Genomic DNA, 56731 nt, shown 5'->3' on the forward strand with positions numbered 1-56731 from the left:
GTACGACGGGCGGGGGCTTGCGGGAAGCGGATGCGCGGGGGCCGGGCGCGGCGCGTGATGGCCCGGGTACGACGGGCGGGGGCTTGCGAGAAGCGGGGGCCGGGCGTGGGTGCGCAGGTGTCTGGGGCCCGGGCGCGGGTGCGGGCGCGCGGGTGTCCGGGGCCGGGCGCGACGGGCGGTGGCTCGCAGGTCGCGGGGGCGCGGGGTGCCTGGGGCCGGGTGCAGTACGTGGGGGCCGGGCGCGGCGGGCGATGGCGCGGGTGCGACGGGCGGGGGCTTGCGGGAAGCGGATGCGCGGGGGCCGGGCGCGGCGCGTGATGGCCCGGGTACGACGGGCGGGGGCTTGCGAGAAGCGGGGGCTGGGCGCGGGTGCGCGGGTGCGCGGGCGGGGGCTTGCGGGGCACGGGGCGGGCGCGGGGCCGGCCGCGGCGGGTGGTGGCAGCGCGCGGGCTCGCGGGGCCGGGCGCGAAGGGCGGTAGCGGCAAGCGGGGGCCCAGGCCGCCGGGGCCGGGCACGGGGGGGGCCGGGCGCGAAGGGCGATGGCGGGGGCTCGCGGGGCGCGGCCGCGAAGGACGGGGGGCGGCGCGCGGGTGGGGCGGGGGGTCATCCCGTCGACAGGGGGCAACAGTCATGCCGCCCTGGAGGCCAGCGGCCCTCTTGCAGGACCGCGAGGAACATAACGGTGGGCGCTGGTCGGGGCGCCCGGGGCGGGGTGGGGTGCTCCGTCCCCGGGGCCGATGGACTCCGTCAGGCCGAGTTGACCCGTTCCGTGTACGGGACGGCGGCGTGCGGATAGGTGGGGGTGAGCGGGAACGGCGCGGGCCGGGGGTGGGGGACCGGCCGGTCGAGCAGGGTCGGCGGGGCGGCAGCCGCGGGGGGTGGGGCGGGCGTGCCGGTGCCGGGGTAGGACTGCCGGGCGAGCTCCGCGAGGCGGGTGGCCTGCGGGGCGAGCCGGCCGTCCGGTGGCCAGGCCAGCATCAGCTGGCACCGGGCCGCGGGTTCGTCCAGCGGCAGGTAGCTGATGCCGGGGACGGGCGCGGGGAACGGGTAGGCGGGCAGCACCGCGGACATGGCGCAGGCGAGTGCCGCCGCCTCCGCGTCGTCGGCCGCCCAGCACAGCATCGGCCGTGCTCCGCTGCTCGCGGTGACGGCGCCGCGTTCGACGACGGCGAGGAAGTGGCGGCGCAGTGCGCTGTGCCCGGTCTCGGTGAGGATGCAGGTCTCGGATCCCAGGTCGGCCAGGGTCAGCCGGCGGCGGCCGGCCAGCCGGTGCCGTTCGGCGAAGCCGATCAGGAGCCGTTCCTCGGCGACGACCGCCGTCTCCACGCCGTCCGGCAGGGGGCCTTCGAGGCCGGGGCAGTACCGGAAGACGGCCAGGTCCAGGCAGCGGGCGCGGATCAGGTCGAGCAGTGCCGGGCCGGCGTCGGCGGTCCGCAGCGCGATCGGCGCGTGCGGCAGCAGGGAGCCGAGGTGCCCGGCGATGACCGGGAGCAGCGGGTTGGGGACGGCGCCCAGCTGCACGGAGGGCGTGCCGGGGGGCGCGGGGGCCGTGGGACGGGAGGGGGCCGCGGGGGCTGGGTCGGCGGGCGGCGGGGGCTGGGTCCCGGTCGTCGCGAGGAGCTGGTCGACCAGCGGGAGTACGGCGTCGGCCCCGCGGAGCAGCAGCCGACCGGCCGCGGTGGGGGTGGCGCCGTGGTGGCCGCGACGGAAGATGACCATGCCGGTGGCACGCTCGATCCGTTGCAGCCGACGGCTGAGGTTGCCCTGGTTGGTTCCCAGTTCACGTGCCGCGCCGGCCAGGCTCCCGGTCTCGGCGACGGCTCTCAGCAGGCGGAGGTCCGCTATCTCGATGTCCATGGTGGTCGGCTTCTCACCGGTTGGTACAGGAGGGGTGGGGTGGTGGTCCGCCGGCGGGCCGTCCGGCGGTGGCGCGTGACCCGGTCGCGCCCGGCGGGCGCGGTGCGAGGGCCCGCACGAGGGCACCCGAGCCGTGGGGGGCGGACGGCTCCGGCACCGGCGGTGCGGCTGCTGCGGAGGGCTCGGACGGGCGGGGCCCGGAGGTGCTGGTTTCCGGCACGGTCGGCTCCTCGGGGGACGGTTCGGCTGTGCGGGGCTTCGGTGTGGGCGGCTCCGGCCGGTGCGTCTGGTGGTCGGCGGGGACCGGGCGGAGGCGCACCGCCCGGTCGTGCCGGGGCTCGGCGGGCGCCGGGCCGGCCAGGTCCCGGAACGCCGCGGACAACATCTCCACCAGCAGCGGGACCTGGGCGGCGAACCGGCTGTCCTTGCGGAAGGCGATCGAGTGCCGCACCCGCAGGGTCAGGTCGGCGACCGGGCGGCAGACGACGCCCGGGCCGACCGGTCGCAGCGCCTGGGCCAGGGCGACGCTGCCCTGATGGCGGATCACCTCGCAGCGCGGGCCGCTCAGCGGGATGTCGTGGCTGATCCGGGGGGTGAACCCGTAGGCCCCGCAGAGCCGGCGGAGCTTCTCGTGGCAGCCGTCGGCGCCGTACACCGAGATCCAGTCCTCGTCCGCCAGGTCGGCCATGGTGATGACGGGGGCGGCGGCCAGCGGGTGGGTCGCGGCGAGCGCGAGGTGGACCGGGCTCTCGCCCCAGACCACGTCCGAGATCACGCCGTCCTGCGGCAGCCCGCCGGCGGGTGGGGCGCCGAACGGCTCCTCGTTGACGCAGTGGTCACGCATCGCCAGGTCCACCTCACCGCTGCGCAGCAGGGCCGCCAGGTTGCGGGAGGAGTCGGTGGTGACGACGCGCAGCCGGCCCCCGAACGGCAGTCGGCGCAGGCAGTGCAGCAGGGATTCGTGCAGCACGCTGGTCGCCCAGCCGACCCGCACGGTGCTGCGCTGCCGCACCCGGTGTCCGCGGAGCTGTTCGCCGAGGTTGTCGGAGAGCCGGACGATCGCGTCCGCGTGGTCGAGGACGCTGGTGCCCAGCGGGGTCGGGCGGACGCCGCAGGAGTCGCGTTCGAAGAGGGGGCCGCCGAGCAGCTGCTCCAGCCGCCGCACCTGGCGGCTGAGGGCGGGTTGGGGCAGGCCGAGGGCTATCGCCGCCCGGTTGAGGCTTCCGGCGTCCGCAATAGCACACAGATTCCTTAAGTGCCGTAGCTGTAAGTCCATAACTCAGAAGTTAACCGTGTTTTAGTGACCGCCACCAGTGGTCGTACCCGCAGTTCGCGAGGGGTTTATCGGACGCGCCACGCGCGTAGCGTCACGGCCTGCTTCGCCCGGTAACTCTGCGCTTTCCGGGGTCCGCACTGAGCTGGGGGTATGCGTGCGCGGCATAACGCTCTGACACTACCCAGCGAGTCCTCGGCCGGACGACGATCCCCTGCAAGCGGTAACCGCACCTCCGACTGCCGCCAATTGTCCGAACCAATGCGCGAGGACGAAGTTATGTTCGACATTGAACCACTCACTGAAAATTGCGGCATAGTGCTGCAAAAAGCGTCGCATGCGTGCATCGGGGTCAGCCCGTTCAACAGCTACTTCAGCACTACGCGACTGACCGCTTTGGCCGGGTGGGCATTGTCGCAATTCGACAGCTGCCACTTCTTCGTCCCCGACACGGCCGCGGCGTACACGCTGGAGGCGCTCGGCTACCCGCCCGACCGGGCCCGGCACAAGGCGCAGCGCCAGGGGCAGTACGTGCACAACAAGATCACCACGGCGCTGCGGCACCTGGGCGTCGAGGAGCCGGCCGGACTCATCCTCGGCATGGACCGGCTGTCCCGGAACGCCCGGTACGGCGAGCTGCTGGAGACCGCCCAGGCCCTCTTCCGGGACGACGACGCCTTCCGCGCCGCCTGTCTGGACGCCTCCCACTGGGTGCTCGACCGCAAGCTGCCGCCCGGCGCCGTGCCGACCGACGAGCAATTGCTGCTCGCGGTGCGGTACTTCCTTGCCGAACTCCCGCTCTTCGTCGATTCCGCGGGCATCACGGAGACCGGCGCCTCGATGTTCGTCTACCACCACCGGGTGGATTTCCTGGAGCGCTTCTACCGCAATCAGCTGAGCTGGTCGCCGGAGGCCGGACAGGGATTCCTGGTGGTCCGGGAAAGAGAGCGGCCGGAGTTCGCCGAGGAGGCCGGCCCCGAATGCTCCGGGACCGCCGGGCATTCCGCGGAATCCCGGGACCACGCGGCCCGGCAACGAGCCGGGGCCGAACGATGAACAGCGGCGCTTCGGACGAAGCCCTCGACGACTACTCGCTGACCCGGGTCCCGGACGAGGCACGGCATTCCTGGGTGTCCGTCGCCGTGCAGCGATTCGGTCAGGTCTCCTCGTTCCAGCAGTTCCTGGTGGGCGCGGTCCTCGGCTTCGGCATGGATTTCACCGACGCGGTGATCGCCATCACCATCGGGTCGGTGATGCTGGAGGTCATCACGATCCTGCTGGGCATCGCCGGGGTGCGGGAAGGACTGTCGACCTCGGTGCTGGCCCGCTGGTCGGGATTCGGCCGCAAGGGCTCGGCACTGGTGGGGCTGCTGATAGCGCTGAGTCTGGCCGGCTGGTTCGGCGTGCAGAACGGCGTCTTCGCCCAGGGCATGCACGACCTAGCCGGCTGGGCCCCCGAATGGGCCTGGGCCGTGGTCGGCGGAGCGGTCATCACCGCGATCACCGTCTTCGGGTTCCGGATGATGGCCTGGACGGCCTATCTGACGGTTCCGGCGTTCCTGGTGCTGGCCGCCTGGTCGATCATCGACACCCTGGCCGACCACTCGCTGGGCGACCTGATGACCTCCGCGCCGCCCGGCCCGGCGATGTCGCTGGCCGAGGGCACCACGCTGGTCTCGGGCGCGTTCATCCTCGGCGCGATCATGACGCCGGACATGACCCGCTTCAACCGCAGGCCGTCCGACGTGGTGAAACAGACGCTCATCAGCGTGACCCTCGGCGAGTACCTGATCGGGCTGACCGCGGTGCTGCTCGCCCACGCGGCCCGCACCTCCGACATCGTCGGGATCATCACCTCGTCCTCCGGGCTGCTGGGGACGCTGATCCTGGCCACCGCCATCCTCAAGATCAACGACTGGAACCTGTACTCCTCCTCGCTCGGCCTGGTGAACTCCATCGACGTGCTCTTCGGCCGCCGGGTGGGCCGGCGGCCGGTCACCCTCGTGATCGGCGTCGTGGGCACCGTGCTCTCCGCCATGGGCATCGTGGACAACTTCACCGATTTCCTGGAGACCATCGGGGTCCTGGCACCGCCGGTCGCCGGGATCATCATCGCCGAGTACTTCGTGGTCCGGCAGTTCCGGGCCGATCTGGACCGGGCCCGGCGCAACGACGTCCTGCCCGGCGAGAACGCCGACTGGATGCCGCTGTCCCTGGTGTGCTGGGCCGCCGGTTCACTCGTCGGCGAGTACCTCGACTGGGGAATCCCGTCCATCAATTCGGTGCTCGTCGCATTCCTCCTGTACGCCGCCGTGGGCCGCATCACCGCCGGCCGGCACCTCACCCGGTCCGCCCGGTCCACCGCTCCCCGAACCGATATGACGAAATCCGGAGGCTGACGTGCTACCGCTGGTGAAGAGGCAGGAACTGAAATCCGAGATCGAAGCCGGATCGGTGACGGTCGTCGACACGATGCCCGTGGACTATTACGAGCGCGAGCACCTGCCGACCGCGGTGAACATTCCGGGGTTCCCGTACGAGGACGCCTCCCGGTTCACCGACGAACTCGCCCCGACCGTACTGCCCGACCGTTCCGCCCCCATCGTCGTGTACTGCGCGAACGTGCCCTGCCGCAACAGCGAGCTCGTCGGCGCCCGGCTCGTGGAGCTCGGCTACACCAACGTCCGCAAATACCGCGAGGGAATCGAGGACTGGGTCAGTGGCGGCCTGCCGACCGAGGCGGCCGCGTCCTGACCCCGCACCACCCCCCGAAAATCCCGCCGGCCCGTCCCGGGCCGGGGAACCGACCGAGAGGAAGAGGAACCATGCTCCGCAGAATCGCCGTCAGCGCCGCCGCGGTGGCCGCACTGCTCGGGGGCGCCGCCCCCGCGCTGGCCTCCCCGGCGTCGCCGCCGCCCACCACCGCCCCCGCCGCCTCGTCGATCCCCAACGTGGTGGATGTGACCTCCGCCAACTACGCCCAGGTCATGGAGTGGTCGAAGACCAAGCCGGTCGTCCTCGACTTCACCGCGACCTGGTGCTACTGGTGCCAGAAGCAGAAGCCGTACCTCCAGCAGTACAACACCGCGGACAACGGCGCCTGGGTCTGGGCGAAGGTCGACGTCGACAAGAACCCCACGCTGTCGCAGAAGTACGGGGTCCGCGGCATCCCGGCCCTGCTCAACATCCAGAACGGCCAGGAGGCCGGCAGCCGCATGGTGGGCTTCGACGGTCCCACCTCGCTGCGCAACTGGCTGAACAACCTGTAACCGCACCACCCGCACAGCCCGCGTGCCGCCGCGTTTCGCGAGTCCGCGGCGGCCCGCGCCGGGGCCCGGCACGGACACCTCCTCCCTGCCGGGCCCCATCCAGAAGACCGCCGATCCCCCGCTGCGCACCGTCGGCTTCCCCACCGGCCCGCACCGACCGCAACACGCTGCGAAAGGCACCTGATCCGATGAAGACCGTCAAGAGCACCAACCCGAAGTCCACGCCGAAGCCCAGGAGCCGGACCACCGTGGTGGCCGCGGCGGCCGCGGCCCTGCCGGTGCTGTTCGGCGGCGTCGGCGGTCAGCCCGCCACCGCGGCCGAGGCCGGTGCCGGGACCCGGGCCGGCACCGTCCACATCGTCCAGGTGCACGGCGTGGGGGCGACCAAGGACGAAGTCACCAAGGTGGCCCGGGAGATGACCGCCCAGCACGGCGGCGAACTGCGGCGGGTCTACCACTCCGCCATGCAGGGCTTCTCCGTCACCCTCACCGACGAGCAGGTGACCAGGTACTACAAGGACACCCGGGTCGACTCGGTCACCGGCGCCCGGGTCTACCGCGTCGCCGGGCGGCCGTCGGCGGCCGGGGCGGCCGGGAGCGAGGGCGCCCGGGCCGGTGGCATCCAGTTCGGCAAGGTCCCCTGGGGGCTGGACCGGATCGACCAACGGGACCTTCCGCTGGACCAGACGTACCGCTTCCCCAACACCGCCTCCAACGTGCGCACCTATGTGGTGGACACCGGTGTGCGCACCGGCCACCAGGAGTTCGGCGGCCGGGCCCGCGGGGCGTACGACGCCATCACCCAGACCGTGGGCGGCGGCGGCACCGACTGCAACGGGCACGGCACCGCCTCCGCGTCCGTCGTCGCCGGACGGACCACCGGCGTCGCCAAGGCCGCCCGGGTGGAGTCGGTGCGCGCCTTCGGCTGCGACGGCACCGGGACCCTGGAGCACCTGGTCTCCGCGGTCGACTGGATCACCGCGAACGCCGTCCGCCCCGCCGTGGTCAACCTCGGCTTCTCCGGCCCGGCCGGGTCGGTGCTCGACCTCCAGCTGTACGAGATGACGCACCAGGGCATCGCCTACACCGCGGCGGCCGGGAACGGGGACGCGGACGGCAACGGCGTCGAGTCCTGCGAGACCACCCCCGCCCGGCAGACCACCGCCATCACGGTCGCCGCGACCGACCCCGGCGACAACCGTCCCGCCTGGTCCAACTACGGGTACTGCGTCCACCTGTTCGCGCCCGGCACCGACATCCCGAGCGCGAGCGCCGCGGGTACCTACGCGTACGGGAAGCTCACCGGGACCTCCGCGGCGACCGCCGAGGTGACCGGCGCCGCAGCCATGTACCTGTCGGCCCACCCGTCGGCCACCCCGGAGCAGGTCGACAAGGCGCTGGCCGACGCGGCGACCGTGGACCACGTGAAGAACCCCGGCGCGGACTCCAAGAACCTGCTGCTGCACACCGGGAGCGGGGCCGCGGCCAGGGGCGCGCGGTGATCGCCGGGGGCCGGGACGGCTCCGCGCAGCCCACCGGGGGGATCCGCGAGGTGGCGATCATCGGCTCCGGCCCGGCCGGGTACACCGCCGCGCTGTACGCGGCGCGCGCCGGGCTCTTCCCGATGGTCTTCCGCGGCGCCGTCTACGCCGGCGGTGCGCTGACCACCACCACCGAGGTGGAGAACTTCCCCGGCTTCCCGGACGGCGTCCAGGGCCCGGACCTGATGGAGAACATGCGCGCCCAGGCCGCGCGCTTCGGCGCGCAGATGATCGACGACGAGGTCGTCGACGTCGACCTGCGGGGCGAGATCAAGCAGCTGACCGACGGGCACGGCCGCACCCACCGGGCCCGCACCGTGATCGTGGCGACCGGCTCCGGCTACCGCAAGCTGGGCCTGCCGCGCGAGGACGAGCTGTCCGGCCGGGGGGTGTCCTGGTGCGCGACCTGCGACGGGTTCTTCTTCCGGGGCCGGGACCTGGTGGTGGTCGGCGGCGGCGACACCGCGCTGGAGGAGGCCACCTTCCTGACCCGGTACGCGGAGTCGGTGACCGTGGTGCACCGCCGGGACACGCTGCGGGCGTCCAAGGTGATGCAGGCCCGTGCGTTCGCCGACCCGAAGATCGTCTTCGCCTTCGACTGCGAGGTCACCGAGTTGTGGGGCGACGCCCGGCTCACCGGGGTGACGCTGCGCGACACCCGGACCGGCGCTGTCCGGGCGCTGGCGGTCAGCGGGCTGTTCATCGCCATCGGGCACGATCCGCGCAGCGCCCTCTTCGCCGGGCAGCTGGAGCTGGACGACAACGGCTACGTCGTCGTGCGGGCGCCGTCGACCCGGACCAGCCTGCCGGGGGTGTTCGCGGCGGGCGATGTGGTCGACCACGTCTACCGGCAGGCCGTCACCGCGGCCGGCACCGGCTGTGCGGCGGCGCTGGACGCCGAGCGGTACCTCGCCGCCCTGGGCGACCGGAGCACCCCCGGGATCACCGCCGCCGTGCCGTGACACCGGTCGCGCGGCGCCGCCGCGTGGGGCCTCCCGGCGGTGCCGTGACGGCGGCCCCGGCCCGAACCGGGCCGGGGCCGTGGCCGTGCTCCGGCGCCCGGGACCGCTGCCGGTGTCGGCGGCAGCCGTTACGCTCGCGGCATGGCTCTCAACACCTCGGCGGACTCGCCGATCCCGGTCGGTGAGGTCTCCCGGCTGATCGGCGGCTGGATCGACCGGCTGGGAGCGGTGTGGGTGGAGGGGCAGATCACCCAGTTGTCCCGGCGGCCCGGGGCCGGGGTGGTGTTCCTGACCCTGCGCGACCCGAGTTACGACATCTCCCTGTCCGTCACCTGTTTCCGCTCCGTCTTCGACCGGGTGGCGGACGTGGTCTCCGAAGGCGCCCGGGTGGTGGTGCAGGCCAAGCCCGAGTGGTACGCGCCGCGCGGGCAGCTGTCGCTGCGGGCGGCCGAGATCCGTCCGGTCGGCGTCGGGGAGCTGCTGGCCCGGCTGGAGCAGCTGAAGCGGGCACTCGCCGCGGAGGGGCTGTTCGCGGCCGACCGCAAGAAGCCGCTGCCGTTCCTGCCGCAGCTGATCGGGCTGGTCTGCGGCCGGGCCTCGGCGGCCGAGCGGGATGTGCTGGAGAACGCCCGGCTGCGCTGGCCGGCCGTCCGGTTCGAGGTGCGCAACGTGCCGGTGCAGGGCGTGCACGCGGTGCCGCGGGTGGTGGCCGCGGTCCGGGAGCTGGACGCGCGGCCGGACGTGGACGTGATCGTGGTGGCGCGCGGCGGCGGCAGCGTGGAGGACCTGCTGCCGTTCTCCGACGAGCAGTTGGTGCGGACCGTCGCTGCCTGCGCCACGCCCGTGGTGTCGGCGATCGGCCACGAGCCGGACTCCCCGCTGCTCGACCTGGTGGCGGACCTGCGGGCGTCCACCCCCACCGACGCGGCGAAGAAGGTCGTACCGGACGTGGGTGAGGAGCTGTCCCGGATCCAGCAGCTGCGCGAGCGCGCCCTGCGCGCCGTGGGCGGCCTGCTGGACCGCGAGGAGCGCGGCCTGGCGCACGCGCTGGCCCGGCCGTGCATGGAGCGGCCGCACCGCATGGTGGACGAGCGGGCGGAACAGGTCGAGGCGGCGGTGGCGCGGGCCCGCCGCACCCTGGGGCACCTGCTGGACCGGGCCGATTCGGAACTGTCGCACACCCTGGCCCGGGTGGTGGCGCTCTCCCCGGCCGCGACGCTGCGCCGGGGATACGCGGTACTGCAGCACGCGGACGGCACGGTGGTGCGGGCGGCCGGCGAGGTGGCGCCGGACGAGGAGCTGCGGGCGCGGGTCGCCGAGGGCGGCTTCACGGTCCGGGTCGCTGTCGGTGACCGCCCTTAGGGTGAGGGGCATGGAGACGACGGACGGGCCCGGCGGGGCCGAGGAGACCGGCGGCACGGGCGGCAGCGGCGGCCCGGCCGGGGAGTCGGCGCTCGGCTACGAGCAGGCACGGGACGAGCTGATCGAGGTCGTGCGCCGGCTGGAGGCGGGCGGCAGCACGCTGGAGGAGTCGCTGGCGCTGTGGGAGCGCGGCGAGGAACTGGGCCGGGTGTGCCGCCGCTGGCTGGACGGTGCACGGGCGCGGCTGGACGCGGCGCTGGCCGGGCAGGCCGGGGCCGCGGGCGAGGGCGCGGCGGCCGGGGAGGGCCGGGCCGCGGAGCAGGACTGACCGCGGCCGGCGCGGGGCCCTCGGCGCCGGACCGCGAGCCCCGGGCCGTGTGAGACCCGGACTGCGAGCCCCGGGGCGTGAGACCCGGCCTGTGCGAGGCCCGGATCACGAGACCTGGGCTGGAAGACCTGGGCCGTGAGACCTGGGCTGGGGCCCTGGACTGCGAGGCCCGCGCTGTGAGACGGACCACCACGCTCCGCTTTTAGTTGAAAGTTAATACATGTCGGGTACAGTGGACTCTGCCAGCACACGCACAGCAGAAGGTTTCACCCATGAGTCTCGCCCTCGACACCGCCGCCCAGGACCTGCTCTTCCGTGCGGCGCACACCGCCAACACGTTCACCGACGAGCCGGTGACCGAGGAGCAGGTGCAGGCGATCTACGACCTGGTGAAGTACGCCCCGACCGCGTTCAACCAGTCCCCGCTGCGGATCGTCCTGGTGCGCTCCGCCGAGGCGCGTGAGCGGCTGGTGTCCCACATGGCCGAGGGCAACCAGGCCAAGACCCGGACCGCCCCGCTGGTCGCCGTGCTCGCCGCGGACAACGAGTTCCACCACGAGCTGCCCACGCTCTTCCCGCACTTCCCGCAGGCCAAGGACGTCTTCTTCGCCGAGCGCGGCGCCCGTGAGCAGGCCGCGGCGCTCAACGCCTCGCTGCAGGCCGCGTACTTCATCGTCGGCATCCGCGCCGCGGGGCTGGCCGCCGGCCCGATGACCGGCTTCGACGCGGCCGGGGTGCAGCGGGAGTTCCTGGACGCGGACCACACCCCGCTGATGGTCGTCAACATCGGCAAGCCGGGTGAGAACGCCTCCTACCCGCGCTCCCCGCGCCTGGCCTACGACCAGGTCGTCACCACCGTCTGACCCCCGGATCCGGCCCGCGCGCGTCCCGCGCCACCGAGGCCGGCCATCCCTCGGTGCGCCCCCGGGCGCACCGCACCGCCGGCCGCCGTCCGCGGCCGGCCCACCGACGGCCCCGTCCCCCGCGGGGCCGCTCGCGGAGCCCCGTCCCCCCGCGGGTCTCCGCGTCGGCCGCCGCGCCTGCCCCTCCCGGGCTCCGGCGCGGCGGCCATCGTCGTCAGGTCGCGGGGCCCTTCTCGGCCCGCAGCGCGGCCGCCATCGTGGTCAGGTGCTCGAACGACGCGGTGCCGGTGACCACGGTGGTCACCCCGTCGCCCTTGTTCACCAGCGCGTTGTACTTGGGGCCGGTGTACCGGGTCCAGACCTGGCCGTTGATCCGCTGGGTGCGGTCGGTCTCCCGCGCCCGGTGGGTCACGTTGTCGACGAACGGCGCCGGCCGGCCGTCGCTCTGCTCCACGGCCACGTACTCCCGCTCCGCGTCCAGGAAGCCGAGGTGCCAGACCGAGCCGTCCTTGCTCTCCGGGCTGTAGTGCACCGAGGTCGCGCGCCAGCCCTCGGGCAGACCGCCCGGCGCGGCCACCGGATAGGGCGCCGCGCGGCGGACCGTCTGCAGCTCGACGCGGTAGTCGACCGTCTTGATCGGGTCGTGGTCCTCGTCGTGCGGAACGAAGACGTAGAACAGCCCGGCGACCGCGCCGGTCACCGCCAACGACTGCACCATGCCGCGGATCGTCTTGTTGCCTCGCATACCTGCCACCCGTACATGGTCCCCCATGGCCCCGGCGGCCCCGACGACGGCCCCCGGCACCGGGCGTTCCGGGGCCGGGCGCCCCGGAGCGCACGCCGGCGCCACCACGGGCGCGGCGGCGGCGGGCGGCAGGGCGCGGCCCGATCGGCGGCCTTGACGCCGCTCATGCGTGGGGCCCTCTGCTCACATTCACAATCAGCGGATACTGTGCTTGTCAGGGGGCCCGTCCCCCGGACACCGCGACATCACCCTCACTTCCGGCCGTCGCCGTACAGAAAGGTGCGCTCCGATGACCGAGCACCATCTTCCCGCCCCGCTCGAGGTCAGCCCCGAGGCCCCCGACCGCAACCTCGCCCTGGAGCTGGTCCGGGTCACCGAAGCGGGCGCCATGGCCTCCGGCCGCTGGGTGGGACGAGGCGACAAGAACGGTGCCGACGGCGCGGCCGTCAAGGCCATGCGCTCCCTGATCCACACCGTCTCGATGAACGGCGTCGTGGTCATCGGCGAGGGCGAGAAGGACAACGCCCCGATGCTCTACAACGGCGAGCGGGTGGGCGACGGCACCGGCCCGGAGTGCGACGTCGCCGTGGACCCGGTGGACGGCACCACGCTCACCGCCAAGGGCATGGCCAACGCGGTCTCGGTGCTGGCGGTGGCCGAGCGCGGCTCGATGTTCGACCCGTCCGCGGTCTTCTACATGGACAAGCTGGTGACCGGCCCGGAGGCGGCCGAGTTCGTGGACATCACCGCCCCGGTGGACGTGAACATCCGCCGGGTCGCCAAGGCGAAGAACTCCAGCCCCGAGGACGTCACCGTCGTCATCCTCGACCGGCCCCGGCACGAGAAGATCGTCAAGGAGATCCGGGAGACCGGCGCCCGCATCAAGTTCATCTCGGACGGCGACGTGGCCGGTGCGATCATGGCGGCCCGCGAGGGCACCGGCGTGGACTTGCTGATGGGCATCGGCGGCACTCCCGAGGGCATCATCGCGGCCTGCGCCATCAAGTGCCTGGGCGGCACCATCCAGACCCGGCTGTGGCCCAAGGACGACGCCGAGCGGCAGCGCGCCCTGGACGCCGGCCACGACCTGGACCGGGTGCTGAGCACCGACGACCTGGTCCGCGGCGACAACGTGTTCTTCGTCGCCACCGGCATCACCGACGGCGATCTGCTGCGCGGGGTGCGCTACCGCGCCGAGACCGCCACCACCCAGTCGCTGGTGATGCGCTCCAAGTCCGGCACCATCCGGCAGATCGACTCCACGCACCGGCTGTCCAAGCTGCGCGCGTACGCCTCGGTCGACTTCGAGCGCGCCCGCTAGGCACCCCGCGCCGGTCTCCCCCGGCCGCCGCGGCGCGCGGCGGGCCGCCCCCGGGCAGCGGACGGGCCGGGCCCCACCATCCCGGTGGGCCCGGCCCGTCACCCGCTGAGGGTCCGGTCGGTCCGGCTCACCCGGCCGCGGCGACCCGCACGGAGCGCTGCAGCTCCGCGTCGCGGCGCCGGCGGCGGGCCAGCACGACGCGGCGCTCGGCCGCGGTCAGCCCGCCCCACACCCCGTACGGCTCGGGCTGCAGCAGCGCGTGCTCCCTGCACTCCACCATCACCGGGCAGCGGGCGCAGACCTGCTTGGCGGCCTCTTCCCTGGACAGCCGGGCCGCCGTGGGCTCCTTGGACGGTGCGAAGAACAGCCCGGCTTCGTCGCGGCGGCACACCGCCTCCGAGTGCCAGGGGCCGCCCTGGTCCCGCGCGGGAATGCGCTGCGGGGGCGATGCGGCGTCCTGCAGGGGATGATGCGGTTGCAGCACGGTCTACTCCTGACGACGGCTCCGGTGGTCACCCTTGCCCGTCTCCATGAAGTACGGCCGCTTTGCACCCCCATCCAGCCGTACGAGAGACGACGCACCAAGCCTTACCCGCTGTGCGCGCGCTTATGCACACCGTGGACCCTCACAAGGGCGCGCCCCAGTACGAGTCAAGAAGGCGTGCCGGAGACATGGCGGGCGCAAGGGGGTCCGAAGGCGCGTTCAGCGGGCGCACTCGGAGGCGCGCCCTCCGGACGGAATCCGACGAACAGGGACGAACCAGACCGGTCAGCCGGCGCGCAGGTTCCGCAGCCGCTTACCGGCCACCGATCGCGCCTCCACCCCGCCGAACAGGGCGAACCCACCGACCACCACGACCGGCGCGTCGGGGTCCTCGGCCTCCCGCGCCGACACGTCGAAGCCGCCGAAGACGCCGGCCCCGCCGCCGCGCAGCGAGATGTTCTCCGCGACCTTGATCTCCACGCCGCCGAAGACCGCGAACGCGTCGATCACGATCTCCCGCTGCTCGAAGACCGCTTCGGTCAGGTCGATCTCTATGCCGCCGAAGAGGGCGAACGCCCTGGTGCGGCGGCCGACCCGCCAGCGGCCCCGGCGCACCGCGCCGCCGAAGACCGCCGCCACCTTCTCCGAGGGGCCCGTGGCCCGGGGGTGCGGCGGCCGGTGCGGGCCGGCCGCCGTCGCCGGGCCGGCGAACGGCCGCGCCGCGGCCGGCAAGTCGCGGACCAGCGGGCGCAGTTCGCCCCGGGTCCGAGCCCGGTAGGCGCCGTCGATCCGCTCGGCGTGCTCGTCCGGGTCGATCCGCCCCTCGGCGAGCGCCTCACGGAGGATGTCGGCGACCCGGTCCCGGTCCGCGTCCGAGGCGCGGATGTCGTCGTCGGCCACCTGGGCCGCCTGGGGCCGGGATCCGGCAGAGGGCTTGGTCAGGGGCACCGGCTGCTGCTCGTCCACGGCGCCAGCGTAGCGAAACGCGATAGATCGCGACAGTGCCCGCGGCGGCCGGACCTCGCCCGCGGGAGCCGGCGTCAACTGAGTCTTACCTCACCCGCACACCCACCGGCCCGCGCTCTACGCTGGTGGACGCTGTCATCGATGCCAGCACCCGTCTGTTGAGTAAGGAATGGGCGAAATGCCGGAGTTCGCGTACACCGATCTGCTCCCCCTGGGGGAGGACACCACCCCGTACCGCCTGGTGACCTCCGAGGGCGTGAGCACCTTCGAGGCGGACGGCCGTACGTTCCTGAAGGTGGAGCCGGAGGCGCTGCGCAAGCTGGCGGCCGAGGCGATCCACGACATCCAGCACTACCTCCGGCCCGCGCACCTGGCCCAGCTCCGCAAGATCATCGACGATCCGGAGGCGTCCGCCAACGACAAGTTCGTCGCGCTGGACCTGCTGAAGAACGCCAACATCGCGGCCGCCGGCGTGCTGCCCATGTGCCAGGACACCGGCACCGCGATCGTCATGGGCAAGCGCGGCCAGCAGGTGCTCACCGCGGGCGGCGACGAGGAGGCCCTCTCCCGGGGCATCCACGACGCGTACACCGAGCTGAACCTGCGGTACTCCCAGATGGCCCCGCTGACCATGTGGGACGAGAAGAACACCGGCTCCAACCTGCCCGCCCAGATCGAGCTGTACGCGACCGACGGCGGCGCGTACAAGTTCCTCTTCATGGCCAAGGGCGGCGGCAGCGCCAACAAGTCCTTCCTCTACCAGGAGACCAAGGCCGTCCTCAACGAGGCGAGCATGATGAAGTTCCTGGAGGAGAAGATCCGCTCGCTGGGTACGGCCGCCTGCCCGCCGTACCACCTGGCCATCGTGGTCGGCGGCACCAGCGCCGAGTACGCCCTGAAGACCGCCAAGTACGCCTCCGCGCACTACCTGGACGAGCTGCCGGAGTCCGGCTCCCCGCTCGGCCACGGCTTCCGCGACAAGGAGCTGGAGGAGAAGGTCTTCGAGCTGACCCAGAAGATCGGCATCGGCGCGCAGTTCGGCGGCAAGTACTTCTGCCACGACGTGCGCGTGGTCCGCCTCCCCCGGCACGGCGCCTCCTGCCCGGTGGCCATCGCCGTCTCCTGCTCCGCCGACCGCCAGGCGGTCGCGAAGATCACCGCCGAGGGCGTCTTCCTGGAGCAGCTGGAGACCGACCCGGCGCGCTTCCTGCCGGACACCACCGACGAGGAACTGACGAAGGGCGCGGGCCCGGACCTCGACGCGGTCTCCATCGACCTCAACCAGCCGATGGAGGACATCCTCGCGGAGCTGACCCGGCACCCGGTCAAGACCCGCCTGTCGCTGACCGGCACCCTGGTCGTGGCCCGCGACATCGCGCACGCCAAGATCAAGGAGCGGCTGGACGCGGGCGAGGGCATGCCGCAGTACCTCAAGGACCACCCGGTCTACTACGCGGGCCCGGCGAAGACCCCGGAGGGCTACGCCTCCGGCTCCTTCGGCCCGACCACGGCCGGCCGGATGGACTCCTACGTCGAGCAGTTCCAGGCCGCCGGCGGTTCCAGGATCATGCTGGCCAAGGGCAACCGCTCCCAGCAGGTCACCGACGCCTGCGCCGCGCACGGCGGCTTCTACCTCGGCTCGATCGGCGGCCCGGCGGCCCGCCTGGCCCAGGACTGCATCAAGAAGGTCGAGGTCCTGGAGTACGAGGAGCTCGGCATGGAGGCGGTCTGGAAGATCGAGGTGGCGGACTTCCCGGCGTTCATCGTCGTCGACGACAAGGGCAACGACTTCTTCACCGATCCGGGCCCGGCCCAGCCGTTCGTGACCAGCATCCCGGTGCGCCCCGGCGCCTGACCGGCGCTGCCGGTCCGGGGCCCGCGCGGGGCCCCGGCCCGGCATGGTCGCCCCCGGCCTGCGGGGCGGCGTGCCGCCCGCCCGGCGGCACCGGCCACCGGCCCAGGCCACGGCCCCGCGTGCCCCGGCGAGGCCACGGCCGCGGAGAGCGTGGGACACTCCCCCGCATGGGAGACCCCGTCGAGATCGTGCCTTACGACCCTGCCTGGCCGGCGCTGTTCACCGAGTGGGGCACGGGCCTGCGGGCGGCTCTCGGTGATGTCGCGGCGCGTATCGACCACATCGGGTCCACCTCAGTACCCGGGCTGGCGGCCAAGCCGGTGATCGACATCCAGATCTCCGTGGCATCGCTGGAGCCGGCGGACGCGTTCCTGGGGCCGCTCACCGGCATGGGTCTGGTGTACCGGGCGGACAATCCGGAGCGGACCAAGCGGTACTTCCGGGAGCCTCCCGGCGAGCGCCGGACGCATGTGCACGTGCGGCAACTGGGCAGCTTCTCCCAGCAGTTCCCGCTGCTGTTCCGCGACTACCTCCGTGACCACCCGGCTGCCGCGACCGGGTACGCGGCAGCAAAACGGCGCTACGCGGCCGAGTTCCGCCACGACCGTCCCGGCTACGTCCGGGCGAAGGACGCCTGCGTGTGGGAGGTCATCCGGCGCGCTGACGCCTGGGCCCAGCGCACCGGCTGGAGCCCCGGTCCCAGCGACGTCTGAACCCTGCCGCCGGAGCTCGGCCGGAGCCCTGGGTCGCCGGGGTCACCGAGGTCCACCGCCGATGCCGGTCCGGTGGGGCCCCCGGGGGGCCGGGGCGGTGCCGGGTGCGGTGGTCGCGGCGGGTCAGGACAGGGCGCCGGCGACCGCGGTCGCGGCCCGCGCGATCAGCCTGTCGTCGGGCTCGGCGTCCTTCCGGGCGCGGTTCGACAGGATCGCCATCACGATGGGCGCGCGGTCCGGGGGCCACACCACGGCGATGTCGTTGCGGGCGCCGTGATGGCTGCCGGTCCCGGTCTTGTCGCCGACCACCCAGCCCTCGGGCACCCCGGCCCGGATCAGCCCGGCTCCGGTGACGTTGGTCTTCAGCCACCGGGTCAGCTGGGCGCGCTCGTCCTCGCCGAGGACGTCGCCGAGGACGAACGCGCGCAGGTCCCCGGCGATCGCCCGGGGGGTGGTGGTGTCCCGCGTCTCGCCCGGGACCCACCGGCTCAGCTCGGGCTCCCGGCGCTCCATCCGGGTGGTGTCGTCGCCGAGTTCCGCGAGTACGGCGTCCAGGCCCCGGGGCCCGCCGAGCGCGTCGAACAGCAGGTTGGCCGCGGTGTTGTCGCTGAAGCGGACGGCGGCCTCGCACAGGTCCCGCAGGCTCATCCCGGTGCCGAGGTGCCGCTCGGTCCTGGGCGAGTGGGCGACCAGGTCGTCCCGGGAGTACCTGACCACCTCGTCCATGCCGTCCAGCCGGTACCGGCGCAGCACGGCACCGGCGGCCAGCGCCTTGAAGGTGGAGTTGTAGGCGAAGCGTTCGCCGTCCCGGTAGGCCACCTCGCGGCCGGTCCCGGTGTCGACGGCGTAGACGCCGAGCCGGGCGTCGAACTCCCGCTCCAGGTCCCGGAACTCGCGGACGTGACGCTTCGCGTCGCCGGCCGGGGTGGTCGGCGCGGGGGACGACACCGCCGGGGTGGCGGCGGCCGGTGACGCGTCCTGGCCGCAGGCCGCGAGCGGGACGAGGACGAGCGCGGCGAGCGTCCCGCCGAGGGCGCGCCGGACACGGCTGTGCTGCATGGTCCAAACCTCCGGGCGCCCCGGCCGGGGCGCGTAGGGGGCGGGGCGGCCAGGCCCCGCCCGGTGTGCGGTCATGGGTGCCGGGATCACCTTCCCCCCGCGGCGGTCATGCGGACCAATACGCTTCGGGCCTGTTCCATGCCGATCCGTCATAGAGTGCGGTCGTGGATCTGGTCGGAGCGTGCCGGGCGTTCGTCAGCGTCAGCGAGCGCGGGAGTTTCACCGTCGGGGCGGCCGCCGCCCGGATGTCCCAGCCGGTGGCCAGCCGTCGGGTCGCCGCGCTGGAGGAGCACTTCGGCGAGCCGCTGTTCGAGCGCACCTCGCGGCGCGCCGTCCTGACCCCTTTCGGCCGGGACCTGCTGCCGGCGGCCAGGCAGTTGGTGGAGGCGGCCGACGCGCTGCTGCACGAGGCGGCGGCGGCCGGCCGCAAGCCGTGGCGGCTGGCGGTGCCCGGGGTCTGCGCCACGGCCGATCTCGCCCGGCTGGTCGCCGGGGCCCGGGAGCACGGGGTCACGCTCGAACTCCGGGTCGCCGGGCCGGCCCGGCGCGCCGAGATGGTCCACGCCCAGCAGGTGCGCGCCGCCCTGCTCGCGGTGCCGGCGGACGAGGCGGCCTGGTCGGTGCCGCTCGGGCTGGCCGGGGTCCGGGATCCCGGCGTGAAGCGGGTCTACCTGGAGACCCTGCGGCTGGGCCGGGCCTCCCCCGGCCCGGCCCGCCGGGTCTGGCTGCAACCGGAGGACGACGTGCCGCACATCCGCGATCCGCTGACCCGGCTGCGGGACGCGGTGGGCCTGCGGCCCGCGCAGCTCGTCGTCGCGGGCGACCTCACGACGGCCGCGGCGGAAGTGCTGTGCTCGGACGACCTGCTGCTGTGTTCCCCCGCCCAGGCCGGGGAACTCGCGCTGTGCTGGCGGCCGGTGGGGGAGGTCACGCTCAGCCGGGGGTACGCCCTCGCCGCCGCGGCGGCCGGCAACCCCGGGCCGCTCCGGGCGCGCCTGGGCGGCGCCATCGCCCGCTGCCTGCACGCGGGGACGGCCGGCGGAGGGCCGGCGTGAGCGACGGTGCGCTGCTGCGCGAGATGCGGCGGCTGCTGCGCGACGGCGGACTCCGCGGCTGCCTGCTCGTCCGGGACCTGCACACCGGGGAGGAGCTCGGCATCGACCCGGACACCCAGCTGCCCGCCGCCTCGCTGGTCAAGGTTCCGCTGGCGGTGGCGACGGCGGAACGCATCCGGCGGGGCGAGCTGGACGGGGCGGCGGCGCTCGAGGTGCCGCCCGGGCGGATCACCACCCCCGGCCCCACCGGGCTGAGCCGGTTCCGCCACCCGGCCCGGATCGCCGTCGACGACCTGCTCTACCTGAGCACCTGTGTGAGTGACGGTACGGCCGCCGACGCGCTGTTCGGCCTCACCCCGCCCGCCGGGGTCACCCGGATCCTCCAGGAGTTCGGCCTGCGCGGCGTCACCGTCCGGCACACCATGGCCGAGCTGACCGACACCCCGGTGGAGCGCTTCGACGCCGCGCAGGCGCACCTGGCGCACGCCCTGGCCATCGACGCCGGTACCAGCGGCCGGGGGCACCGGGTGCCGCAGCTGGACACCACCCGCGCCAACACCGGCAGCGCCCGCGCCTGGGTCGACCTGCTCCAGGCGCTGTGGACGCCGTCGGCGGTGCCTCCGGAGGTCGCCGGGCGGGTGCGCGGGCTGATGGCCCACCATGTGCTGCGGCACCGGCTCGCCCCCGACTTCAGCTCCGACTCCGCCACCTGGTCGGCGAAGACCGGCACGCTGCTCAACCTCCGGCACGAGATCGGCGTGGTGGAGCACTCCGACGGCCAGGCGTTCGCGATCGCGGTGCTCACCGAGTCGCTCGTTCCGGCCAGTGCGCAGCCGGGTGCGGACGCCCTGATGGCGCAGGTCGCGCGCACCCTCCGCGATCACCTCCGGCAGCGCTGACCGGGCGTGCCGCCGGGCCCGGCGGGCCGCGGGGTCAGCCGATGGGCCGGTAGAAGGGCCCGTCCGGCGCGAAGTTGCGCGCGCACACCGTGACGTCGCGGCCTTCGAGGTAGGCCAGCAGCCAGGCGGAGAACGTCATGTCGTGTTCCACGTAGCCGCCTTCGTCGTGCTCCACCACGCCGATCCGCCAGTCCTGGTGGCCGGCCGCCGGGATCCGGAAGAACACCGTCTCGCCCGAGGAGCTGCTGCCCCAGGGGAGCAGTTCCCCGGGGGCGGAACCCACGGGGTGCGGCGGGGCGAACTCCTCGGGGGCGTCGGCCCATGCGTCGAGGTCGCCCAGGATGGCGCGGCGCAGGTTGGCGGGCTCGGCGGCGGGGTGGGCGAACCACAGCTGGTTGTTGACGACGATGGGCCCGTAGGCGTCCACGAAGGTGCGGTAGTCCTGGGGGAAGCGCATTCCCAGCTCGGCCTCCAGATCGAGCCACGGGGCGGGGTCGGACCAGTGGAACCGGGGTTCGCCGAGCAGTTCCACGATCTTCTTCACAGCGGTCACGCGCCTTCCTGAGCTGTCCTGAACCGTCCGGTGCCGTCGGGCCTGTCGGTTGTCGTCGGTCGTCGGTTGCCGTCGGTTGCCGTCGGTTGCCGTCGGTTGCCGTCCGGCGGTGAGGGTATCGCCGGGCGCCGGGCCCGGATCCGGTGCCCGGCGGGCCGCCCCTTTTCGTCCGGTGCCGTCCGGGTCGGCCACGTCCTTCCCGAACCGCCCGGACCACCCGGACCCTCCCACTACTCCATATGACGGAATTCATTTTCCGTTGACTGGAATTAGTCGTGTGTGGCTGGAGTTACCCGCGGTACAACACCGCAATGATCCCCACGACTCCCCCTACCGCGGCCCCCACTGCCGTCACCCCTCGCTCCACCATCCCGGCACCCAGCCGCCGTACCCTGCTCGCCGGAATCGGCAGCGTCCCCCTGGCAATGGGCGCGACCGCCGCGGCCCCGCGTCCCGGCACCGGCACCGCCGCGGCCGGCCGGGCGCCCACCACCCTGCTCCGCGGCGCCGAACTCGTCCTGACCATGGACCCCGCCCTCGGCGAGGGCGACCTGGGCCTGCTGGAGCGCGCCGACGTCCTGATGCGGGACGGGAAGATCGCCGCGGTCGGCCGGCGGCTGTCCGCGCCGCCCGGCGCCCGGGTGGTCGACGTCGCCGGGATGCTGGTGCTGCCCGGCTTCGTGGACCTCCACAACCACCTGTGGCAGTCCAGCATCCGCGGCGGCTGCGCCACCCAGGACCTGTACGGGTGGCTGGGCGGCTGCAACCGGGTCACCCTCCCGAAGATCGGCCCCAAGGACATGTACCGCTTCGTCCGCCTCGCCGCGCTCGACGCGCTGCAGGCCGGGGTGACCACACTGGTGGACTGGGTGCATCCCATCCCCTTCGCCACCAGCGAGCAGTACATCCGCGCCCTGGACCACTCCGGGCTGCGCTTCGTGTACGCCATGGCCCAGGGCATCGAGGACCTGGACCTGATCCCCCGGGTGAAGAAGGAACTCCTGGACCCGCTGCCGCTCGCGTCGGCCCAGGTGTCGGTGCACGCGGGGATGCCCGCCGTCAACCAGCTGCGCCGCTTCCACGAGGTCGCCCGCGACCTCGGCGTGATGCTCAACTCGCACGTGCTGGAACACCGCGACGACCGCGCCCAGGACCCCATCCGCTCGCTGCGCACGGTGGGCGCGTTCGGCCCGGACCTGCTCATGAACCACGCGATCCACCTCACCGACGAGGAGCTGGACCTGGTCGCCGGGCACGATGTCCGGGTGGCCCACTGCCCGCTCAGCAACATGCGGCTGGCCTCCGGCATCATCCGCCTCCCCGAGCTGCACCGGCGGGGGGTGAAGGCCGGGCTCGGGCACGACGGCGGGACCAACGACACCTCCGACATGTTCAACGTGATGAAGGCCGCCGTGGGACTCCAGCGCGCCCTGCACCAGGACGCCGAGGTGCACCCGACGATCCCGGCGGTGCTGCGGATGGCGACGCTCGGCGGCGCCGAGTGCGTCCACCTCGCCGACCAGGTGGGTTCACTGACCCCCGGCAAGCGGGCGGACGTCGTGGTCCTCGACCCGGGCACCCTCAACTTCGCGCCGCGGTTCGACTGGGTCAGCCAGATCGTGCTCAACGGCCAGCCGCCGAACGTCAGTCGGGTGTACGTCGACGGGCGGGTCCGGAAGGCCCGCGGCGAACTGGTGGACGTGGACACCGCCGAGGTGGTCCGGGAGGCGGAGCTGGCCGCCGCCCACGTCCGCGAGGCCGGCTGAGGCCCCGGCGCACCCCGCAGGGCCGCCGCGGGTGACGCCCCCGGCGGCCCGGCACCGGGCGGGGCGCCGACGCGGTTGCTACAGTTGACGGGCAGCCTTCGTGGACGAGGGAGTGACCGACATGGTGAGTGACGACGACATCTCCGGGTGATACCGGAAGTGACCAGCCGCGGGACCGGACGCAGTAGCGCCGCCGCGGCCGTCCCGTCGTTCCCTCAGCCCCCTTCCCGGTGCGGGTTCCCCACGCGTACCCGCGGCACCCACGAGGTCCCACCATGTCCGATGCCTTCATCACCTGTTCCCACCTCTCCTTCTCCTGGCCCGACGACGACCCCGTCTTCCAGGACCTCTCCTTCACCGTCGGCGGCGGCAGCACCGGCCTGGTCGCACCGAACGGAGCCGGCAAGAGCACCCTGCTGAAGCTGATCGCCGGCCGGTACCGGCCCGGCGGCGGCACGGTGACCGTCCAGGGCGTGCTCGGCTACCTGCCGCAGAGCCTGCCGTTCACCGGCGACCTGTCGGTGGCCGAGGTCCTGGGCGTCGCCCCGGTGATCCGGGCCCTGGACGCCATCGAGTCCGGCGACACCAGCGAGGAGCACTTCGCCACCATCGGCGACGACTGGGACGTCGAGGAGCGCACCCGGGGCCAGCTGGACCGGCTCGGGCTGGCGGACGTCTCCCTCACCCGGCCGCTCCGCAGCCTCAGCGGCGGGCAGGTCGTCTCACTGGGGCTGGCCGCCCAGCTGCTGAAGCGGCCGGACGTGCTGCTGCTCGACGAACCGACCAACAACCTCGATCTCGACGCCCGCCACCGGCTCTACGCCGCGCTGGAGGACTGGCGCGGCTGCCTGCTGCTGGTCAGTCACGACCGGGAGCTGCTCGACCGGATGGACCGGATCGCCGAACTCGACCGGGGCGACATCCGGTTCCACGGCGGGAACTTCACCTCCTACCAGGATGCCGCGCAGTCCGCCCGGGAGGTCGCCGAGCGGAACGTCCGCAACGCCGAGCAGGAACTCAAGCGGGAGAAGCGGGAGATGCAGCAGGCCCGGGAGCGGGCGGAGCGCCGGGCGGGGAACGCGGCCCGCAACCTGAAGAGCGCGGGGCTGCCCAAGATCTTCGCCGGGACGATGAAACGCGGCGCCCAGGAGGCGGCGGGCAAGTCGCACCAGACGCACGCGGCCCGTGTCGACGACGCCCGGGACCGGCTCGACGAGGCGGGGCGCGCCCTCCGCGACGAGCAGCGGATCGTCCTGGAACTCCCCGGCACCGAGGTACCGGCCGGCCGCACGCTGTTCACCGGCGAACGGATGCAGGTCCGCTACGGGGACCGGCCGCTGTTCGCCGGCGAGGGCGCGGACCTGACCGTCCGGGGGCCCGAACGGATCGCCCTGACCGGACCCAACGGGGCCGGGAAGTCCACGCTGCTGCGGATGCTCAACGGCGAGCTGACGCCGGAGGGCGGCTCGGTCCGGCGGGCCGCCGGCCGGACCGCGTACCTGTCCCAGCGCCTGGACCTGCTGGACGCCGAGCGCACGGTGGCGGAGAACCTCATCGCCTTCGCGCCGGCCATGGCCGACGCGCAGCGGATGCACCTGCTGGCCCGCTTCCTGTTCCGGGGGCCGCGCGCCCAGCTGCCGGTCGGCGCGCTGTCCGGCGGCGAGCGGCTGCGCGCCACGCTGGCCTGCGTGCTGTACGCCGAGCCGGCCCCGCAGCTGCTGCTGCTGGACGAGCCGACCAACAACCTCGACCTGGTCAGCGTCGGGCAGCTGGAGAGCGCGCTCAACGCCTTCCGGGGGGCCTTCGTGGTGGTCAGCCACGACGAGCGCTTCCTCGCCGGGATCGGGGTGGACCGCCGGCTCCGGTTGGCCGACGGACGGCTGCTCGCGGCGGACGCCCCGCCGGAGCCCGACGGGCCGGGCCGGTAGGGAGGAGCCCCGCGCGCCCCGGGGCGAGCGGCTTCGCGTCCCGGGCGGGAGCCGGGGGGCGGCGCAGGCGGAGGGCCGGTCGGGGGCGCACGTCCCGTGCGGGCGGGGGCGCGTGCAAGGCGCGCATCCTAGCGCCCCCCTCACCTGCTGTACAGGACATGACACGGTACGTGGTGTTCGCCGGTAGCCTCCGGCCGGTGAACCCCACTTCGATCACCGCCCTCGGGCCCGAGACCGTCGCCGCGCTCACCGACGCGCTGTTCGACGAGAACTTCGAGCGCGTGCACGCCCCGTGGCGCAAGCTCTTCGGGACGGCACCCTTCCACTGGCGGGAGGGCCTGTCCTACGAACAGCGGAGCGCGCTGTCCTACGAGCGCTTACGCCTGGTCAACGCCTCCCTCGGGTCCGTCGACGCGCTGGTGGACGACATCCACGCCCTGACCGCCCTGCACGAGTGGGCCGCGCCGGTGGACAGCGGCCTGGTCACGGCCGCGGGCATCCACTACAACCTCTTCCTGGGCAGCGTGCTGGACCAGGACCCCGCGGACGAGCGCACCGGCCACCTCGCGGCGCTGCTCTCGATGCGCCGCACGGGGACGTTCCTGTGCACCGAGCTCGGTCACGGCAACGGCGCGGTGCGGCTGGAGACCACCGCCACCTTCGACCCGTCGACCGGCGGCTTCCGGCTGCACACCCCCACCACCGCCGCACAGAAGTTCATGCCGAACACCGGCTCCGTCGGCGGCCACAAGTCCGCGGTGGTGGCGGCCCGCCTCATCGTCGGCGACCGGGACGAGGGGGTGTTCCTCTTCCTCACCCCGCTCCACGACGAAGAGGGAAAACCGCTCACGGGGATCACGGTCCGGCGGCTCCCGGAGAAGACCGGCAGCCCCCTCGACCACTGCCTCACCTCCTTCGACCGGTTCCCGCTGCCCCGGTACGCGCTCCTGGAGGGCGAGCACGGCCGGCTTCGGCCGGACGGCACGCTCGCCGCCGCGACGGGCAACCGTCGCAAGCGGTTCCTGCACGCCATCCGCAGGGTCACGGAAGGCAAGCTGTGCATGGCCGCGGCGAGCCTGGGCGGCGCCCGCAGCGCGCTCGCCACGGCGCTCCGCTACGGGCACACCCGGCACACGGTGGGCATGACACCGGGGCGCAGCCTGCCGCTGTCCGCGTACCGCAGCCACCACGCCCGGCTGCTGGACGCCCTGGCCACCCTCTACGCGGCCACCCTGTGGCACCGCCGGGTGGTCCGGCGGTGGGCGGCGCACGAGGCCGCCGACCGCGAGGAGTGCGAGCGCCTGGCCGCCGTCGCCAAGGGATGGATCACCTGGCAGGTCCGGGACATCGTGACCGAGTGCCGGGAACGGTGCGGCGCCCAGGGGCTGTTCCGGATCAACGGGATGGCCGACCACTCGGCGATCAACGAAGGGGCGATCACCGCGGAGGGCGACAACCTGGTGGTCTGGGCGAAGGCCGGGGGTGAGATGGCCATCGGCCACTCCGCGCCCCCGGCGAGCGCCGTGCCCCCTGGGGACCGGCGGCTGGACCAGCCCGGGTTCCTTCAGGATCTGCTGGCCGACACCGAGCGGATCTGGCACCGCCGGGCCGGGGAGCGGCTGCGCGGCGGACCGGCCCGCGACCCGCTCGCCCGCTGGAACACCGCGGCGGACGCGGCCCTGGAGCTGGTCGCCGCCTACGCCCGCCGCCAGGCCGCCGCCTCGCTGCTCGCCGCCGCCGAGCACACCGAGGACGACCGCGCCCGGCAGGTGCTGTTCCTCCTGCACCGGCTGTTCGCGCTCCGCGCGGTCGCGGTACACAGCGGCGACCTGCTGGCGGAGGAACGGATGACGAGCGGCCAGGTACGCGCACTCCACGGGGCGGCCGAAGCCGTCCTGGACGAACTCGCGCCCCTGGCACCCTCCCTGGCCGGGACGCTGGCCGTGTCCGAGGACATCCTGCTGACGTATCCGATAGCCCGGGAGGACCACGTCACCGCGTTCGCCGACGCGGCGCGCGAAGAGCCCGCCTAACGGTCACGGCACCGGGGGCAGGCGCAGGGCGGGTACGCGTGCGACATCAGCGGCGGCAGCTCGTCACCGGGCCGGTACTCGATCCTGGGCCCACGCTCCAGCACCGTGCCGTCACCGGCGATCCGGTACACCGCCAGGGTCAGCAGCGGGCTGTCCTCCCCCACCGGGTGCGCGGGGTTCACCGGGTCCGCCCGTCCTGGCCCCGGGTGGCGACGCGGTACGCGGGGGCCAGGGCGATGGCGTATCCGCCCACCGGCGGGGCGACCTCCCAGCCGCGCCCCGGGGAGGCCGGATGCCGCGGCGGATCCCACGGCACGAGCAGGATCACGCGGGACGCGGCCGGGCAGGTGTGGCCGGCGCCGGTCGCTCCCCGGTGCCGGCCCGCCGGGGTGAGGAAGTGCCGTACGCACGCGAGGCAGCGGGCGATAAGGTCGAACACGTCATCAGCTCCTCTCTCTTGGCTGATGGCCACGCCCCGGGGCCGGTGCCACGGCCGCCGGGGTCTCCAGCCACACACGAGTGGTCGATCACTCCGAGTGTCCCCATCGTGACCGTCCCGGTCGTACGCTCACCAGGGAGAAGGCGTCCCGGTGTCGCCAACGGGACAAGGAGAGGTGGGCCGATGACGTTCCAGCCGCATGAACTCTCGCCGGGTCGCTCGGTGCGTGACCTGTTCGGCGCGGAGATGCGCCACCACCGGGAGAAGGCGGGCCTGTCGCTGAGACGGCTGTCGGAGGTGCTGAAGTACAGCAAGTCCCAGCTCGCGCGGTACGAGGCGGCGGACTCCCTGCCGTACGACGACCTGCCGGGAATGCTGGACGCGTGCTTCGGCACGGACGGGCTCTTCGCCCGGCTGCACGAGGCGGCGAAGAGGGAGCCGTTTCCGGGGAAGTACCGGCGGGTGATGGACATCGAGAGCCGGGCCATCGTCATCGAGGAGTACTCGGGCGGCGCGGTACCTGGCCTGCTCCAAACCTCGGATCTGGCGGAGTGCTGGCTGCGCTGTGGACGGCCACACGCGCCCGAAGCAGAGACCAAGGCGATGGTGAAGAGCAGAATCGACCGGCAGGTACGGCTGCAAGGCCCTAAGCCACCGCGTTGCTGGTTCATCGTTGATGAAGCGGTCCTGCGTAGGCCAGTTGGCGGCCCCGAGGTGATGCGCCGACAAATGGCGTCCCTGATCGAGCGCGGGACGCAGTCGCACATCACCCTCCAGGTGCTGCCTTTCCTGGCAGGCGAACATCCACAAGTGCTCGGCGGCTCACTGACTCTGTACACGCTGCCCGGACAAGCGGCCGTCGCATACGAGGAAAGTGCCCGCTCCAGCACGATTCTTGAGGACCACGACCACGTCATGGAGTGCCGGGAGTCGTACGATCTGCTCAGGGCCATGGCTCTGCCGCCCCGGGACTCCGAGGCGGTGATCAGAACAGCGATGGAGGACTGGACGCGATGCGACCCACCCCGGACCTGAGCGGAGCTGCCTGGCGCAAGAGCAGCTACACCAACGCCGACGGCGGAAACTGCGTCGAGATCGCTGAAGGCTTCCCCGGTGCGGCCCATTGGCGCAAGAGCAGCCACAGCAATGCGGACGGCGGCGAATGCGTCGAGGTCGCCGACGGCTGCGAAGGTCTCGTCCCGGTCCGGGACAGCAAGGACCCGTACGGTCCCGCCCTCATATTCTCGGCCTCCTCCTGGTCGGCGTTCATAGCCGGGGTGAAGGCCGGCGAGTTCACGCCCGGGGCGTGACCTCCGGCTGAGTGAACGGGCCGGACCGGGGTGCGGCGCGAGGCGTCCCGGCGGGGGACCCGGAGTCCCCCGCCGGGACGGTTCAGCGGACCGCGTCGAGCGCGTTGACCACGCCGTGGCCGTAGAAGCCGTTGCGCTGCTTGGGCCCCTCGCAGACCGCGTCGACCACGCCGTCGTTGTTGCCGTCGTAGGTCTCCGGGCAGACCTGCTCGTCGGCCTGGTGCCGCAGCAGGCTCTCGATCCGGGCCGGGCTCGCGCCCGGGTGGCGGGACTTGAGCAGCGCGGCCACGCCGGAGACGTGCGGGGCGGCCATCGAGGTGCCCTGCATGTAGCCGTGGCCGCCGCCGGGCAGGGTGGAGAGCACCCGCCCGTTGGCGTCCGGGGTGTCCGGCAGCTGGCGGGCGTCGCCGCCGGGGGCGGAGACGTCGATGACGCCGTGGCCGTAGTTGGAGTACGAGGCCTTCTTCAGGGTGACGCCGACGGAGGAGACCGTCACCACGCCGGGCAGCATCTCCGGGGCGATGGGGCACTCGGCCGGGTCGACCCTGCGTTCGGCGGGGGTGGAGTCGTCCGGGCTGGACGGGTCCACCACCTCGTCGGCGGCGAGGTCGGTGTTGGTGTTGTGGGCGCTGGCCACGTTCACCACGCCCTTGCCGCGCGCGTACCGGATGGCCCGGTTGGTCGCCTCGACCAGGGCCCGCTGGTCGGCGTCCGACAGGCAGTTGAAGTACCAGGGGTCGGAGTAGTAGCTGTTGTTGGTGATGTCGATGCCGTGCTCGGCCGCCCAGACGAAGCCGCACACCACGGACTCGGTGTAGAACAGGTCGGTCTTGGGGTCGGAGACCTTGATGGCGGCCAGTTTGACGCCCGGTGCCACGCCCGCCACGCCGACGCCGTTGCGGGCCGCGGCGATGGTGCCCGCGACGTGGGTGCCGTGCGCGGCCTCCGGGGTGTAGGGACGCCAGGCTCCCGGGGAGCTGTCCGGCTTGCCGCCCACGCAGTTGGCGGACTGGGCGGCGGAGAAGTTGGGGGCGATGTCCGGGTGGGTGTCGTCCACACCGGTGTCGATGACGCCGACGGTGACCCGGCGGCTGCCGTCGTCGATGGCGTGGGCGCGGTCGGCGCCGATCAGCCGCATGTCCCACTGGTTGGGCTCCAGCGGCTCCTGGCCGGGCTTCGCGGCGGCGGCGCTGCGGGCCGCCGCGGCCGGGGCCAGCGGCTGGGTCTCGCCGACGTTCGCGGTGGCGGACGGGGCGAGCGGCGCGGTGCGGGTCGCCCCGGCGCTCTGCACCCCGCGCACCGCGCGTATCCGCTCGGCGAAGCGCGGCTCCGCCGAGTGCGCGACGATCACACCGATCTGGTCGTAGGCGATGACCACGGTGCCGCCGGCCTCGGTGATGGCGCGCTGGACGGCCTGCGAGCTCTTGGGAGAGACGTTGACGACGTAGCTCAGCACGCCGGCGCCCTCGGTGGCCGCGGTCCGGGGCGTGGCCTCGGCGGCCGCGGCGGAGACGTGCGGCAGCACGGCGAGGGAGGTGGCGGCCGTGAGCGCGAGGGATGCGGCGAGCAACCGGCGCGGTCGGGACCCGGCCGCGGAGAGCGACCGCGGACCGCGCGGGGCGGTGGCCGTGGCGCGTCTGGAACCAAGCTGAGCCATGGGGTGAGGACTCCACTTCATCCGGATACGGAGCAGCCCGGACACATCAGGTGGTGCTCGGGCGGAGACATGACCGTAGATCAGGGTGAAGCTATCCCCCGGTGTCATCGGCCAGCAATGGTCCAGGCCCGGAAAACCGAACGGGCGGACGGTGGTTCACCCGGTGCGGGCCGGCCCTCACCCGGCGTGTCCGCCGCCACCGGACACCGCCGGGGCGGCCACGGCCGGCCGACGACGCGGTGGCCGGAACCGGCCGGTCGCCCCGGTCGCCCCGGTCGGCAAGCGGCGGCACCGGGCGACACCGGGGGAAATCGGCCGCCCGACCCCGGCGCGATACGTGTGACTAGCATGTGCATGCAGAAAATGCCGTACCGCACGCGGGAACACGGGGGAAACATGCCGCCTGGCGAGAAGCCGGACGAGACGCCTGCACAGATGAAGAAGCGAGCCGAGGACCTGCGCGCCTGCGCGCGCAAGGCCCGCACGGCGTCCAAGGCGCTGGGGCCCATGCTGGACGGGCCCGCCAAGAAGGCCCAGCAGTCGAATCCGGCCATCTGGAAGGGCCCGTACGCCGAGCGGTCCACCCAGGCGCTCACCCAGCGCAAGGGGCAGCTGAACCGCATGGCGGCGGCGCTCCTGCACGACGCGAGCCGCTGGGAGGCCGAGGCCACTCGCCTCGACACCGAGGCCCAGAAGGCCGAGAAGGCGAAGAAGAACCAGCCGGGCGGGGACAACTGATGGCATTCCGGGGCTTCGACGTCACCCAGATCCACGCCCTGGCCGGCGACCTCGGCAAGGTGAGCGGCTCCGCCCTGGGCGTGCACCGCGCGGTCGCCGCGGTGCTCACCGAGGCACAGGGCCTGCTGAAGGGCAAACCGGCCACCACCGACCCGCTGCTGGCGCCGCTCGTCGGCCAGGAGGACCCCCGGGGGCCCCTTCTTCCGAACCCCTTCGGGCCGGGCATCCCGATCGGCCCGCTCCATCTGCCGGGTGCGCTGGAACCGGAACTCTCCGCGATGGCGGGCTCCATGAAGCGCCGCTGCCGGCAGCTGGAGGCGGCGAAGGACCTGATCGACCAGGGGTACCGCATCGATTCCACGATGCTCTTCCTGGACGAGAAGGCCGCGAACGAGAAGAACGTCACCAAGGCGATCGACGCCATGAAGGGCCTCGACGGCAAGGAGTTCGGCAGCAACGGCAACCGGGACGACCTGGAGAAGGTCGCCAAGACGCTGGACGGGCTGACGGCGGCGGAGCTGGACGCGTTCTTCGACAAGGTCCCGGCCGCCGACCTGAAGAGGTACAACGACCTGGTCAACGACACCGACAGCGGGTGGATGACGTTCTGGCAGGACAACGGCCTGCCGGAAGGCGACCGGCGGGACCACTTCAGCCGCATCCTGGCCCGGGTGGGCCCCACCCACTGGGACAAGGTCAAAGCGGCGTTCCCCAGCGTCCAGCCCGGGTTCACCACCACCGACGTCTACCTGGACGGCCAGAACTCGCAGTCCGGTGAGAAGAGCGCCGGCATCAAGTGGGGCATGCCGACCGACCCGATGTTCAAGGACGGGGTGTCCGGCAACGACGTCGGCCAGGGCACCTTCGCCGACTGCTGGTACATCGCCTCCCTCGCGGCCACCGCGCAGGCCGATCCGAAGTTCATCCAGGAGGGGCTCAAGCAGAACCCCAACGGAACGGTCGACGTCCGCATCTGGGACAAGGACGGGAAGTTCCACTGGGTCACGGTCACCCCGGACCTGCCGGTGGACGAATCCGGGAGCCCGGTGTCCGCGTACGGAAACGGTGAGACCTGGCCCGCGTACTACGAGAAGGCCTTCGCGCTGATGTACGCGGGGGACAAGGGGGGCGCGCCCGACGGGCGGGACGGCGACGACCGCTACGACCGCGCGGAGCGCGGCAGCTACGGCGCGACGGAATGGGACTTCAACGAGAAGGCGCCCCCGTACCTCACCGGGAAGGACTCCGAGGGGATCGACAACGACCTCGGGGACATCAAGAACGCCTTCGAGTCGGGCCGCCCGGTGATCGTCAGTACCGGAAGCGGCGACGGCATGGACGAGAAGGGCAAGCAGCTGTGGGGGGACACCTTCTCCACCCGGCACGTGTACTACGTGAAGGGCTTCAAGGACGGCAAGATCCTGCTGGGGAATCCATGGGGCTCGAACTACGCGACCATCGAGGCGACGCCGGAGCAGTACAAAGAGTTCTTCGGCGACCCGCAGGCGCTCCAGGTGCCCAAGTGAAGGCGGCGCGCTACGTCGCGGTGCTGGGTGCCGCGCTGCTGGCGGCCGGCTGCGGGGGGTCCGGGCAGTCGTCGGACGCCCGGCAGGACGACGACCACCGCTCCAGGACCCCGGCCTCGTCGCCCTCCTCGTCCTCCTCGTCCTCCTCGTCCCCGGCCTCGTCCCCGGCCCGGGAGCCCGCTCCGCCGCGTGACAAGGGCCCACGGTGCGACGGCGAGGACACCTCCAGCGGTCTGCGCGTGCTGCGCGGCGGCGCCGCCCGGCTGCCCGGGGGCGGCGCCCTGATGTACCGGGAGGCGCGCGCCGACGGGACCTCCCGGGAGGCCGTGCTGGCCGAGGGGGAGACCCCGGCCCAGGCGCAGGACGGCCGCTCCTGGACGGTGCGGTCCGGAGGACGCCTCACCGTCGGCGGCCGCCCGTACACGGTCACCCAGATCTGCGCCTACCGTGTGGTCCTCACGCCGGGCGGCAAGCCCGCCAAGACGACTCCCCCGCACCAAGGAGATGACGTGAACACCTGGCCGAGCACGGTGGACGGCCGCTGGCGGCTGCGCTGGCACGTCCCGCACACCCGGCGCGTCGGGGAGAGCCTCAGCGTGGTCGTGCGGACGCTGCGCACCGACCCGGCGCGCGCCGACATCAGTGTGGTGGCGGACGGGCTGACGGTCGCCAGCTACGAGCACCTCCGCCCCGGGGACACCGTCGAGATCGCCGGCCGGCTCTGGCGGGTCTCCGCCGTCGAGGCCGGGAACACCGAGGCGGACGCCGGCTCGGCGGACTTCGAGGCCGGCTATGTCGACCTCCAGCGGATCGACCCGGGCGAAGACGGCTCGGACGGCTCGGACGCCTCCGGCTGACCGCGCCGGCATGGCGTGCGGACGGGCCCTCCCCCGGCGGGGAGGGCCCGTCCGTACATCCGGGTGTGGCCGCTACGCGAAGCGCTGGGCGGCCGAGCCGTCACACGACTGGAGGCGTACCGGGTCCTTCGGGGCGCTCAGGGTCAGGCACAGCTGAGGCGCGGCCGTGGGCCGGATGGTGCCGCCGGTGCGGGTGAACTTCTGGTGCGTACCGCCGTGGCAGTCCCACAGGACCAGGGCGGTGCCGGGGGTGTACCGGCCCTCGGGCACGTCCACGCAGCGGTCCTGGGACAGCGCGGTGTGCAGCGAGCCGCGTGCCGGGTCGTACCACCAGTCCTGGTTGCGGCCGCCGTGGCAGTCCCAGCCGCCGATCGCCGTGCCGTTGCGGCTGGCGGCCCCGGTGGCGTCCGCGCAGGTCCCGGTCGCCTCACCGCGAAGTGGCCGGAAAGCGTCGTCCCAGGCGCCCGGGAAGAGCAGCGGCTTGCCGGTGGAGTTCACGTCCGCGCAGCTCGCCTCGCGCAGCGAGGAGTTGTAGAGCTGGGTGAGGCAGGACGCGAACGCGGCGTGGCCACGGGCGTTGGGGTGGAAGGACTGCCGCACGGAGTTGGCGTCCGGCGGGAACGGGTTGCTCAGGTCCACGTAGAGGCCGCGGGCCCAGGCGTCCTCGGAGCAGACCTCGTGGCCGTGGAAGAGGCGGGAGTTGTCCAGGTAGACCGCGCCGGTGCTGCGGGCGACCTGCCGCATGCCGCGTTCGAAGGCCGGGACGGCGCTGTTGCGGCCCCAGCCCGAGTCGGAGGTGTAGCCGGTGCAGCCGCCCGGGATCTTGCCGGGGAAGTCCGGGTTGTCCTCGAAGTCGGGGCCGATGGGGCTGGGGTAGCCCATCACGACGAGTTTGTAGTCGCCGTCCGCGTACCCGGCGCCGCGCATCACCGTGCGCAGGTCCCGCACGGTGGCCTCCACCTTGGGCACCAGCGCGTCGACCCGGGCCTGCCAGCCGGGGGCGTACTTCGGCTCGCAGGTGCCCTGGAGGGTGAACCAGCGGGTCACGCAGTCGGTCATCACCGGTCCGAACTGCAGGTCGTCGTTGGCACCGGCGACCAGCAGCACCATCTTGACCCTGGTGTTGCGGGCCTTGACGGCGAGGTTGTCGCTCTGCACCAGCTCGTCGGCGTACTGCTTGCTGCCGCCGATCCGGATGTTGCCGGTGTACGCACCGGAGCAGGCGACGTTGTAGGTGACGTCGGCGGCGATGCCGGTGCGGTGCACGGCGGCGTCCGGCGAGCGGTGGCACCAGTTGTCGGGGCCGTTGGTGCCGGGCTCGTAGGTCCCCACGCCCTCGCCGGAGATCTCGCTGTCGCCGAGCGAGACCAGCGAGGTCTGGCGCTGGTCGAGGGGGCGTACGGCCGCGTCGCCGTAGAGCTTCACGGCCTCCGCGGCACGGACCTTCTCCAGCTCGGCCGGGAGGGGGGTGACCGCGGTGGTGCCGGAGGCGGTCCGGGGGTCGGGGGTGGGGGTGTCGGCGGTGGCCGCGGGGGCCGCGGTGAGCACGCCGCCGAGGGCTGCCGCGCAGGCCGCGGCCACCAGGGTGGAGCGCACGCGCTGTCTTCTCCGATGCATGGTGCCTTCCCGGTGTCGGTGTCAACTCGGGTATTTACTGGCAGGTAGCGGTGGTTGGGAACACATCGAACAAGACAAAAGCTCAACTTTTTGCGGAGGTTGACCACGATGACCGGTCCGAACGAAGCGGCCGACGCCGGGTTGCGGGTGGAGCACGACTCGATGGGCGAGGTCCTGGTGCCCGCCCACGCCAAGTGGCGGGCGCAGACCCAGCGCGCGGTGGAGAACTTCCCGGTGAGCGGGCAGCGGCTGGAACGCGCGCACATCGCGGCGCTGGGGCAGATCAAGGCCGCCGCGGCGAAGGTGAACGCCGGCCTGGGGGTGCTGGACCAGGACGTCGCGGACGCCATCCGGGAGGCGGCGGCCGAGGTGGCCGACGGGCGGTGGGACGACCACTTCCCGGTGGACGTCTTCCAGACCGGCTCCGGCACGTCCTCCAACATGAACTCCAACGAGGTCATCGCCACCCTCGCCACCGAGCGGCTGGGCCGTGAGGTCCACCCCAACGACCATGTCAACGCCAGTCAGTCGTCCAACGACGTCTTCCCGTCCTCGGTCCACATCGCCGCCACCGCGGCCGTCACCGGCGACCTGATCCCCGCGCTGGACCATCTCGCCGAGGCCCTGGAGCGGAAATCGGCCGAATTCGCGGAGGTGGTGAAGTCCGGCCGGACCCATCTGATGGACGCCACCCCGGTGACCCTGGGGCAGGAGTTCGGCGGCTACGCCACCCAGATCAGGTACGGCGTGGAGCGGCTGCGTGCCGCGCTCCCCCGGCTCGCGGAACTCCCGCTGGGCGGCACCGCCGTCGGCACCGGGATCAACACCCCGCCCGGGTTCTCCACCGCCGTGATCTCCGAGGTGGCGCGGGCCACCGGGCTGCCGCTCACCGAGGCGCGGGACCACTTCGAGGCGCAGGGCGCGCGGGACGCGCTGGTGGAGACCTCCGGCCAGCTGCGCACCATCGCGGTCGGCCTCACCAAGATCTGCAACGATCTGCGCTGGATGTCCTCCGGCCCGCGGACCGGGCTGGCCGAGATCGCGCTGCCGGACCTCCAGCCGGGCTCGTCGATCATGCCGGGCAAGGTGAACCCGGTCATCCCGGAGGCGGTGCTGATGGTGGCGGCCCAGGTCACCGGGAACGACACGACGATCGCCTGGGCCGGCGCGGCCGGCAACTTCGAGCTGAACGTGATGATGCCGGTGATGGCCAAGAACCTGCTGGAGTCCGTCCGGCTGCTGGCCAACGCCTCCCGCCTGCTCGCCGACCGGACGGTGGACGGGATCACCGCGAACGCCGAACGCGCCCGCGAGTACGCCGAGTCCTCCCCCTCGGTGGTGACCCCGCTCAACCGGTACATCGGGTACGAGGAGGCGGCACGGGTGGCGAAGAAGTCGCTGGCGGAGCGGAAGACCATCCGGCAGGTGGTGCTGGAGTCGGGCTACCTGGAGCAGGGCCTGCTCACCCCGGAGGAGCTGGACCGGGCACTGGACGTGCTGCGGATGACGCACCCCTGAGCCGGTCGCCGGCGGGTCCGCCGCCGCCCGGGCGCGGCGGCGCCGGGGGCCCCTGGCGCGGCGGTGCCGGGGGCCCCGGGTTCCGTCCGGGCGGTGGGCCGTGGGCTCCGGGGCGGGGCCCCGTGTGCGGGACTGCTGCCGGGCCGTGCCCGGGGCCGTGGGGCCGTGCCCGGGCCCGTGTGCCCGCGGCCCGCTTTCCGGGTGTGTCACGGGGAGGGGCCTGCGGCATATGTCACGGCGCACCGGGCGGCCGCCCACCTAAGATCTGCGCATGACAGCGGATACGGCCCGGACGGCGGGCGCGGCAGGCGGCACGGCTCGCTGGGCTCCGGGGGACCAGATCCTGTGGCGCTACCGGGGCAACGCCACCGACCGTATCCACATCTGCCGCCCGGTCACCGTCGTCCGGGACACCGCCGAACTGCTGGCCGTCTGGCTGGCGCCGGGCACCGTGTGCGTGAAGCCGCAGCTGGCCGACGGGACCCCGGTGCACCACGAGCCGCTGGGCACCCGCTACACCAAGCCCCGCACCACGGCCCGGTGCGAGTGGCTGGGCACCGGGGTGCTCAAGCTGGCCCGGCCGCGGGACCCGTGGTCGGTGTGGCTGTTCTGGGAGCCGGGCTGGGCGTTCAAGAACTGGTACGTCAACCTCGAGGAGCCGCGCCGCCGGTGGCCCGGCGGGGTGGACTCCGAGGACCATTTTCTGGACATCGCCGTCTACCCCGACCGCAGCTGGGAATGGAAGGACGAGGACGAGTTCGCCCAGGCGCAGCGGGCGGGGCTGATGGGGCCCCGGCAGGCCGCTCGGGTACGGGCCGCCGGGCAGGCCGCCGTCGACCTCGTCTCGGCCTGGGGAGCCCCGTTCCCGGACGGCTGGGAGCACTGGCGACCGGATCCGTCCTGGACGGTGCCGGAGCTGCCGGCTGACTGGGATCGTATGTCGGCGCACTCGGGGTCATGAACCTCTTGCTGTCCCCCTGTGTTTCAAACGTAGGATCGTCGTCCGGAAGACTGCGCGGACCGAAAAAGAGACAACGGCACAACTCACGGACGATGCGGAAGATTTGACGCACGGTCACAGGAGGGGCGGAGTCGTGAGCGGTGACGGCGACGGGTACAAGGGGTACGAGGGTTTCGACCGGCTGGTGCTGGACCGCGCCGGTCAGGCCGAGGCGTTCGATGCCATCGGTGACCGCTACGACGAGGCCTTTCCGCACAAGGAAGGGCAGCTCGGCAGCGGGCACTGGCTGGCCACCGCCCTCCCGCCCGGCTCCCGGATCCTGGACGTGGGCTGCGGTACCGGGGTGCCCACGGCCCGTCAGCTGATCGACGGCGGCCACCGGGTGGTGGGCGTCGACATCTCCCCCGGCATGCTGAAGCTGGCCCGGCACAACGTCCCCGGCGCCGAGTTCCACCGGGTGGACCTGGCCGATCTGCGGCCCGGCGGGACCTATGGCCCCGGTGGGCCGCGCGACCTGGGCACCTTCGACGGAATCGCGGCCTTCTTCTCCCTGCTGATGCTGCCGCGGGCGGAGATTCCGCACGCGCTGCGGACACTGCGCGGGCTGCTGAGACCCGAGGGGCTGCTGGGGCTGTCGATGGTCGAGGCCGACGTGGACGACTTCGCGATCCCGTTCCTGGGCCACACGATCCGGGTATCCGGTTTCCTGCGGGACGAGCTGCGACAGGTCGTGCGTGACGCGGGTTTCGAGGTGACCGGGGAGGAGTCCCACGCCTACGCCCCGGCCAGTACGGACGTACCGCCCGAGATCCAGCTCTTCCTGCACTGCCGACGACGTGCCTGACACCCGGTGCGCCCCGATGGAGAACGGCGCACGGCCCCGGACGGACGGAAACCCACGCGTGACGGAGCACTCCACCTCCCCAGAGAATCGGCGGGCCGAGGCACCCGCCGCGGTCTCGCGCGCCCGGCAGGCCCCGGACGCCGACGACGGCGCGCGCCCGCGGTATCCGGCCGCCGACGCGGCGCCCGGAGCGCCGGACGGCGGCCGCGGCGCCCCACCGGCCGGCGCGGCGGCGCGGCCCGACCCGGCGGTGCCGCCGCCGCTCACCCACCGGGACCCGGTCGACCCCCAGCACAGCACCCCACGGGGCGACTGCGGCTGGGACCCGGAGCGCAACGCCGCGACCGGGGCGGCGCACCCACCCGACGGCACCGGCCGCGGCGGACCGGCCGCCGGCGGCCACCCGGAACAATGGGGCGGAAGCCCCCGGGACCACCGGACGGATCCGGAAGCGGCGGCCGGGTACGGCCACCGCGACCCGTTCGGCGGTGCGCACGCGCCGGGGATCCCCCCGGCGGACGCCTCCTCGGGGACGCCACCGGGCGGGTTCCGGGGGAACCGGCGGGAAGACGCGGCCGGGGGAGGCAGGGACCGGGACGCCGCCGCACGGGCGGCGGGACAGGGACACGGACAGGGGCACGGCGAGATGACGGACGACAGCGGGCGCGCGGGGACCGCGGGCGAGGCAGCCCTCGGGGACGCTCCGGCGACCGGTGCGCCGGCCGCCCGCCGGGCGCTCGGGGACACCGGCCCGCTGCCGGTGCCGTCGCCCGGCCACGGCGTGGTGGACGGCGGGCCGGGCCCGGCGGTACGCGACCGCGGCGGGGACCGGCTGCGGTTCGTGGGGGCGGCCACCCGGCGGATCGCCCGCGGCATCGACCTGGACGAGATCGTGCTCGGCCTGTGCCGGGCCACCGTCCCCACCTTCGCCGACGCGATCCTGGTCTATCTGCGGGACCCGCTGCCGGTGGGGGACGAGCGCCCGGTCGGGCCGGTGGTGCTGCGGCTGCGCCGTACCGACCGGATCCCGGAGGAGCCGGACACCGAGGGCGTGCGGCTGCCGATGGCGCCCGCACAGCCCGACCTGTCCCCGTTCATGGCGGGCGGGCCGGCCAGCGAGCTGTGCGAGGTGGAGCCGGGCGGGCCGCTCGCCGAGGTGCTGCGCGGGGTGCGCCCGGTGTTCGGGGACTCCTCCGCCGCCCGGGCCGCGCTGCCCGAACTGCTGGGCGACGGGCGGTCGGTGGCCACCGGTCAGCGTACGGTGCTGGCGCCGCTGCGGGGGCGGCGCCGGGTGATCGGCGCCGCCGTGTTCGTCCGCCGTCCGGACCGGCCCTCCTTCGAGCCGGACGACCTGCTGGTGGCCGCGCAGCTGGCCACCCACACCGCGCTCGGCGTGGACAAGGCGGTGCTGTACGGCCGCGAGGTGTACATCGCCGACGAGTTGCAGCGCACCATGCTGCCCGACTCCCTCCCGCAGCCCACCGGTGTCCGGCTGGCCAGCCGCTACCTGCCCGCCGCCGAGACCGCGCGGGTGGGCGGCGACTGGTACGACGCGATCCCGCTGCCGGGCAACCGGGTCGCGCTGGTGGTGGGCGACGTCATGGGCCACTCCATGACGTCCGCCGCGATCATGGGTCAGCTGCGGACCACCGCGCAGACCCTGGCCGGTCTCGACCTGCCGCCGCAGGAGGTGCTGCACCACCTCGACGAACAGGCGCAGCGGCTGGGCACCGACCGGATGGCCACCTGCCTGTACGCGGTCTACGACCCGGTCGCGCACCGCATCGTGGTGGCCAACGCGGGCCATCCGCCGCCGGTGCTGCTGCACCGCGGCGGGCGCGCGGAGGTGCTCCGGGTGCCGCCGGGCGCGCCGATCGGCGTCGGCGGGGTGGACTTCGAGGCGGTGGAGCTGGACGCCCCGGAGGGCGCCACGCTGCTGCTGTACACCGACGGCCTGGTCGAGTCGCGGATGCGGGACGTGTGGACGGGCATCGAGCAGCTGCGGGAGCGGCTGACCGCGACCGCCCGGCTCACCGGCCCCAACCCGCCGCCGCTGGAGCCGCTCTGCGACGAGGTGCTGGACATGCTCGGCCCGGGCGACCGGGACGACGACGTGGCCCTGCTGGCCGCCCGCTTCGAGGGCATCGCGCCCAGCGACGTGGCGTACTGGTTCCTGGATCCCAAGGCGCAGACCGCCGGGCAGGCGCGCCGGCTGGCCCGCCGGGCGCTGGACCGCTGGGGGCTGAGCGAACTGACGGACGCGGTGGAACTGCTGGTCAGCGAGGTGGTGACGAACGCGGTGCGGTATGCCGAGCGGCCCATCACGCTGCGTCTGCTCCGCACCGACGTGCTGCGCTGCGAGGTGGGGGACGACGTGCCCCAGCTGCCCCGGCTGCGCCAGGCCCGGCCCTCCGACGAGGGCGGGCGCGGGCTGTACCTGGTGAACCGGATGGCGCGGCGGTGGGGCGCGACCCGGCTGAGCGCCGGCAAGGTGGTCTGGTTCGAGCTGGCGATGCCGCCGTCGGTCTGAGCGGCCGGTCCGCCCGCCGGCAGCGGTCCGGCGGGCGCGCCGGCCGGACCGGCACCGCATCGCACCGGCGGGCGGGCGCGGGGCCGCCGGCCGGCCGGGGCCCGGCGGCCCGGCGCGCGGCACCGGTCCCGGTGGTCCGGCGCGCGGCACCCGGGGCACGGTGGTCCGTACGGGCGACGGCGGGTGACCGCCGCGGATGTGAGCGGTTGCCGAGGGGACGGCGGCAGAGTTCACTCAAGGGTGGACAAAGCGGACCTACCACCCCACCGCCCGGGAGGCGCTCGACATGGCCGAACCCGCTCAGGACGTCCCGTACACCACCAACAACGCCGGAATCCCGGTGGAGAGCGACGAGCACTCGCTCACCGTCGGGCCCGACGGTCCCATCCTGCTCCAGGACCACTACCTCATCGAGAAGATGGCCCAGTTCAACCGTGAACGGGTCCCGGAGCGCGTGGTGCACGCCAAGGGCGGTGGCGCATACGGCTTCTTCGAGGTCACCAACGACGTCAGCCAGTTCACCCGGGCCGATCTGTTCCAGCCGGGCAGACGGACCGGGATGCTGGCCCGGTTCTCCACCGTCGCGGGTGAGCAGGGCAGCCCCGACACCTGGCGCGACCCCCGCGGCTTCGCGCTGAAGTTCTACACCCAGCACGGCAACTACGACCTGGTCGGGAACAACACCCCGGTCTTCTTCGTCCGGGACCCGCAGAAGTTCCAGGACTTCATCCGCTCGCAGAAGCGCCACCCGGCGACCGGGCTGCGCAACAACGACATGCAGTGGGACTTCTGGACGCTGTCCCCGGAGTCGGCGCACATGGTCACCTGGCTGATGGGGGACCGCGGCGTGCCCCGCACCTGGCGCCACATGAACGGCTACGGCTCGCACACCTACATGTGGGTCAACGGCGGCGGCGAGCGGTTCTGGGTGAAGTACCACATCAAGACCGACCAGGGCATCGACTTCCTCACCCAGGAGGAGGCGGACCAGCTGGCCGGGGAGGACGCGGACAAGCACCGGCGGGACCTGTACGAGGCCATCGAGAGCCGCAACGCCCCCTCCTGGACCATGTACGTGCAGGTCATGCCGTTCGAGGACGCGCCCGGCTACCGCTTCAACCCCTTCGACCTGACCAAGGTGTGGCCGCACGGCGACTACCCGCTGATCGAGGTCGGCCGGATGACGCTCGACCGGAACCCGGAGGACTACTTCATCCACATCGAGCAGGCCGCGTTCGAGCCGTCGAGCATGGTGCCCGGTATCGGCCCGTCCCCGGACAAGATGCTGCTCGGGCGGCTGTTCTCCTACCCCGACACGCACCGGTACCGGATCGGCCCCAACTACACCCAGCTGCCGCCCAACCGGCCGCACTCCCCGGTGCGCAGCTACGCCAAGGACGGCCCGATGCGCTACGAGCCGTCCCGCACCGCCGCCGTGTACGCCCCGAACTCGCACGGCGGCCCGGCCGCCGACACCGCCCGCTTCGGTGATCCGGCCGGCTGGCGGACGGCGGGCGAGATGGTCCGCGAGGCGTACCGGCTGCACGACGAGGACGACGACTGGAGCCAGCCGGGCACCCTGGTCCGCCAGGTGCTGGACGACCCCGCCCGGGAGCGGCTGGTGGGCAACGTCTCCGGGCACCTGAAGCAGGGCGTCAGCCGTGCGGTCCTGGACCGCGCCCTCCAGTACTGGCGCAACATCGACAGGGACCTGGGCGACCGCATCGCCAAGCGCCTCGACGGCGCCTGAGTGCCGGCCCCGCCGCCGCCCGCCCGGCGCGGGCCGCCCGAGGGCGGCCCGCGCCGGCCGCGCGATACCCGCGGGCGGCGCGGCGCCGGCCGTCAGTCGCCGAAGTTCCCGCGCCCCTGCCGGCGGTCGCTCTCGGTGGGGTCGACGGTCGGCGGGACCGTCGGCAGGGTCGGCTCCCCGGTCGGCGTCGGCTCCTCGGTGGGGGTCGGCTCCTCGGTGGGGGTCGGCTCCTCGGTGGGGGTCGGGGTGGTGCGGGTCGGGGTGGGCGTCGGGGTCGGGGTCTCCTCGGTGCGGGAGGGCGTGGGGGTCGGCGGGGTGGTCTCCGGGGTGCGGGTCGCCGGCGCGGTCGGGGCCGGGGTGGCCCCCGGGCCCAGGTCGGTGTCCAGCTCGAACCCGGACGCGGACTTCCCCTTCAGCGCCCTGTCCATGTACGCGGCCCAGATGTCGGCCGGGTAGCCGCCGCCGTCCACCCGTCCGCCGCCGCCGGTGCCGCGCAGCGTGACCTGCTTGCCGCCCGTGCCCTCGCCGAAGATGCCGACCGCGGTGACCAGGTCCGGGGTGTAGCCGACGAACCAGGCCGACTTGTTGAGGTCGGAGGTGCCGGTCTTGCCCGCCACGGCCTGGCCGCTGCGGCGGACCGCGGAGCCGGTGCCGTCGTCGACCACGCCGGTCAGCACCGAGGTGACCGCGTCGGCCGCCTCGCGGCTGATCACCTGCTCGCCGATCGGGTCCGGCAGGTCCGCCTCCTCGGCGTCGCCCTTCGTCGCCGACCGGACCAGCTGCGGGGTGACCTTCTCGCCGTGGTTGTCGAGGGTGGCGTACACCCCGGCCATGTCCAGCGGGCTGGCGCCCATCACGCCCAGCGACATCGAGGGGTTCTCCCCGAAGCCGCCCGCCCCCGCGTCCATGCCGAGCGCGACCGCGGTCTCCTTGACCCTGTCCAGCCCGACGTCCACGGCCATCTGCGCGAAGACCGAGTTGACCGAGCGGTTCATGGCCTCCTGGACGGTGATCGGGCCGTAGTCGCGCTCGTCCTCGTTGGGCGGGGAGAACGCGGTGGTGCTGCCGACGACCGGGCGCCGGTTGCCGCCGTCGTAGACGGTGTCGGCCCGGATCGAGGTGCCGTCCTGGGTGACCGAGTCGTGCTCCAGCGCGGCGGCCAGGATCAGCGGCTTGAAGGTGGAGGCGGGCTGGAAGTCCCGCCGGGTGGCGTTGCTGGTGTAGTGCTCGGGCCAGCCCGCGCCGCCGTAGAGGGCGACCACCGCGCCGGTCTCGGGGTCGACGGAGGCCGCGCCGGGCTGCGCGTGCTTGTCGGTCGGCCGGGCCTTCGGGTCGAGGTCGTCGATCAGCTGCTCCCGGACCGCGGCCTGGAGCTGCTGCTGCTTCTTCCGGTCGATGTTGAGCTTGATGGTCCAGCCGCCGGCCTCCAGCTCCTGCTCGCTGACACCGGCCTTGAACAGCTCCTTCTTGGCGGCCTCGACCAGGTAGCCGGTCTGGCCCTCCAGGCCCGGGTCGGGGCGCGGGGCGATCGGCTTGGGGAACTTCATGCCGGCGCGCTCGCCGGCGTCCAGCCAGTCCTTCTCGACCATGTTGTCCAGCACGTAGTTCCAGCGCTGCTGGACCAGCCGCTTGCCGTTGGGGCCCGCGGCCGCCCAGTCGTACTGGCTGGGGGCCTGGAGCAGCGCGGCGAGGTAGGCGCCCTGCTGGACGCTCAGCTTCTCCACGTCGACGCCGTAGTAGGCACGGGCGGCCGCCTGGATGCCGTGCGCGCCGCGCCCGTAGTAGCTGGTGTTGATGTAGCCCTCGAGGATCTCGTCCTTGGACATCCGCTGGTCCACCTTGAGCGAGATGACCAGCTCCCGGAGCTTCCGGCTGACCGTCTGCTCCTGGCTGAGGTAGTAGTTCTTGACGTACTGCTGGGTGATGGTGGAGCCGCCCTGCTTGCCCTTGCCGAGCAGGGTGTTGATCATGCCGCGGGCGGTGCCGCTGATCGAGACGCCGGAGTCGCTGTAGAACTCCTTGTTCTCGGCCGCCACGAAGGTGTGCTGGACGTCCTTGGGGATCCGGGACAGCGGGACCGACTCGCGGTTCACGTCTCCGGTGCGGGCCAGGATCGTGCCGTCGCTGTAGGTGTAGATGTTGCTCTGCTTGCGGGCGTCGGCGTTCGCGCCGGGCACGTCCACCCACAGGTAGAGGGCGATGAAGGAGCCGATGATCAGGGCGCACACGGAGAGGAAGTAGGCGAGGACCTTCTTCCAGGTGAAGAACCTGCGTATGCCGGTCTTCTTGGTCTTCGCGGCCTTCGTGGCCGCGCGAGCGCCCTTCTTCCGCGCCCGTCGCTCGTCCGCTCGGCCCATCGCTCCCGCCGCTCCAGTCTCTTCATCCCCCAAGTCAGCTGTCGAAGCTAACACCGCAAGTGGCACCAAACGCCTATCGATCACGCTTTTTCGGGGCGTGACATACAGCACCCCGCCGCCTGGAACTGACCACCAGGGGGTGCCGGAGGTTGCCCTGGCGCATTAAAGTGCTATCACTTTGCTAGACAGTTCCGGGTGAGGCGGCAGCGCCGCCTCCGACCACACGGGGGACCCATGTCCGCGACCGACCTTCCCGCCCCGGCCAGGCCACAGGTGCGGGAGCACCCCGCCGGCAACGCGTCCGGGACGCTCCCGCTCCTCCTCGCCCTGCTCGGACTGCTCGCCGGACCGGCCGGGGTCGTGCTGGGCTCGATGGCGGCCGCGAACGGTGACGGCGGGGTGGGCGCCGCGGTCATCGTCACCGCGTGCCTGCTGATGCTCGCCGCCGTGCTGACGCTGTGCGGACTGAACTCGGTGGCACCGGGCGAGGCCCGGGTCGTGCAGCTCTTCGGCCGCTACCGGGGCACCATCCGCACCGAGGGCCTGCGCTGGGTGAACCCGTTCACCAGCCGCGCGAAGATATCCACCCGGGTCCGCAACCACGAGACCGCCGTCCTGAAGGTCAACGACGCCTACGGCAACCCCATCGAACTCGCCGCGGTGGTGGTGTGGCAGGTGGAGGACACCGCCCAGGCCGTCTTCGAGGTCGACGACTTCCTGGAGTTCGTCTCCACCCAGACCGAGGCCGCCGTCCGGCACATCGCCATCGAGTACCCCTACGACGCGCACGAGGAGGCGGGGCTCTCGCTGCGCGGCAACGCCGAGGAGATCACCGAGAAGCTCGCCGCGGAACTCCACGACCGGGTCGCGGCCGCGGGTGTACGGATCATCGAGTCACGCTTCACCCATCTGGCATACGCTCCGGAGATCGCGTCGGCGATGCTCCAGCGGCAGCAGGCGAGCGCGGTCGTCGCGGCGCGGCAGCAGATCGTGGAGGGCGCCGTCGGCATGGTGGAGCAGGCCCTGGCGCGCATCAGCGAGCAGGGCGTCGTGGAACTGGACGAGGAGCGCAAGGCGGCCATGGTCAGCAATCTGATGGTGGTGCTGTGCGGCGATCGGGCACCTCAGCCGATCATCAACGCGGGCACCCTCTACCAGTGACGGACCCCGACCAGTGACGGACCCCCAGTGGTGACGGACGACAGCTCCGACCCCCCGCGCCGGCCGCGGCAGCAGCGCAAGCAGGTGCTGCTGCGGCTGGACCCCGCCGTGCACGACGCCCTCGCCCGGTGGGCCGACGACGAGCTGCGCAGCGCCAACGCGCAGATCGAGTTCCTGCTGCGCAGGGCGCTGGCCGAGGCCGGGCGGCTGCCGAGGACGGCCGGCCCGATGCCGCGCCGGGGACGCCCGCCGCGAGCGGCGGCGGAGCCGGCGGGCGAACCGGGGGGCGAACCGGGGAACGGGGGCGGGGGCGAGGAAGACGGCGGCCGGCCGGCCGGGTAGCCGCCGCACCCCAGCCCCGCTCCCGACTCCCCCGGCTCCCCGCCTGAGCCCGTATCGCCCCCCTCTCCCGCTCCCCTCCGGGCCCTCCCGTCGACCGGCATCCACCGGCCGACGGGAGGGCCCGCACCGTTTCCCCGGCCCCGTCGCACCGCTCCCACCTGGGCGGACGCACTATCCACTCCGTCTATACATGCCATGTATACACGTGGTGTACAGTCCTTCGCATGTCAATCGGCCACACACTGCTCGGGCTGCTCGAAACGGGCCCGCGCCATGGTTACGACCTCAAGCGGGCGTTCGACGAACGCTTCGGGCACGACCGCCCGCTCCACTACGGGCAGGTCTACTCGACCATGTCGAGACTGCTGAAGAACGGCCTCGTCGAGGTCGACGGCATCGAGCCCGGCGACGGGCCGGAGCGGAAGCGGTACGCCATCACCGACGCCGGCATCACCGACGTCGGGCAGTGGCTGGCCGAACCGGAGAAGCCCGAGCCCTACCTCCAGTCGACCCTGTACACCAAGGTCGTCCTGGCGCTGATGACCGGCCGGGACGCGGCCGACCTCCTGGACGTGCAGCGCGCCACCCATCTGCGGATGATGCGCGACCTCACCCAGCGCAAGCGGACCGGGGACCTCGCCGACCAGCTGATCTGCGACCACGCCCTGTTCCATCTGGAGGCCGACCTGCGCTGGCTGGAGCTGACCGCCGCCCGGCTGGACCGGCTCGCCGAGGCGGTGCACCCGTGACCCCCGCCGGCTCGCTGCTCGTCGCCGAGCAGCTCCACAAGGCCTACGGGCCCACCCCCGCGCTGGACGGCGCGGACTTCTCCATCCACGGCGGTGAGGTGGTCGCCGTCATGGGACCGTCCGGCTCCGGCAAGTCCACGCTGCTGCACTGCCTGGCGGGCATCGTCCGCCCGGACGCGGGCAGCGTGCGCTACTCCGGCCACGAACTGTCCGCGATGTCCGACGCCCGGCGCAGCGCCCTGCGCCGCGGCGAGTTCGGCTTCGTCTTCCAGTTCGGCCAGCTCGTGCCGGAGCTGACCTGCCGGGAGAACGTCGCCCTTCCGCTGCGGCTGAACGGGGTCCGGCGCAAGGAGGCCGAGGCGCGCGCCGACGAGTGGCTGGCCCGGCTGGAGGTGGACGACGTGGCCGGCAAGCGGCCCGGCGAGGTCTCCGGCGGCCAGGGCCAGCGGGTCGCGGTCGCCCGGTCGCTGGTCACCCGGCCGCGGGTGCTCTTCGCCGACGAGCCCACCGGCGCCCTGGACTCCCTCAACGGTGAGCGGGTGATGCAGTTGCTCACCGACGCGGCCCGGGACACCGGGGCGGCCGTCGTGCTGGTCACCCATGAGCCCCGGGTCGCGGCGTACTCCGACCGCGAGGTCGTGGTCCGGGACGGCAAGGCGCGCGACATGGCGGGTGTCGGATGACGGCCACCGGCACCCGGCCCGCGCCGCCCGCCGCCACCGTCGAGGCCACCGGCGGCCGCGCCGGTGTCCGGCGCTGGGCCGCCGACCTGGCCATGGGTACCCGGTTCGCGGTGACCGGCGGCCGGGAGGGCTGGGCCCGCACCGTGCTGACCGCGCTCGGCGTCGGCCTGGGCGTGACGCTGCTGCTGGTCGCCGCCTCCGCACCCGCCATCCTGTCCGCCCGGGAGAGCAGGGTGGAGAACCGCAACACCTACCAGGGGGGCGAGGTGCCGAAGCCCGGCCCCCACTCGGTGCGCTTCGACCACGTCACCACCCGCTACCACGGCGACGACATCGCCGGGGTGCGGCTGTACGGGGAGGGCGAGAAGCCCGCGGTCCCGCCCGGCCTGGACCGGATCCCGCGCCCCGGTGAGATGGTGGTCTCCCCCGCCCTGGGTGAACTCCTCGACTCCGAGGACGGCGCGCTGCTCGCGCAGCGCCTGCCGTACCGGGTGGTGGACACCATCGGCGGTCAGGGCCTGAGCCATCCGCGGGAGCTGTACTTCTACGCGGGCGTCGACCGCGCCACCGCCGAGGCCGACGACTACTCGCGCCTGGACCGCTGGCACCCCGACGACCTGCCGCCGGAGGAACTCTCCCCGGAGCTGGTGCTGCTGATCGTCGTCGGGTGCGTGGTACTGCTGCTGCCGGTCGTCACGTTCATCGCCACCGCCGTGCGGTTCGGCGGCGAGCGCCGCGACCGGCGGCTGGCCGCACTGCGCCTGGTGGGTGCCGACAGCCGTATGACCCGCCGGATCGCCGCGGGCGAGGCGATGTTCGGCGCGCTGCTCGGCCTCGCCGTCGGCGCCGGGCTCTTCGCGCTGCTCCGGCAGCTGGCCGACGACGTCAGCGTGCGGGGCTACACCGCCTTCCCCTCCGACGTGGCCCCGTCCGCGCCGCTGGCCGGGCTGATCGCGGTGGCCGTCCCGGCGAGCGCGGTGGTCGTCACGCTGGTCGCACTGCGCGGCGTCACCATCGAGCCGCTGGGTGTGGTGCGCGACGCCCGGCCGCGGCGCCGCCGGCTGTGGTGGCGGCTGGCGCTGCCGGCCGCCGGCCTGGCCCTGCTGCTCCCGCTGACGAGCAGTTACGGCGCCGGGGGCCGCGCCGAGAGCCTGCAGGTGTCGGCCGGCGCGGTGCTGATGCTGATCGGCACCACCGCGCTGCTGCCGTGGGCGGTGGAGGCCGCCGTGGCCCGCTTCCGCGGCGGGCCGCTGCCCTGGCAGCTCGCCACCCGGCGGCTCCAGTTGAGCAGCGGTACGGCGGCCCGCGCGGTGAGCGGCATCACGGTCGCGGTGGCCGGGGCCATCGCGGTCCAGATGCTCTTCTCCAGCGTGCGGGCGGAGAACACGGAGGCCACCGGCGCGGATCTGACACGAGCCCAGTTCGTGTCCTACGTCTCCGTCCGTGAGCACACGGATCCCCGGAAGGTCGTCGACGCCTTCCGCCGGACCGAGGGGGTGACCCAGGCCATGGGAATGGTCGAGGCCTATGCGTCGGAGGTGAACCCCGGGGATCCCGAGGACATCAGCGAGGCCCCGCTCGCCGTCGCCGACTGCGCCTCGCTGCGCGAGCTGGCCCGGATCCCGGACTGCCGGGACGGCGCGGTCTACCTCACCGAGCCCGGGTCCGGCATGGGCAGCGAACACTCCGTGCGGCCCGGGGACCGCATCGACCTCAGGTCGGACACCACCCGGCCGGCGAAGGACGGTGCCGCGGTGTGGACCGTGCCCCGCACGGCGTCGTGGGTGAAGCCCAGGACCAATCCGATGGGTGGCGAGTTCAGCGGCGTCCTGATCACACCGGCGGCGATCGACGTGGCGCGACTGCCGGACCCGACCGCACTGACGATGGTGAGCCTGGACCCGGAGGTGGCGGACGCGCTGGAGCTCGCCCGGAACACCGACGCCCGCTTCGACTCGGACATGAACGGCTGGGCGCTCTCCGCCACCTCGGAGGACGAGCAGTTCGCGGACGTCCGCAAGGGCCTGCTCATCGGCGCCACCGCCACCCTCCTGCTGATCGGCGCCAGCATGATCGTCTCCACCCTGGAGCAGCTGCGCGAACGCCGGCGTCTGCTGGCGGTCCTGGTGGCCTTCGGCACCCGCCGGTCCACCGTCGGCTGGTCGGTGCTGTGGCAGACGGCGGTTCCGGTGGTCATCGGGCTGGCGATATCCGTGGCGGGCGGGCTGGCGCTGGGGACCGTGCTGCTGAAGATGATCCAGTCGCCGGTGGCGGTGGACTGGGCGAGCCTGGTCACCATGACCGGGATCGGCGCCGGGGTGATCGCCCTGGTGACCCTGGTCAGCATGGGCCCGCTGTGGCGGATGATGCGCCCGGACGGTCTGCGGACCGAGTAGCCCCGCTCATTCGGCGGTGGTCGGCGAGGCGTACCCCGGACCCACGGGAGAGTCCGGGGTATCCGCCTCGGCCGGCACCCCCAGCTCGAAGCGGGCCGGGGGTGTGCCGCGCAGCGCCTGTTCGGTGTAGGCGGCCCAGACGCGGCCCGGGCGGTCGACGGCGCTCCGCGGCAGGGCCAGCTGCGTGCGCTTCTCCGGGTCCTCGCCGAACATCCCCACGGCGGTGACCAGTTGCGGCGTGTAGCCGACGAACCAGGCGGCCTTCCGGTCGTCCGAGCGGCCGGACGTCACCGCGACGGGCCGGCCGACGGCCCGGACCGCGGCGTCCCACTTCTCGGTGTCGTCGAAGGCGAGGAGCATGGCGGTGGTCCCGTCCGCCGCCTGCCGGCTCACCGCCTGGTCGCCGGTCGCCGACGGCAGGTCCACCTGCCGGTCACCGCGCCGCGCGGAGGCCACGATCGTCGGCGTGACCGTCCGGCCGTGCTGGGCGAGGGTGGCGTAGACCCCGGCGAGTTCCATCGGCCCGGCGCCCATCAGACCCAGCTCCATGACCGGGCCGCGGGCCTGGAAGCCGCTGGCGTCCGGGTCCATGCCCAGTGCCACGGCGGTCTCCTTGATCTTCTCCGGGCCCACCGCGGCCGGCACCGCGCCCTTCTTCGCCGCGGCGCGCTTGACGTCCGCGCCGTGTTCCAGGCCGGCGGTGAACACCAGCGGCCGGAAGGCCGGCCCGGCCTGGTAGTCGCCGCGGGTGGCGTTGCTGAGGTAGTGGCGGGTGTAGTCGCGGCCGCCGTAGAGGGCCAGCACCCGGCCGGTGCGCGGGTCCACCGACACCGCTCCGGCCTGGGTGGCCGCCGCCGCCCGGCGGGACGCGGCGTCGCGACCGCCGCGCAGTTGCCGGGCGACCGCCTGCTCCAGGGCCCGCTGCTTCGCCGGGTCGACGGTGAGCGTGATGGTCCAGCCGCCCGCGGCCAGCTCCTGTTCGCTGACGCCCGCGGCGAGCAGTTCCCGGCGGGCGGCGTCGACCAGATAGCCGGCCTGGCCGTCGAGCCCGGGGGCGGGCCGGGGCGGCACCGGCTCGGGGAACCGCATGGCCCGCCGCTCGTCGCCGTCCAGCCAGTCCAGTTCGACCATGTTGTCCAGCACGTACTTCCAGCGCTGTTCCACCAGGCGCTTGCCGGCCGGGCTCGCGACGGACCAGTCGTACAGGCTCGGCGCCTGGAGCACCGCCGCGAGGTAGGCGCCCTCCTCCACCGTCAGCTGCTCGACGTTCTTGTCGTAGTACGCGCGGGCGGCGGCCTGGATGCCGTAGGCGACGCGGCCGAAGTAGCTGGTGTTGAGGTAGCCGGCGAGGATCTCGTCCTTGGAGCTGCGCTGGTCGACCTTGAGGGAGATGATCAGCTCCTTCACCTTGCGGGTGACGGTCTGCTCCTGGCTGAGGTAGTAGTTCTTCACGTACTGCTGGGTGATGGTCGAGCCGCCCTGGGTGCCCTTGCCGGTCACGGTGTTGACCAGACCGCGGACGATGCCCACCGGGTCGACCCCCGCGTCCTGGTAGAAGGACTTGTTCTCGGCGGCGACGAACGCGCGCCGGACGGCCTCGGGCACCCGGTCGATCGGTACCGACTCCCGGTTGACCTCCCCGGTGCGGGCCGCGAGGGTGCCGTCGGCGTAGAGGTAGACATTGCTCTCCGCCTTCGCCTGCGCGTTGGCCTCGGGAATGTCGATGGAGTAGTAGAGGACCAGGAAGGTCCCGGTCAGCAGGGTGACCATGGCCAGCAGGTAGGCCAGCAGCTTCCGCCAGGTGAGGAAGCGCCGGAGGCCGGTCCGCTTCTTCCTCCGCTGCTGCTTCCGCTTCCGCCTCCGCCCCCGGTCCGGCTCCCGGCCGTGAACCCGCTCCCGGCCCTGAACCCGGTCCTGAACCCGGTCCTGAACCTGGTCGCGGTCGCGGTCCTGAACCCGGCCCTGGTCGCGGTCCTGCTCGCGATCGCGGTCCTGGTCGCGGTCGCGGTCCTGGTCGCGGCCTTGGTCGTGTTCCGACCGGGCCCGCGGGGGCTCCCCCTCCCCGCGGTCTCCCCGGTCCTCCGCACCGTCCCGGGCCGCGGCGTCCGTCCGGTCGTCCTCCGGACCACGGCCGTGCCGCCCCCCGGCGGTCGGCCGTTGCTCCCGGGTTCTCCGGTCCGCGGGATCCTTCCGGTCCTCGGCGGGCGTCCGCCCCTGCCGCTGTGTCCGGGTCCGCGTCCACGAGGTGCGCATGGCGCCATCCTGGGCGGCGAAGATCTTGAGCCGCCCAAGGACGTGCATCGGCCCCGACTCGACGGTGTATCGGTCCCCGCCGCCGTGTATCAGTCGTGTATCGGGCCCGGCAGGTCACACGTACCGGCGGCCGGGCCGTCGGGGAGCCGGAGGGTGGCGACCGCGCCCCCGTCCGGGGCGTTGGCGAACTCCAGCACGGCACCCAGTACCCCGGCCTGGCCCCGCGCGATCGTCAGGCCGAGCCCGTGTCCCCGGCCACGCTCCCGGGCGCCGGTGCGGAAGCGCTGCGGGCCGTCCGCCAGCAACTCCTCGGGATAGCCCGGCCCGTGGTCGCGCACGGTCACGGTGCGCGCGGCCGGGTCCACGGTGACCAGCACCGGCGGGCCGCCGTGGCGGTCGGCGTTGATCAGGAGGTTGGTGACGATGCGCTCCAGCCGCCGGGGGTCGGTCCACACCACGGCGCCCGCCCGGCCGTGCTCCTTCCCCGCCACTTCGACGGCCGGCCGCACCGGCGGCGCGGTGCGGTCCACGATCTCCTCGATCAGCGGGGCCAGCGCACACGGCGACGGATCGGCCTGCTCGGCCCCGGCGTCCAGTCGGGAGATCTCCAGCAGGACCTCCACCAGGCTGCGCAGCACCCGTACCCGGTCGCGCACATAGCCGGCCGCCTCGTCGTCCTCCGGCAGCAGCTCGGCGGCGGTGACCAGGCCCATCAGGGGGGTGCGCAGCTCATGGGCGACGTCGGCGGTGAACCGCTGCTCGGCGCGGAGCCGCTCCTGGAGGGCGGCGGCCATCGAGTCCACCGCGCCGGCGATCTCGGCGATCTCGTCGTGCGGCCGGGCGGCGGCGGAGATCCGGGCGTCCAGGTCGCCGGCCGCGATCCGGCGGGCGGTCCCGGCGGCGGTGCGCAGCCGCCGGCTCATCCGGGCGGCGGTCAGCATGCCCAGCGGCAGCACCACGGCGGTGGTGGACAGCCCGGCGATGACGATGCTGGTGTCCAGGGCCCCGATGTCCCGCATGGTCGCCGTCATGTCCACCCGGACCGAGAGCACCCGGTCGCCGGCGGGCCGGGCGGCCCACATCGCGGGGCCGCCCGACCCGGTGGTGAACTCGGTGCCCTGATGCCCGTCCCGGACCAGCCGGCGCAGCCCGGCGGGCAGGCCGTCGGCGTCCAGGAGGGCGCCGGAGCCGTGGACGGTGCCCATCCGGGAGTAGGTGACGGCGGCCCGGTCGAGGGTGGTGCGCGCGGCGTCCCGGGCCTGGGAGAGCTCCCGGTCCCGGGAGGCGTGGTGGACCAGGACGCCGACCGCCGAGGCGGCGGCGCAGGTCGCCGCGGCGACCAGTGCGGCGATGCGCCAGCGTAGGGTCATCGGTCAGCGCCGCAGCTTGTAGCCGAAGCCGCGGACCGTTTCGATCCGCTCGGCGCCGATCTTGGCGCGCAGTCGCTGGACGTGCAGGTCGACCACGCGGGTGTCGCCCTGCCAGGCGTGGTCCCAGACCCGGCTGAGCAGGGTCCGGCGTTCCAGGACGACGCCGGGCGCGGCGGCGAACTCCAGCAGCATGCGCAGTTCGGTGGGGGTGAGGGCCAGCGGCCGGCCGTCCCGGCACACCTCCATGCCGCGTGGATCGATGGTGAGGTCGCCGAAGGTCAGCACCGGGGGGTGCTCCGGCGGGCCGTCGCCGAAGCCGCCGTCGGTGCCCGCCGGGCCGTCCGCCGGGCCGGCGCCGCCCCGCCCGGCGGCGCGGAACTCCAGCGAGGGGAAGGAGGCCCGGCGCAGCAGCGAGCGGATCCGGGCGACGAGGACCGCGCTCTCCACGGGCTTGACCACGTAGTCGTCGGCGCCCGCTTCGAGCCCGGAGACCACGTCCAGCGCGTCGCCGCGCGCGGACATCATCAGGATGGGCGCCAGGCTGAGTTCGCGTATCCGGCGGCACAGGCCGATGCCGTCCAGCTCGGGCAGCATGACGTCGAGCAGCAGCAGGTCGGGGCGCCGCTCGCGGAACACCTCCAGGCCGGTGAGCCCGTCCGCGGCGGTGGACACGGTGAAGCCGTACCGCTCCAGGGCCATCCGCACCGTGTTCCGGATGACTTCGTCGTCCTCGACGAGGAGCAGATGGGCCTCGCTGGGCGAGACGGGAGCGGTCGGCGGGAAGGCGGGGGTCATGGTGGTGTGGTCGTCCTCGGGGCCGGGGCGGCGGGGGTGGGCCAGGGGCCGGTTCCGTCACCGGCGCCTGGTTCCGCGCCGGCGCCGTCGGGGGTGGCACCGGGGGTGCCGTGGGCGGAGGTGCCCGGCCCCGCGTCGGTGCCGGCACTGGTTCCGGTTCCGGTTCCGGTACCGGGGAGGACGAGCGCCATCCGCTCGCCGTTCCACCGGTAGCGGCTGGTGACCTGACCGTCCTGGCCGGTGGCGGAGAGCACCAGGTCGCGGCCCAGGGTCTCGCCGGTGAGGCCGAGTTGCCCCCGGTGGACCAGCACCGGCTGGATCGTCTTCCCGACGGCGCGGTAGACGTGCACCATCGTCATCTGGACGGCGCGCTCGTCGACCGCCGCGATCAGTTCCTCCCGGCCGTCGCCGGTCAGATCGCGGTAGACCGGCTTCCGTACCGCGCAGCGGGCGCCGGGGCAGTCCTCGGCGACCAGCAGGCGCAGCACCTCGGGCATGTTGGGGTCCCGCTCCAGCAGCGTCAGCGGGCTTACGTCCCGCAGCCCGCCCGCGGGTACCGAGACCTCCTTGACCGGCAGGAACGGCAGCGCGCTCGGGACGGCCGTGGGCCGCTCGCCGGCCGGGGTGTAGCCGGGCCACAGCGGCAGGGCGCTGGCCGGCGGGGTCAGCCGCGGCGCGACCCCGTCGTCCCGCACCCCGCCCTGCCCGGCGCACCCGGCCAGCACGGCCGTGGACACCAGGGCCGTGGCCACGGCGACGGCCCTGCGGGCGCCGGTGACGCGGGCGGCGGCGGGCCGGTGGGGGACGGAGCGTTGAGGAGGCATGGCCCCGTCAGCGTACTGGCGGGACCGCGCTCCCGGTCACCCGGAGTCCGCACCCGGTCGGCGTCCGGTGACGGCAGCCGCAGGAACCCGCAGCCCCGGGGCGGCGCCCCCGGAGCCGCCAGCCCCGGTGCGGTGGCCGGGGTGGCACCCGGAGCCGGCAGCCCCGGGGCGGTGGCGACGATGGCACCCGGGGACGGCGGCACCCGGGGCGGTGGCGACGGTGGCACCCGGGGACGGCGGCACCCGGGGCAGCGTCGGCACGCGGGGCGTCGGCACCCGGCGACGGGGCGGTTCAGCGGGCGAACCGCACCGGCAGCGGCTTGAGCGCACCCCGCAGGGCGTTCGCGAACACCTCGAACTCGTCGGCTCGCGCGGCGCCGGCCCGCATCGCCAGCCCGATCCGGCGGGACGGCGCGGGGTGGCTGAAGTACCCGGTGATCAGGTCGGCGCTGCGGCCGGTCTCCACCGGCACCGCGGTGCGCGGCAGCAGCGTCACACCGAGCCCGCCCGCGACCAGCTGGACGAGGGTGGAGAGTCCGGCCGCGCTGGTGGTGCCGCGGGTCCCTTCGGTGCGGCCCACCTCGCGGCAGATGTCCAGCGCCTGGTCGCGCAGGCAGTGCCCCTCGTCGAGGAGCAGCAGGTCCAGGCTCTTGAGGGCCTCGCGGGGTATGTCGCCCCGGCCGCCGAGCCAGTGGTCCTTGGGCATCACCAGGACGAAGTCCTCGTCGAACAGGGGGAGCTCGGCGACGCCGGGGGTGTCGAGCGGTACGGCGAGGAGCAGCAGGTCGAGCCTGCCCTGGGTGAGCCCGTCCAGCAGCGAGGCGGTCTGCTCCTCGTGGACCTGCAGGTCGAGGTCGGGGTACCGGTCGTGCACCAGGCGCAGCACGGTGGGCAGCAGGTAGGGGGCCACGGTCGGGATGACGCCCAGCCGCAGCACCCCGGTGAACGGGGCCCGGGCCGCCTCGGCCTCCTCCAGCAGGTCCCCGACGGCGTCGAGTACGCTCCGGGCACGCTCGGCCAGCCGCTCCCCCGCCGCGCTGAGCAGCACCTTGCGGGTCGTACGCTCCAGCAGCTGGACCCCGAGCGCCTCCTCCAGGGCGGAGACGGCGCCGGAGAGCGCGGGCTGGCTCATCCCGATGGCGGCCGCGGCATCGCGGAAGTGCAGATGCTCGGCAACGGACACAAAGGCCCGCAATTGCGACAGGCTGGGCTGCCGCGGCTT

At 73.6% G+C, this 56731-nt stretch carries 49 protein-coding genes (1 of these 49 only partly in view); 32 read left to right on the plus strand and 17 right to left on the minus strand.

The window, feature by feature from the left end:
- Window positions 1-747 precede the first annotated feature (747 nt).
- Complete coding sequence (locus tag ACH4B3_RS03015; protein ID WP_398460948.1) at window positions 748-1857, minus strand: LysR family transcriptional regulator; 1110 nt, start codon at window positions 1855-1857, stop codon at window positions 748-750.
- A gap of 13 nt (window positions 1858-1870) precedes the next feature.
- Complete coding sequence (locus ACH4B3_RS03020) at window positions 1871-3133, minus strand: LysR family transcriptional regulator (RefSeq protein ID WP_398460949.1); 1263 nt, start codon at window positions 3131-3133, stop codon at window positions 1871-1873.
- Between the two features lie 276 nt (window positions 3134-3409).
- On the opposite strand from ACH4B3_RS03020, the gene ACH4B3_RS03025 reads away from it, so the two are divergent.
- The 9 genes from ACH4B3_RS03025 (at window position 3410) to ACH4B3_RS03065 (ending at window position 11455) form a co-directional block, all read left to right on the plus strand.
- Complete coding sequence (locus ACH4B3_RS03025; protein WP_398460950.1) at window positions 3410-4186, plus strand: tRNA-dependent cyclodipeptide synthase; 777 nt, start codon at window positions 3410-3412, stop codon at window positions 4184-4186.
- A complete protein-coding gene (locus tag ACH4B3_RS03030) occupies window positions 4183-5529 on the plus strand; it encodes a purine-cytosine permease family protein (RefSeq protein ID WP_398460951.1) in 1347 nt (448 codons plus the stop codon). The genes ACH4B3_RS03025 and ACH4B3_RS03030 overlap by 4 nt, the downstream gene beginning before the upstream one ends.
- A 13-nt stretch (window positions 5530-5542) precedes the next feature.
- On the plus strand, window positions 5543-5884 hold the full coding sequence (locus tag ACH4B3_RS03035) for a rhodanese-like domain-containing protein (RefSeq protein WP_398460952.1): 342 nt from the start codon (window positions 5543-5545) through the stop codon (window positions 5882-5884).
- Window positions 5885-5955: 71 nt separating this feature from the next.
- Window positions 5956-6399, plus strand: a complete 444-nt coding sequence (locus ACH4B3_RS03040; RefSeq protein WP_398460953.1) for a thioredoxin family protein — start codon at window positions 5956-5958, stop codon at window positions 6397-6399.
- A 188-nt stretch (window positions 6400-6587) separates the two neighbouring features.
- Window positions 6588-7901, plus strand: coding sequence for a S8 family peptidase (locus tag ACH4B3_RS03045; RefSeq protein ID WP_398460954.1), 1314 nt, complete (start codon window positions 6588-6590; stop codon window positions 7899-7901).
- Between the two features lie 41 nt (window positions 7902-7942).
- Entirely contained in the window at window positions 7943-8902 is a 960-nt protein-coding gene (trxB, locus tag ACH4B3_RS03050; protein ID WP_398461563.1) for a thioredoxin-disulfide reductase, read from the plus strand.
- 141 nt (window positions 8903-9043) lie between these two features.
- On the plus strand, window positions 9044-10264 hold the full coding sequence (xseA, locus tag ACH4B3_RS03055) for an exodeoxyribonuclease VII large subunit (RefSeq protein ID WP_398460955.1): 1221 nt from the start codon (window positions 9044-9046) through the stop codon (window positions 10262-10264).
- 10 nt (window positions 10265-10274) lie between these two features.
- Window positions 10275-10592: an exodeoxyribonuclease VII small subunit gene (locus tag ACH4B3_RS03060; protein WP_398460956.1), complete on the plus strand. Its 318-nt coding sequence runs from the start codon at window positions 10275-10277 to the stop codon at window positions 10590-10592.
- Window positions 10593-10864: 272 nt separating this feature from the next.
- Window positions 10865-11455, plus strand: a complete 591-nt coding sequence (locus tag ACH4B3_RS03065) for a malonic semialdehyde reductase (RefSeq protein WP_398460957.1) — start codon at window positions 10865-10867, stop codon at window positions 11453-11455.
- Between the two features lie 214 nt (window positions 11456-11669).
- On the opposite strand, the gene ACH4B3_RS03070 is transcribed toward ACH4B3_RS03065, so the two are convergent.
- Window positions 11670-12200 (minus strand): DUF4245 domain-containing protein, encoded by a 531-nt coding sequence (locus tag ACH4B3_RS03070; protein ID WP_398461564.1) that lies wholly within the window; start codon window positions 12198-12200, stop codon window positions 11670-11672.
- A gap of 289 nt (window positions 12201-12489) precedes the next feature.
- Here ACH4B3_RS03070 and glpX point away from each other — a divergent pair, with 289 nt between their 5' ends.
- Entirely contained in the window at window positions 12490-13521 is a 1032-nt protein-coding gene (gene glpX / locus ACH4B3_RS03075) for a class II fructose-bisphosphatase (protein WP_398460958.1), read from the plus strand.
- 127 nt (window positions 13522-13648) lie between these two features.
- Here glpX and ACH4B3_RS03080 read toward each other — a convergent pair whose 3' ends face one another.
- Window positions 13649-14005, minus strand: a complete 357-nt coding sequence (locus ACH4B3_RS03080) for a WhiB family transcriptional regulator (RefSeq protein WP_398460959.1) — start codon at window positions 14003-14005, stop codon at window positions 13649-13651.
- Window positions 14006-14290: 285 nt separating this feature from the next.
- Window positions 14291-14971, minus strand: coding sequence for a DUF1707 domain-containing protein (locus tag ACH4B3_RS03085; RefSeq protein WP_398460960.1), 681 nt, complete (start codon window positions 14969-14971; stop codon window positions 14291-14293).
- Between the two features lie 178 nt (window positions 14972-15149).
- Between ACH4B3_RS03085 and ACH4B3_RS03090 the strand changes: the two genes are divergently transcribed.
- A complete protein-coding gene (locus ACH4B3_RS03090) occupies window positions 15150-16826 on the plus strand; it encodes a fumarate hydratase (RefSeq protein WP_398460961.1) in 1677 nt (558 codons plus the stop codon).
- Between the two features lie 167 nt (window positions 16827-16993).
- The gene (locus ACH4B3_RS03095; protein ID WP_398460962.1) at window positions 16994-17539 is read left to right on the plus strand and encodes a GrpB family protein; all 546 of its coding nucleotides are present in this window, start codon (window positions 16994-16996) and stop codon (window positions 17537-17539) included.
- Window positions 17540-17662: 123 nt separating this feature from the next.
- Here the strand turns inward: ACH4B3_RS03095 and bla are convergent, their stop codons facing one another.
- Window positions 17663-18598, minus strand: a complete 936-nt coding sequence (gene bla, locus ACH4B3_RS03100; protein WP_398460963.1) for a class A beta-lactamase — start codon at window positions 18596-18598, stop codon at window positions 17663-17665.
- Window positions 18599-18762: 164 nt separating this feature from the next.
- On the opposite strand from bla, the gene ACH4B3_RS03105 reads away from it, so the two are divergent.
- Window positions 18763-19653: a LysR family transcriptional regulator gene (locus ACH4B3_RS03105; protein ID WP_398460964.1), complete on the plus strand. Its 891-nt coding sequence runs from the start codon at window positions 18763-18765 to the stop codon at window positions 19651-19653.
- Window positions 19650-20552 carry a serine hydrolase gene (locus tag ACH4B3_RS03110; protein ID WP_398460965.1) on the plus strand — a complete coding sequence of 301 codons (903 nt, stop codon included), beginning with the start codon at window positions 19650-19652 and terminating at the stop codon, window positions 20550-20552. Before ACH4B3_RS03105 ends, ACH4B3_RS03110 begins: the two co-directional genes overlap by 4 nt.
- A 34-nt stretch (window positions 20553-20586) precedes the next feature.
- On the opposite strand, the gene ACH4B3_RS03115 is transcribed toward ACH4B3_RS03110, so the two are convergent.
- Complete coding sequence (locus ACH4B3_RS03115) at window positions 20587-21105, minus strand: SMI1/KNR4 family protein (protein WP_398460966.1); 519 nt, start codon at window positions 21103-21105, stop codon at window positions 20587-20589.
- A gap of 311 nt (window positions 21106-21416) precedes the next feature.
- Between ACH4B3_RS03115 and ACH4B3_RS03120 the strand changes: the two genes are divergently transcribed.
- The 3 genes from ACH4B3_RS03120 (at window position 21417) to ACH4B3_RS03130 (ending at window position 26832) form a co-directional block, all read left to right on the plus strand.
- Window positions 21417-22871 (plus strand): amidohydrolase family protein, encoded by a 1455-nt coding sequence (locus ACH4B3_RS03120; protein ID WP_398460967.1) that lies wholly within the window; start codon window positions 21417-21419, stop codon window positions 22869-22871.
- Between the two features lie 275 nt (window positions 22872-23146).
- Window positions 23147-24799, plus strand: coding sequence for an ABC-F family ATP-binding cassette domain-containing protein (locus tag ACH4B3_RS03125; protein ID WP_398460968.1), 1653 nt, complete (start codon window positions 23147-23149; stop codon window positions 24797-24799).
- Between the two features lie 197 nt (window positions 24800-24996).
- The gene (locus tag ACH4B3_RS03130; protein WP_398460969.1) at window positions 24997-26832 is read left to right on the plus strand and encodes an acyl-CoA dehydrogenase; all 1836 of its coding nucleotides are present in this window, start codon (window positions 24997-24999) and stop codon (window positions 26830-26832) included.
- Here the strand turns inward: ACH4B3_RS03130 and ACH4B3_RS03135 are convergent.
- Complete coding sequence (locus ACH4B3_RS03135) at window positions 26829-27014, minus strand: hypothetical protein (protein ID WP_398460970.1); 186 nt, start codon at window positions 27012-27014, stop codon at window positions 26829-26831. The genes ACH4B3_RS03130 and ACH4B3_RS03135 overlap by 4 nt on opposite strands.
- Window positions 27011-27271: a hypothetical protein gene (locus tag ACH4B3_RS03140; protein ID WP_398460971.1), complete on the minus strand. Its 261-nt coding sequence runs from the start codon at window positions 27269-27271 to the stop codon at window positions 27011-27013. The genes ACH4B3_RS03135 and ACH4B3_RS03140 overlap by 4 nt, the downstream gene beginning before the upstream one ends.
- Window positions 27272-27454: 183 nt before the next feature.
- Between ACH4B3_RS03140 and ACH4B3_RS03145 the strand changes: the two genes are divergently transcribed.
- Both ACH4B3_RS03145 and ACH4B3_RS03150 read left to right on the plus strand, forming a co-directional pair.
- Window positions 27455-28306 carry a helix-turn-helix domain-containing protein gene (locus ACH4B3_RS03145; RefSeq protein ID WP_398460972.1) on the plus strand — a complete coding sequence of 284 codons (852 nt, stop codon included), beginning with the start codon at window positions 27455-27457 and terminating at the stop codon, window positions 28304-28306.
- Window positions 28285-28581: a DUF397 domain-containing protein gene (locus ACH4B3_RS03150; protein ID WP_398460973.1), complete on the plus strand. Its 297-nt coding sequence runs from the start codon at window positions 28285-28287 to the stop codon at window positions 28579-28581. The genes ACH4B3_RS03145 and ACH4B3_RS03150 overlap by 22 nt, the downstream gene beginning before the upstream one ends.
- 82 nt (window positions 28582-28663) lie before the next feature.
- Here ACH4B3_RS03150 and ACH4B3_RS03155 read toward each other — a convergent pair whose 3' ends face one another.
- Window positions 28664-30238, minus strand: a complete 1575-nt coding sequence (locus ACH4B3_RS03155; RefSeq protein ID WP_398460974.1) for a S8 family peptidase — start codon at window positions 30236-30238, stop codon at window positions 28664-28666.
- Window positions 30239-30634: 396 nt separating this feature from the next.
- Here ACH4B3_RS03155 and ACH4B3_RS03160 point away from each other — a divergent pair, with 396 nt between their 5' ends.
- The 3 genes from ACH4B3_RS03160 to ACH4B3_RS03170 are packed head-to-tail and all read left to right on the plus strand — an operon-like array spanning window position 30635 to window position 33359.
- Complete coding sequence (locus ACH4B3_RS03160) at window positions 30635-30976, plus strand: hypothetical protein (RefSeq protein WP_398460975.1); 342 nt, start codon at window positions 30635-30637, stop codon at window positions 30974-30976.
- Entirely contained in the window at window positions 30976-32502 is a 1527-nt protein-coding gene (locus tag ACH4B3_RS03165) for a C2 family cysteine protease (RefSeq protein ID WP_398460976.1), read from the plus strand. Before ACH4B3_RS03160 ends, ACH4B3_RS03165 begins: the two co-directional genes overlap by 1 nt.
- A complete protein-coding gene (locus ACH4B3_RS03170) occupies window positions 32499-33359 on the plus strand; it encodes a DUF6406 domain-containing protein (protein WP_398460977.1) in 861 nt (286 codons plus the stop codon). Before ACH4B3_RS03165 ends, ACH4B3_RS03170 begins: the two co-directional genes overlap by 4 nt.
- 72 nt (window positions 33360-33431) lie before the next feature.
- Here ACH4B3_RS03170 and ACH4B3_RS03175 read toward each other — a convergent pair whose 3' ends face one another.
- The gene (locus ACH4B3_RS03175; protein ID WP_398460978.1) at window positions 33432-34976 is read right to left on the minus strand and encodes a ricin-type beta-trefoil lectin domain protein; all 1545 of its coding nucleotides are present in this window, start codon (window positions 34974-34976) and stop codon (window positions 33432-33434) included.
- A gap of 108 nt (window positions 34977-35084) precedes the next feature.
- Between ACH4B3_RS03175 and ACH4B3_RS03180 the strand changes: the two genes are divergently transcribed.
- From ACH4B3_RS03180 to ACH4B3_RS03200, 5 genes are all read left to right on the plus strand, one after another.
- Window positions 35085-36494: a class II fumarate hydratase gene (locus tag ACH4B3_RS03180; protein WP_398460979.1), complete on the plus strand. Its 1410-nt coding sequence runs from the start codon at window positions 35085-35087 to the stop codon at window positions 36492-36494.
- Window positions 36495-36765: 271 nt separating this feature from the next.
- Complete coding sequence (locus ACH4B3_RS03185) at window positions 36766-37455, plus strand: DUF402 domain-containing protein (RefSeq protein ID WP_398460980.1); 690 nt, start codon at window positions 36766-36768, stop codon at window positions 37453-37455.
- A 133-nt stretch (window positions 37456-37588) separates the two neighbouring features.
- Window positions 37589-38299 carry a class I SAM-dependent DNA methyltransferase gene (locus ACH4B3_RS03190; protein WP_398460981.1) on the plus strand — a complete coding sequence of 237 codons (711 nt, stop codon included), beginning with the start codon at window positions 37589-37591 and terminating at the stop codon, window positions 38297-38299.
- 58 nt (window positions 38300-38357) lie between these two features.
- Entirely contained in the window at window positions 38358-40829 is a 2472-nt protein-coding gene (locus ACH4B3_RS03195) for a SpoIIE family protein phosphatase (protein WP_398460982.1), read from the plus strand.
- A gap of 286 nt (window positions 40830-41115) precedes the next feature.
- The gene (locus ACH4B3_RS03200) at window positions 41116-42579 is read left to right on the plus strand and encodes a catalase (RefSeq protein WP_398460983.1); all 1464 of its coding nucleotides are present in this window, start codon (window positions 41116-41118) and stop codon (window positions 42577-42579) included.
- 92 nt (window positions 42580-42671) lie between these two features.
- Here ACH4B3_RS03200 and ACH4B3_RS03205 read toward each other — a convergent pair whose 3' ends face one another.
- On the minus strand, window positions 42672-44936 hold the full coding sequence (locus ACH4B3_RS03205) for a transglycosylase domain-containing protein (RefSeq protein ID WP_398460984.1): 2265 nt from the start codon (window positions 44934-44936) through the stop codon (window positions 42672-42674).
- A gap of 234 nt (window positions 44937-45170) precedes the next feature.
- Between ACH4B3_RS03205 and ACH4B3_RS03210 the strand changes: the two genes are divergently transcribed.
- From ACH4B3_RS03210 to ACH4B3_RS03230, 5 genes are all read left to right on the plus strand, one after another.
- The gene (locus tag ACH4B3_RS03210) at window positions 45171-46097 is read left to right on the plus strand and encodes an SPFH domain-containing protein (RefSeq protein WP_398460985.1); all 927 of its coding nucleotides are present in this window, start codon (window positions 45171-45173) and stop codon (window positions 46095-46097) included.
- A 30-nt stretch (window positions 46098-46127) separates the two neighbouring features.
- A complete protein-coding gene (locus ACH4B3_RS03215) occupies window positions 46128-46439 on the plus strand; it encodes a hypothetical protein (protein ID WP_398460986.1) in 312 nt (103 codons plus the stop codon).
- Between the two features lie 224 nt (window positions 46440-46663).
- Window positions 46664-47188 carry a PadR family transcriptional regulator gene (locus ACH4B3_RS03220; protein WP_398460987.1) on the plus strand — a complete coding sequence of 175 codons (525 nt, stop codon included), beginning with the start codon at window positions 46664-46666 and terminating at the stop codon, window positions 47186-47188.
- Window positions 47185-47871 (plus strand): ABC transporter ATP-binding protein, encoded by a 687-nt coding sequence (locus tag ACH4B3_RS03225; protein ID WP_398460988.1) that lies wholly within the window; start codon window positions 47185-47187, stop codon window positions 47869-47871. Before ACH4B3_RS03220 ends, ACH4B3_RS03225 begins: the two co-directional genes overlap by 4 nt.
- Complete coding sequence (locus ACH4B3_RS03230; protein ID WP_398460989.1) at window positions 47868-50267, plus strand: ABC transporter permease; 2400 nt, start codon at window positions 47868-47870, stop codon at window positions 50265-50267. The genes ACH4B3_RS03225 and ACH4B3_RS03230 overlap by 4 nt, the downstream gene beginning before the upstream one ends.
- A 6-nt stretch (window positions 50268-50273) precedes the next feature.
- On the opposite strand, the gene ACH4B3_RS03235 is transcribed toward ACH4B3_RS03230, so the two are convergent.
- The 5 genes from ACH4B3_RS03235 to ACH4B3_RS03255 all read right to left on the minus strand — a co-directional run.
- Complete coding sequence (locus ACH4B3_RS03235; protein ID WP_398460990.1) at window positions 50274-52568, minus strand: transglycosylase domain-containing protein; 2295 nt, start codon at window positions 52566-52568, stop codon at window positions 50274-50276.
- A 41-nt stretch (window positions 52569-52609) separates the two neighbouring features.
- On the minus strand, window positions 52610-53890 hold the full coding sequence (locus tag ACH4B3_RS03240; RefSeq protein WP_398460991.1) for a sensor histidine kinase: 1281 nt from the start codon (window positions 53888-53890) through the stop codon (window positions 52610-52612).
- 3 nt (window positions 53891-53893) lie between these two features.
- On the minus strand, window positions 53894-54685 hold the full coding sequence (locus ACH4B3_RS03245; RefSeq protein ID WP_398460992.1) for a response regulator transcription factor: 792 nt from the start codon (window positions 54683-54685) through the stop codon (window positions 53894-53896).
- Window positions 54682-55509: a hypothetical protein gene (locus ACH4B3_RS03250; protein ID WP_398460993.1), complete on the minus strand. Its 828-nt coding sequence runs from the start codon at window positions 55507-55509 to the stop codon at window positions 54682-54684. Before ACH4B3_RS03250 ends, ACH4B3_RS03245 begins: the two co-directional genes overlap by 4 nt.
- Before the next feature lie 292 nt (window positions 55510-55801).
- Window positions 55802-56731 carry the 3' portion of a LysR substrate-binding domain-containing protein gene (locus ACH4B3_RS03255; protein ID WP_398460994.1) on the minus strand. Its footprint extends 36 nt past the window's final position, so 930 of the gene's 966 nt are visible here — the last part of the coding sequence; the start codon falls outside the window, past its right edge; the stop codon is at window positions 55802-55804.

This window comes from Streptomyces sp. NPDC018031 (assembly GCF_044327625.1).
Classification (GTDB): domain Bacteria; phylum Actinomycetota; class Actinomycetes; order Streptomycetales; family Streptomycetaceae; genus Streptomyces.

What these genes read in the sequence shown, in the direction of transcription:
- ACH4B3_RS03220 (WP_398460987.1), top strand. Translation starts at nt 46,664, where the DNA reads ATGTCAATCGGCCACACACTGCTCGGGCTGCTCGAAACGGGCCCGCGC.
- ACH4B3_RS03180 (WP_398460979.1), top strand. Translation starts at nt 35,085, where the DNA reads ATGACCGGTCCGAACGAAGCGGCCGACGCCGGGTTGCGGGTGGAGCAC.
- ACH4B3_RS03245 (WP_398460992.1), bottom strand. Translation starts at nt 54,685, where the DNA reads ATGACCCCCGCCTTCCCGCCGACCGCTCCCGTCTCGCCCAGCGAGGCC.
- bla (WP_398460963.1), bottom strand. Translation starts at nt 18,598, where the DNA reads ATGCAGCACAGCCGTGTCCGGCGCGCCCTCGGCGGGACGCTCGCCGCG.
- ACH4B3_RS03015 (WP_398460948.1), bottom strand. Translation starts at nt 1,857, where the DNA reads ATGGACATCGAGATAGCGGACCTCCGCCTGCTGAGAGCCGTCGCCGAG.
- ACH4B3_RS03205 (WP_398460984.1), bottom strand. Translation starts at nt 44,936, where the DNA reads ATGGGCCGAGCGGACGAGCGACGGGCGCGGAAGAAGGGCGCTCGCGCG.
- ACH4B3_RS03145 (WP_398460972.1), top strand. Translation starts at nt 27,455, where the DNA reads ATGACGTTCCAGCCGCATGAACTCTCGCCGGGTCGCTCGGTGCGTGAC.
- ACH4B3_RS03240 (WP_398460991.1), bottom strand. Translation starts at nt 53,890, where the DNA reads ATGACCCTACGCTGGCGCATCGCCGCACTGGTCGCCGCGGCGACCTGC.
- ACH4B3_RS03125 (WP_398460968.1), top strand. Translation starts at nt 23,147, where the DNA reads ATGTCCGATGCCTTCATCACCTGTTCCCACCTCTCCTTCTCCTGGCCC.
- ACH4B3_RS03045 (WP_398460954.1), top strand. Translation starts at nt 6,588, where the DNA reads ATGAAGACCGTCAAGAGCACCAACCCGAAGTCCACGCCGAAGCCCAGG.
- ACH4B3_RS03040 (WP_398460953.1), top strand. Translation starts at nt 5,956, where the DNA reads ATGCTCCGCAGAATCGCCGTCAGCGCCGCCGCGGTGGCCGCACTGCTC.
- ACH4B3_RS03165 (WP_398460976.1), top strand. Translation starts at nt 30,976, where the DNA reads ATGGCATTCCGGGGCTTCGACGTCACCCAGATCCACGCCCTGGCCGGC.
- xseA (WP_398460955.1), top strand. Translation starts at nt 9,044, where the DNA reads ATGGCTCTCAACACCTCGGCGGACTCGCCGATCCCGGTCGGTGAGGTC.
- ACH4B3_RS03095 (WP_398460962.1), top strand. Translation starts at nt 16,994, where the DNA reads ATGGGAGACCCCGTCGAGATCGTGCCTTACGACCCTGCCTGGCCGGCG.
- ACH4B3_RS03120 (WP_398460967.1), top strand. Translation starts at nt 21,417, where the DNA reads ATGATCCCCACGACTCCCCCTACCGCGGCCCCCACTGCCGTCACCCCT.
- ACH4B3_RS03065 (WP_398460957.1), top strand. Translation starts at nt 10,865, where the DNA reads ATGAGTCTCGCCCTCGACACCGCCGCCCAGGACCTGCTCTTCCGTGCG.
- ACH4B3_RS03090 (WP_398460961.1), top strand. Translation starts at nt 15,150, where the DNA reads ATGCCGGAGTTCGCGTACACCGATCTGCTCCCCCTGGGGGAGGACACC.
- ACH4B3_RS03070 (WP_398461564.1), bottom strand. Translation starts at nt 12,200, where the DNA reads ATGCGAGGCAACAAGACGATCCGCGGCATGGTGCAGTCGTTGGCGGTG.
- ACH4B3_RS03185 (WP_398460980.1), top strand. Translation starts at nt 36,766, where the DNA reads ATGACAGCGGATACGGCCCGGACGGCGGGCGCGGCAGGCGGCACGGCT.
- ACH4B3_RS03210 (WP_398460985.1), top strand. Translation starts at nt 45,171, where the DNA reads ATGTCCGCGACCGACCTTCCCGCCCCGGCCAGGCCACAGGTGCGGGAG.
- ACH4B3_RS03030 (WP_398460951.1), top strand. Translation starts at nt 4,183, where the DNA reads ATGAACAGCGGCGCTTCGGACGAAGCCCTCGACGACTACTCGCTGACC.
- ACH4B3_RS03160 (WP_398460975.1), top strand. Translation starts at nt 30,635, where the DNA reads ATGCCGCCTGGCGAGAAGCCGGACGAGACGCCTGCACAGATGAAGAAG.
- ACH4B3_RS03250 (WP_398460993.1), bottom strand. Translation starts at nt 55,509, where the DNA reads ATGCCTCCTCAACGCTCCGTCCCCCACCGGCCCGCCGCCGCCCGCGTC.
- ACH4B3_RS03235 (WP_398460990.1), bottom strand. Translation starts at nt 52,568, where the DNA reads ATGCACGTCCTTGGGCGGCTCAAGATCTTCGCCGCCCAGGATGGCGCC.
- ACH4B3_RS03020 (WP_398460949.1), bottom strand. Translation starts at nt 3,133, where the DNA reads ATGGACTTACAGCTACGGCACTTAAGGAATCTGTGTGCTATTGCGGAC.
- ACH4B3_RS03200 (WP_398460983.1), top strand. Translation starts at nt 41,116, where the DNA reads ATGGCCGAACCCGCTCAGGACGTCCCGTACACCACCAACAACGCCGGA.
- ACH4B3_RS03230 (WP_398460989.1), top strand. Translation starts at nt 47,868, where the DNA reads ATGACGGCCACCGGCACCCGGCCCGCGCCGCCCGCCGCCACCGTCGAG.
- ACH4B3_RS03175 (WP_398460978.1), bottom strand. Translation starts at nt 34,976, where the DNA reads ATGCATCGGAGAAGACAGCGCGTGCGCTCCACCCTGGTGGCCGCGGCC.
- ACH4B3_RS03025 (WP_398460950.1), top strand. Translation starts at nt 3,410, where the DNA reads ATGTTCGACATTGAACCACTCACTGAAAATTGCGGCATAGTGCTGCAA.
- ACH4B3_RS03060 (WP_398460956.1), top strand. Translation starts at nt 10,275, where the DNA reads ATGGAGACGACGGACGGGCCCGGCGGGGCCGAGGAGACCGGCGGCACG.
- ACH4B3_RS03155 (WP_398460974.1), bottom strand. Translation starts at nt 30,238, where the DNA reads ATGGCTCAGCTTGGTTCCAGACGCGCCACGGCCACCGCCCCGCGCGGT.
- ACH4B3_RS03150 (WP_398460973.1), top strand. Translation starts at nt 28,285, where the DNA reads ATGCGACCCACCCCGGACCTGAGCGGAGCTGCCTGGCGCAAGAGCAGC.
- glpX (WP_398460958.1), top strand. Translation starts at nt 12,490, where the DNA reads ATGACCGAGCACCATCTTCCCGCCCCGCTCGAGGTCAGCCCCGAGGCC.